The sequence below is a fragment of the Kribbella sp. NPDC059898 genome (assembly GCF_042730855.1).
GTDB lineage: Bacteria > Actinomycetota > Actinomycetes > Propionibacteriales > Kribbellaceae > Kribbella.
In genome coordinates this window covers 1-57,671 of sequence record NZ_JBHWKR010000023.1, presented here as the reverse complement: position 1 = coordinate 57,671, position 57,671 = coordinate 1, and the positions used below count along the sequence as shown (strand labels likewise).

The 57,671-nt window shown below is 69.2% G+C and carries 45 protein-coding genes (1 of these 45 running past the window's edge); 18 read left to right on the top strand and 27 right to left on the bottom strand.

The window, feature by feature from the left end; translation table 11 throughout:
* Together ACFV9C_RS41180 and ACFV9C_RS41175 are read left to right on the top strand one after the other, a co-directional pair.
* Positions 1 to 230 carry the end of a helix-turn-helix domain-containing protein gene (locus ACFV9C_RS41180; RefSeq protein WP_380202836.1) on the top strand. It extends 1,051 nt beyond the left edge of the window, so the window shows 230 of its 1,281 coding nt (coding positions 1,052–1,281); its start codon lies off the left edge, out of view; it ends in the stop codon at positions 228 to 230.
* A gap of 32 nt (positions 231 to 262) precedes the next feature.
* Positions 263 to 622: a hypothetical protein gene (locus ACFV9C_RS41175; protein WP_380202834.1), complete on the top strand. Its 360-nt coding sequence runs from the start codon at positions 263 to 265 to the stop codon at positions 620 to 622.
* A 117-nt stretch (positions 623 to 739) separates the two neighbouring features.
* Here ACFV9C_RS41175 and ACFV9C_RS41170 read toward each other — a convergent pair whose 3' ends face one another.
* From ACFV9C_RS41170 to ACFV9C_RS41160, 3 genes are read right to left on the bottom strand one after another with little or no spacing between them, the layout of a single operon-like run.
* Complete coding sequence (locus ACFV9C_RS41170) at positions 740 to 1,507, bottom strand: GntR family transcriptional regulator (RefSeq protein ID WP_380202832.1); 768 nt, start codon at positions 1,505 to 1,507, stop codon at positions 740 to 742.
* A gap of 50 nt (positions 1,508 to 1,557) precedes the next feature.
* Positions 1,558 to 1,749: a hypothetical protein gene (locus ACFV9C_RS41165; RefSeq protein ID WP_380202830.1), complete on the bottom strand. Its 192-nt coding sequence runs from the start codon at positions 1,747 to 1,749 to the stop codon at positions 1,558 to 1,560.
* A 2-nt stretch (positions 1,750 to 1,751) separates the two neighbouring features.
* A complete protein-coding gene (locus tag ACFV9C_RS41160) occupies positions 1,752 to 2,594 on the bottom strand; it encodes a phosphoribosylaminoimidazolesuccinocarboxamide synthase (protein WP_380202828.1) in 843 nt (280 codons plus the stop codon).
* Between the two features lie 1,186 nt (positions 2,595 to 3,780).
* On the opposite strand from ACFV9C_RS41160, the gene ACFV9C_RS41155 reads away from it, so the two are divergent.
* On the top strand, positions 3,781 to 4,185 hold the full coding sequence (locus ACFV9C_RS41155) for a hypothetical protein (protein WP_380202826.1): 405 nt from the start codon (positions 3,781 to 3,783) through the stop codon (positions 4,183 to 4,185).
* Positions 4,186 to 4,791: 606 nt separating this feature from the next.
* Here ACFV9C_RS41155 and ACFV9C_RS41150 read toward each other — a convergent pair.
* Positions 4,792 to 5,406 carry a flavin reductase family protein gene (locus ACFV9C_RS41150; protein ID WP_380202824.1) on the bottom strand — a complete coding sequence of 205 codons (615 nt, stop codon included), beginning with the start codon at positions 5,404 to 5,406 and terminating at the stop codon, positions 4,792 to 4,794.
* A gap of 67 nt (positions 5,407 to 5,473) precedes the next feature.
* Here ACFV9C_RS41150 and ACFV9C_RS41145 point away from each other — a divergent pair, with 67 nt between their 5' ends.
* Together ACFV9C_RS41145 and ACFV9C_RS41140 are read left to right on the top strand one after the other, a co-directional pair.
* Positions 5,474 to 6,151, top strand: a complete 678-nt coding sequence (locus tag ACFV9C_RS41145) for an ArsR/SmtB family transcription factor (protein ID WP_380202822.1) — start codon at positions 5,474 to 5,476, stop codon at positions 6,149 to 6,151.
* 63 nt (positions 6,152 to 6,214) lie between these two features.
* Entirely contained in the window at positions 6,215 to 6,454 is a 240-nt protein-coding gene (locus tag ACFV9C_RS41140) for a hypothetical protein (protein ID WP_380202820.1), read from the top strand.
* A gap of 323 nt (positions 6,455 to 6,777) precedes the next feature.
* Here the strand turns inward: ACFV9C_RS41140 and ACFV9C_RS41135 are convergent, their stop codons facing one another.
* The 5 genes from ACFV9C_RS41135 to ACFV9C_RS41115 all read right to left on the bottom strand — a co-directional run bounded on the left by ACFV9C_RS41135 (position 6,778) and on the right by ACFV9C_RS41115 (position 9,723).
* Entirely contained in the window at positions 6,778 to 7,440 is a 663-nt protein-coding gene (locus ACFV9C_RS41135; protein ID WP_380202818.1) for an anti-sigma factor family protein, read from the bottom strand.
* Entirely contained in the window at positions 7,437 to 7,946 is a 510-nt protein-coding gene (locus tag ACFV9C_RS41130; RefSeq protein WP_363751063.1) for a sigma-70 family RNA polymerase sigma factor, read from the bottom strand. Before ACFV9C_RS41130 ends, ACFV9C_RS41135 begins: the two co-directional genes overlap by 4 nt.
* A gap of 26 nt (positions 7,947 to 7,972) precedes the next feature.
* On the bottom strand, positions 7,973 to 8,380 hold the full coding sequence (locus ACFV9C_RS41125; RefSeq protein ID WP_380202816.1) for a DoxX family protein: 408 nt from the start codon (positions 8,378 to 8,380) through the stop codon (positions 7,973 to 7,975).
* A gap of 71 nt (positions 8,381 to 8,451) precedes the next feature.
* A complete protein-coding gene (locus ACFV9C_RS41120; protein WP_380202814.1) occupies positions 8,452 to 9,240 on the bottom strand; it encodes a hypothetical protein in 789 nt (262 codons plus the stop codon).
* 63 nt (positions 9,241 to 9,303) lie between these two features.
* Complete coding sequence (locus tag ACFV9C_RS41115) at positions 9,304 to 9,723, bottom strand: MarR family winged helix-turn-helix transcriptional regulator (protein WP_380202812.1); 420 nt, start codon at positions 9,721 to 9,723, stop codon at positions 9,304 to 9,306.
* Positions 9,724 to 9,775: 52 nt separating this feature from the next.
* Here ACFV9C_RS41115 and ACFV9C_RS41110 point away from each other — a divergent pair, with 52 nt between their 5' ends.
* Positions 9,776 to 10,363: a TIGR03086 family metal-binding protein gene (locus ACFV9C_RS41110; RefSeq protein WP_380202810.1), complete on the top strand. Its 588-nt coding sequence runs from the start codon at positions 9,776 to 9,778 to the stop codon at positions 10,361 to 10,363.
* Here ACFV9C_RS41110 and ACFV9C_RS41105 read toward each other — a convergent pair.
* The 3 genes from ACFV9C_RS41105 to ACFV9C_RS41095 are packed head-to-tail and all read right to left on the bottom strand — an operon-like array spanning position 10,330 to position 26,944.
* The gene (locus ACFV9C_RS41105) at positions 10,330 to 26,238 is read right to left on the bottom strand and encodes a hypothetical protein (RefSeq protein WP_380202808.1); all 15,909 of its coding nucleotides are present in this window, start codon (positions 26,236 to 26,238) and stop codon (positions 10,330 to 10,332) included. The two genes, ACFV9C_RS41110 and ACFV9C_RS41105, sit on opposite strands and share 34 nt — an antisense overlap.
* A gap of 5 nt (positions 26,239 to 26,243) precedes the next feature.
* A complete protein-coding gene (locus ACFV9C_RS41100; RefSeq protein ID WP_380202806.1) occupies positions 26,244 to 26,621 on the bottom strand; it encodes a hypothetical protein in 378 nt (125 codons plus the stop codon).
* On the bottom strand, positions 26,618 to 26,944 hold the full coding sequence (locus ACFV9C_RS41095) for a YbaB/EbfC family nucleoid-associated protein (protein ID WP_380202804.1): 327 nt from the start codon (positions 26,942 to 26,944) through the stop codon (positions 26,618 to 26,620). The genes ACFV9C_RS41100 and ACFV9C_RS41095 overlap by 4 nt, the downstream gene beginning before the upstream one ends.
* A 102-nt stretch (positions 26,945 to 27,046) precedes the next feature.
* Between ACFV9C_RS41095 and mycP the strand changes: the two genes are divergently transcribed.
* Positions 27,047 to 28,237 (top strand): type VII secretion-associated serine protease mycosin, encoded by a 1,191-nt coding sequence (gene mycP / locus ACFV9C_RS41090; RefSeq protein ID WP_380202802.1) that lies wholly within the window; start codon positions 27,047 to 27,049, stop codon positions 28,235 to 28,237.
* A 42-nt stretch (positions 28,238 to 28,279) separates the two neighbouring features.
* On the opposite strand, the gene ACFV9C_RS41085 is transcribed toward mycP, so the two are convergent.
* The 5 genes from ACFV9C_RS41085 to eccCa all read right to left on the bottom strand — a co-directional run bounded on the left by ACFV9C_RS41085 (position 28,280) and on the right by eccCa (position 34,642).
* The gene (locus ACFV9C_RS41085) at positions 28,280 to 28,570 is read right to left on the bottom strand and encodes a hypothetical protein (RefSeq protein WP_380202800.1); all 291 of its coding nucleotides are present in this window, start codon (positions 28,568 to 28,570) and stop codon (positions 28,280 to 28,282) included.
* A 14-nt stretch (positions 28,571 to 28,584) separates the two neighbouring features.
* The gene (locus tag ACFV9C_RS41080) at positions 28,585 to 28,902 is read right to left on the bottom strand and encodes a hypothetical protein (protein WP_380202798.1); all 318 of its coding nucleotides are present in this window, start codon (positions 28,900 to 28,902) and stop codon (positions 28,585 to 28,587) included.
* 72 nt (positions 28,903 to 28,974) lie between these two features.
* Positions 28,975 to 30,390 (bottom strand): hypothetical protein, encoded by a 1,416-nt coding sequence (locus tag ACFV9C_RS41075; RefSeq protein WP_380202796.1) that lies wholly within the window; start codon positions 30,388 to 30,390, stop codon positions 28,975 to 28,977.
* Between the two features lie 20 nt (positions 30,391 to 30,410).
* A complete protein-coding gene (locus tag ACFV9C_RS41070) occupies positions 30,411 to 30,779 on the bottom strand; it encodes a hypothetical protein (RefSeq protein ID WP_380202794.1) in 369 nt (122 codons plus the stop codon).
* Positions 30,779 to 34,642: a type VII secretion protein EccCa gene (gene eccCa / locus ACFV9C_RS41065; protein WP_380202792.1), complete on the bottom strand. Its 3,864-nt coding sequence runs from the start codon at positions 34,640 to 34,642 to the stop codon at positions 30,779 to 30,781. The genes ACFV9C_RS41070 and eccCa overlap by 1 nt, the downstream gene beginning before the upstream one ends.
* A gap of 114 nt (positions 34,643 to 34,756) precedes the next feature.
* Between eccCa and eccD the strand changes: the two genes are divergently transcribed.
* From eccD to ACFV9C_RS41030, 7 genes are all read left to right on the top strand, one after another.
* A complete protein-coding gene (gene eccD / locus ACFV9C_RS41060) occupies positions 34,757 to 36,049 on the top strand; it encodes a type VII secretion integral membrane protein EccD (protein WP_380202790.1) in 1,293 nt (430 codons plus the stop codon).
* Between the two features lie 3 nt (positions 36,050 to 36,052).
* The gene (gene eccB / locus ACFV9C_RS41055; protein ID WP_380202788.1) at positions 36,053 to 37,468 is read left to right on the top strand and encodes a type VII secretion protein EccB; all 1,416 of its coding nucleotides are present in this window, start codon (positions 36,053 to 36,055) and stop codon (positions 37,466 to 37,468) included.
* A gap of 17 nt (positions 37,469 to 37,485) precedes the next feature.
* Positions 37,486 to 37,800: a hypothetical protein gene (locus ACFV9C_RS41050; RefSeq protein ID WP_344200594.1), complete on the top strand. Its 315-nt coding sequence runs from the start codon at positions 37,486 to 37,488 to the stop codon at positions 37,798 to 37,800.
* Positions 37,801 to 37,812: 12 nt separating this feature from the next.
* Positions 37,813 to 39,003: a hypothetical protein gene (locus tag ACFV9C_RS41045; protein WP_380202785.1), complete on the top strand. Its 1,191-nt coding sequence runs from the start codon at positions 37,813 to 37,815 to the stop codon at positions 39,001 to 39,003.
* A 239-nt stretch (positions 39,004 to 39,242) separates the two neighbouring features.
* Positions 39,243 to 39,998: a type VII secretion protein EccE gene (locus tag ACFV9C_RS41040; protein ID WP_380202783.1), complete on the top strand. Its 756-nt coding sequence runs from the start codon at positions 39,243 to 39,245 to the stop codon at positions 39,996 to 39,998.
* Between the two features lie 194 nt (positions 39,999 to 40,192).
* Positions 40,193 to 41,239, top strand: coding sequence for a LuxR C-terminal-related transcriptional regulator (locus ACFV9C_RS41035; protein WP_380202781.1), 1,047 nt, complete (start codon positions 40,193 to 40,195; stop codon positions 41,237 to 41,239).
* Positions 41,236 to 42,876 carry a right-handed parallel beta-helix repeat-containing protein gene (locus tag ACFV9C_RS41030; protein ID WP_380202779.1) on the top strand — a complete coding sequence of 547 codons (1,641 nt, stop codon included), beginning with the start codon at positions 41,236 to 41,238 and terminating at the stop codon, positions 42,874 to 42,876. Before ACFV9C_RS41035 ends, ACFV9C_RS41030 begins: the two co-directional genes overlap by 4 nt.
* On the opposite strand, the gene ACFV9C_RS41025 is transcribed toward ACFV9C_RS41030, so the two are convergent.
* Positions 42,871 to 43,338 (bottom strand): hypothetical protein, encoded by a 468-nt coding sequence (locus tag ACFV9C_RS41025; protein ID WP_380202777.1) that lies wholly within the window; start codon positions 43,336 to 43,338, stop codon positions 42,871 to 42,873. The genes ACFV9C_RS41030 and ACFV9C_RS41025 overlap by 6 nt on opposite strands.
* On the bottom strand, positions 43,335 to 43,889 hold the full coding sequence (locus ACFV9C_RS41020) for a hypothetical protein (protein ID WP_380202775.1): 555 nt from the start codon (positions 43,887 to 43,889) through the stop codon (positions 43,335 to 43,337). Before ACFV9C_RS41020 ends, ACFV9C_RS41025 begins: the two co-directional genes overlap by 4 nt.
* Positions 43,890 to 44,008: 119 nt before the next feature.
* Between ACFV9C_RS41020 and ACFV9C_RS41015 the strand changes: the two genes are divergently transcribed.
* Positions 44,009 to 45,460, top strand: coding sequence for a serine/threonine-protein kinase (locus ACFV9C_RS41015; protein WP_380202773.1), 1,452 nt, complete (start codon positions 44,009 to 44,011; stop codon positions 45,458 to 45,460).
* Here the strand turns inward: ACFV9C_RS41015 and ACFV9C_RS41010 are convergent, their stop codons facing one another.
* The 5 genes from ACFV9C_RS41010 to ACFV9C_RS40990 all read right to left on the bottom strand — a co-directional run bounded on the left by ACFV9C_RS41010 (position 45,461) and on the right by ACFV9C_RS40990 (position 53,289).
* Positions 45,461 to 47,500 carry a transglutaminaseTgpA domain-containing protein gene (locus tag ACFV9C_RS41010; RefSeq protein WP_380202771.1) on the bottom strand — a complete coding sequence of 680 codons (2,040 nt, stop codon included), beginning with the start codon at positions 47,498 to 47,500 and terminating at the stop codon, positions 45,461 to 45,463. It abuts the gene before it with no gap.
* Entirely contained in the window at positions 47,497 to 48,609 is a 1,113-nt protein-coding gene (locus tag ACFV9C_RS41005; RefSeq protein WP_380202769.1) for a DUF58 domain-containing protein, read from the bottom strand. The genes ACFV9C_RS41010 and ACFV9C_RS41005 overlap by 4 nt, the downstream gene beginning before the upstream one ends.
* On the bottom strand, positions 48,606 to 49,583 hold the full coding sequence (locus ACFV9C_RS41000; protein WP_380202767.1) for an AAA family ATPase: 978 nt from the start codon (positions 49,581 to 49,583) through the stop codon (positions 48,606 to 48,608). Before ACFV9C_RS41000 ends, ACFV9C_RS41005 begins: the two co-directional genes overlap by 4 nt.
* Positions 49,584 to 49,603: 20 nt before the next feature.
* The gene (locus tag ACFV9C_RS40995; RefSeq protein WP_380202765.1) at positions 49,604 to 51,904 is read right to left on the bottom strand and encodes a fibronectin type III domain-containing protein; all 2,301 of its coding nucleotides are present in this window, start codon (positions 51,902 to 51,904) and stop codon (positions 49,604 to 49,606) included.
* 68 nt (positions 51,905 to 51,972) lie between these two features.
* Positions 51,973 to 53,289 (bottom strand): BTAD domain-containing putative transcriptional regulator, encoded by a 1,317-nt coding sequence (locus tag ACFV9C_RS40990; RefSeq protein WP_380202762.1) that lies wholly within the window; start codon positions 53,287 to 53,289, stop codon positions 51,973 to 51,975.
* A gap of 174 nt (positions 53,290 to 53,463) precedes the next feature.
* Here ACFV9C_RS40990 and ACFV9C_RS40985 point away from each other — a divergent pair, with 174 nt between their 5' ends.
* Positions 53,464 to 53,742 (top strand): YciI family protein, encoded by a 279-nt coding sequence (locus tag ACFV9C_RS40985; protein ID WP_380202760.1) that lies wholly within the window; start codon positions 53,464 to 53,466, stop codon positions 53,740 to 53,742.
* Here the strand turns inward: ACFV9C_RS40985 and ACFV9C_RS40980 are convergent, their stop codons facing one another.
* Positions 53,743 to 54,558 (bottom strand): alpha/beta fold hydrolase, encoded by an 816-nt coding sequence (locus ACFV9C_RS40980; protein WP_380202758.1) that lies wholly within the window; start codon positions 54,556 to 54,558, stop codon positions 53,743 to 53,745.
* 79 nt (positions 54,559 to 54,637) lie between these two features.
* Here ACFV9C_RS40980 and ACFV9C_RS40975 point away from each other — a divergent pair, with 79 nt between their 5' ends.
* Positions 54,638 to 55,063 carry a MarR family transcriptional regulator gene (locus tag ACFV9C_RS40975; RefSeq protein WP_380202756.1) on the top strand — a complete coding sequence of 142 codons (426 nt, stop codon included), beginning with the start codon at positions 54,638 to 54,640 and terminating at the stop codon, positions 55,061 to 55,063.
* A 49-nt stretch (positions 55,064 to 55,112) separates the two neighbouring features.
* On the opposite strand, the gene ACFV9C_RS40970 is transcribed toward ACFV9C_RS40975, so the two are convergent.
* Positions 55,113 to 55,370, bottom strand: a complete 258-nt coding sequence (locus tag ACFV9C_RS40970; protein WP_380202754.1) for a hypothetical protein — start codon at positions 55,368 to 55,370, stop codon at positions 55,113 to 55,115.
* Positions 55,371 to 55,551: 181 nt separating this feature from the next.
* Here ACFV9C_RS40970 and ACFV9C_RS40965 point away from each other — a divergent pair, with 181 nt between their 5' ends.
* Complete coding sequence (locus ACFV9C_RS40965; protein ID WP_380202752.1) at positions 55,552 to 56,124, top strand: hypothetical protein; 573 nt, start codon at positions 55,552 to 55,554, stop codon at positions 56,122 to 56,124.
* 361 nt (positions 56,125 to 56,485) lie between these two features.
* On the opposite strand, the gene ACFV9C_RS40960 is transcribed toward ACFV9C_RS40965, so the two are convergent.
* On the bottom strand, positions 56,486 to 57,469 hold the full coding sequence (locus tag ACFV9C_RS40960; protein ID WP_380202750.1) for a DUF6308 family protein: 984 nt from the start codon (positions 57,467 to 57,469) through the stop codon (positions 56,486 to 56,488).
* Between the last annotated feature and the right edge of the window lie 202 nt (positions 57,470 to 57,671).

The following is a 57,671-nucleotide window of genomic DNA, read 5'->3' as shown; positions in this document are numbered from 1 at the left end:
GCGTACTGGTGGATCTGGCAAACGTAGGGGTGATGCGCCGAGATGTTGAGCAGACGGTGAATTATGCAACCGCAGCTATGGATCTGTCGGAACAATCTGGTTCGGGCGTCATTGCTCGCAAACTCGCCGGCCTGAACCACCAGCTGACAAACCACCGCCACGATGCCCGGCTGTTGCGCTTGAGCGAACAGATCTCGGCACGCCTGGCCGGCGAGCGCTCGCCGCTCTGACCCGTCCCGTCCCGTCCAAAGGAGCAACGCTGTTGTCGAACGAACAAGGTCGCATCTTCCGCGAGGCATGGATCGCAGGCGTGACGAAGCACTACCCGGGTGAGCCAAAGCCTGGGTATATCACGCCGTGGGAAGACACGCCCGATTGGGAACGGCAGAGCGCCGCAGCCGTCTACGACCAGGTCCGGGCGTTCGTCAAGGTGTCCGAAGGAAACACCAGCAAGCTCACCCGCGAGCAGAAGGGCCGCTTCGTGGCTCTGTGCTGGATCGCCCAGATCCACCGCCACATCCCAGACCCCAAGCCCAGCTACGTCGCCGACTGGGAACACCTGCCAGCCTGGCAGCAGGAAACAGACGCAGATATCTTCGAGCGAATCGAGAGTGCGAGCTGACATCGGGCATCTGCGCCGCGCGCGGATGTACTCCCACGCGGCGTGGACAGGCGACGCCAAACGGCCGGACCTCGGCAGGCGGCGGCCACGTGTTTGCTGCTGTAGATCGCTCGACCGTCAGGTCTGCTCAGCACGACTCGGGGAGCCACCCAGCCGACCCTGGTAGGTCACTCGCCCATAGGTGATGCTCTCCCCGTACTCCAGGACCTCGCCGGCGTCGTCGTAGATCCAATTCCGCCCAACCATGATGAGGTCGCCCTCATCCAGGCCGAGTCGTCCCGCCTGCTCGGCAGTAGCAGCAGCCGGTTCGAGCTGGTCCTGCCACGCTTCGACCTCACGCTTCAGGATGTTAGCGATGTAGGCGAACGTACCTTCTTGGATGCGCTCGCAGCTGAGCAGCAGCGGCGCCTCCTCCGCCAGGTGCCCGCGGTAGTACGAGGTCGATGCCGAGGCCGGCTGTCCATCTGACCGATAGGTCGTCCGGACCCGACGAACCACCGGAGCCCCAGGCTTCAAACCTAAGGCGTCAGCAACCTGCTCTGACGCCTCGGTGACTCCAGCCTCGGTGATCTTCGCATGGCTCCCAGTGGGATAAATCTTGCCGGTACGCCGAGAACTATCAATGCGATCGTTGGCTGCCCGACCGCACTCCTCCTCGGTCGTCACGATGCTCCCCACGCCACGCACAGGCTTGATGTACCCCTGGGCGCGCAGACTCGAGAGAGCACGCTGCGCCGTGGCGATCGCGACTCCGTAGTCACGCATGAGCGACCGCACAGACGGCACCAGATCACCAGCCCGCAACTCACCAGTCGAGATTCGAGTACGAATCTCACCAGCGATCTGCTGATACGGCGGAGCGGGGCGCTCCTGCTTCGGGGGCATCGTCAGACCTCAGGTTCGTCTATTAGAACGCAGAAGCGTGAGCGCACTGTCTAGTAGTCGTCCGGCGCGTTGACCCGGTCGACCCCGCCATAGCCGGTCGCTGCCACCGAACGAGCGACCTCGACATCATGAGGATCTGGCTCAGCACCTTGCTCTCTCGCGGCGAGCAGGCGCTTGTGTACCTTCTGCAGGTCCAGCACATCAGTCAGCCGCGCCTGCTGGATCTCATCCCAGGTCGCCATCGTCAGTCCCACTTCAGGCCGGTGATGCGCTCGTACATCGCAACGTAACGAGCGCGGGTCTCCTCAACGACCTCCGGCGGAATCTCCGGGCCGGGAGGGGTCTTGTCCCACGTCCCCAGATCCCGAGCCCAGTCGCGCACGAATTGCTTGTCGTACGAGATCTGCCGCTGTCCGGGCTTCCAGTCCTCGTCACGCCAGTACCGCGAGGAGTCCGAAGTCAGAACCTCGTCCGCCAGAACCAGCGTTCCGTCCTTGGCAAGCCCGAACTCAAACTTCGTGTCCGCTAGGTGCACGCCGCGACCATCAGTGATCGCGGTAGCGCGCTTGAAGAGCTCGAGCGTCTTCTCCTTAAGAGTCTCCGCGAGCTCCGCCCCAACGGCATCCGACACCTCATCAAAGGTCATCGGCTCGTCGTGCCCATCCTCAGGCGCCGTCTTCGTCGTCGGCGTGAACACCGGCTCAGGCAGCTTGTCCCCTTCGAGCAGCCCAGGCTTGATCTCGACGCCCGAGATCTTCCCAGTCTCCCGATAGGCATCCCACCCAAGCCCGGCCAAGTAGCCGCGGGCAATGCACTCGACCTGCACGATGTCGACCTGCCGACAGCGCACAGCACGCCCCTCGAACTCCGCCGGCACATCAGTAGCCGAGATGACATGGTTCGGCATCACATCCGCCAACTGCTCGAACCACCACAGCGACAGACTCGTCAGCAACTTCCCCTTGTCAGGAATCGCCGTCGGCAACACCACGTCGTAGACCGACACCCGATCAGTCGCAACCAGGATCACCTCCCCCGGCCGATCGCTGTAAACATCCCGAACCTTGCCCCGATGCAGCAGTTCCACACCCACTGTTCTAGCACACCCGAACGAAGGACTACTCTCCGACGCCCGAGCCTACTGTGCGAACCGTCAACGATCCCCTAGTTGCGTTACCTTCTGAATACATCTTTCGGTGCGGCGGTCAAGGCGAGCACCGCAGCGATCACCATAATCGCTCGAAAGTGCAGAAAGGCTTCCTCGAACTGGGCTCCTACAGCCCAATTCCCAAGAACGCCCGCGGCCGCCAACAGAGCCGCTACGAAGACCCTACTGCCGTAGCGGCGCGCGATTCGGGTGGCAGCGGCAGGTTGTTGCCCGATTCCAATCTTTCGCCCCACTCGCCGCGCACCGCAACGTCGCTGCTACGCGTGCGCCGCCAATCTCCCGAGCCGCGACCCTCGCTTCGCCTTGATAGCGCGGAGCGACGGTGTGGAAAGAATCGTCGACAGTGCCGCGTGATTGTCCGGCCACGTAACAGCCTGGCGATCTGTCGTGATCTCCCAACGAATCTCACCCGGACGCCTTCCACAAATGCTAATAGACCCACTAGCGCGCCAAGTAATCTTCCGGGCAAGCTATCGAAGGATTCCAATAAGGGAAGAACGTCCGTGAACGCCACTGAGTGCCAACTGAAGCTCCTGCTCGAACGCGGCTTTGCCCAGCGTGTGTCCGCGCGACGTGCCTAACTGGCTCCTCGCTCGCTGTCTCACCGCCCACGGACGCAGTCCGGTTGCAGGCGCCTGCTAGCGCAACAAGCGAGGTCCACCATGCGAAGTTCGCCATCTGATCCGCCAACAACTGCTGAACACGGGTCGGGAAGCCACCCAGCCGCCCCTATCGGTCGCTCGCCCGTTGGCGATGCCTCGCCATACTCAAGGACCTCGCCAGTAGCCGGTTCGAACGGTCTTGCCATGCTTCGATGCCCGCAGTAGTAGCAGGTCGAAGCGGAGGCCGGACTGTCCTTGGATCGGTAGGTCGTCCGGACGCGGCGGATCGCTGGCGCGTCAGGCTTCAGGCCTGATGTGTTGGCAGCCTGCTCCGATGCCTCGGTGGCTCCGGGCTCGGTGATCTTGGTGTGGCTGTGGCTCGGGTGGATCTTGCCGGTAGGTCGAGAGTTGTCGGCTCGGGCGTTGGCGGCACGGCCGCGATTCCCGATGCGGCGGGCGAGAGGCCTGGCGGCTTCCGGTGTTTGCGCAGATAATCTGGGCTCGTGGGAGAGATGAACATCGTCTTCGCGGCGCCGGACGACGAGACCGCGATCGCGGAGCTGGGGGACTGGCTGGGGAGGCCTCCTGTCCACAATGACGATGGACTCCGGCCCGAGGCACTGGCAGAGCTGGAAACGCTCCTCACTGGACGGGACAGTCGGGAGATTGCGGCGGATCCCAGGCATTGCGTCCAGATCACTGAAATCCTCGACGAGGACGCCGGCGTCCTGGAGGCCGGCCTGGTGACGGTCACCGATACGCTCACCCATGCGTTGGCGGTCGCGGATTCTGAGGCGCTGTCTGCGGCAGCGGCGTCGCACGGCGAGTACGTCGTCCAAGGACTAGCGACCGTCGCGCGCCACGCGGCAGTCCACGGCCACCACATGTACAACTTCTGGTACTTCTGACCCCATACCGTCGGTCAGCTACTTGCGGCTGCGGCATTGGCGTTGAGGTCGACGGCCGTTTCGGAGTTTCGCCGGGCGACTCGGCCGGTCGGGACGATGACCGGTAGGTGGCGAGCGGGTGAGCCATGAGTCGGGTGGTCCGCGGCCGGCTCGCGAGCTCTCGGGTCGCGCGGTGTTCTCTCTCGCCGCGCCCACTTCGATCGGAACACCCTTCGCATGCTCGCGCCAGTCACCAGGTCCTGCTTCGCTGACCACGTCGGCTAAGCAGGCACCCGCGAGCGGCAGCTCGCAAACCGCCCGCGGCAGCGGGCAACAAAGCCGGCGCTAAGCCGGTGGGCGGGCGGGAGCGCGCGTAGCAGGGGCGGGAGGGAGCGGCAGCGACCGGAGCACCTGCGCAGCACGCGGGGGCGAACCACATCCACCACCCGCCATATCCGCTCCACGGACCACGTCCGCTTAGTAGTCACTCGCGAGCGGCAGCTCGCAGGTCGCCCGCGATAGCGGGCTGCATGCCGACGGTGAGCCCGGGGGGTGGGTGGGAGCGCACGTAGCAGGGGTGGGAGGGAGCGGAGCGACCGGAGCGGCTGCGGAGCACGCGGGGGCTACCTACGTTCCTTGTTTTCTTGGGGTTTTGGTGCGGAAGGATTCGCCTAGTTCGGGGCCTAGGGGGTGGTAGTGGCGGAAGTTGTAGATGAGGGGGGACCATTTCGCGGGGTTTATGTGGGAGGTGCCGGGGAGGACGAGGTGGGGGGCGGCGTGGACTCGGAGGACTCGGGCTTGGGCTATGAGGAAGTTGCCTTTGGCATCTAGGTTGGTGTGTACGACGGTGGCTTCGAATTGGAGGGGGCATTCGGCGACCAAGGGTGGGGCTACCAGGTCGGCGGGGGCTGGGGTCAGGCCGGCGGCGGTGAACTTGGTGCGGTTGTGGTGGAAGCGGGCTTGTTTGTGGGGTGGGATCGGGTGGGCGGCGGTCAAGGGGGCGAGGCGTTCGACGGCGGTCCATTGGTCGGGGGACGGGTAGTTGATGACTACCTCGGGGTGGGTGCGGAGGTTGGTGGCGGTTTGGCCGCCGAGGCCGACGCCTAGGACGACGACGTCGCCGAGGGCCCAGGCGGAGGACATGGGGGCGAGGTTTGCGGTGCCGTCCTCGTTGAGGGTGGTGAGCAGGGCGACCGGGGTGCCGACGTACAGGATGGACGGTTCGATCGTCAGGTGGGTCACGACAGTCGACGGTAGGCACGCGACCGTTCGGCCGGCGCCTAACCAACCAAGCGGCATGATGGGCGCTATGACTGCCGAGGGTGAGGAGTTGGCCGGCTGGGCGCGGATGCTGGCGGATGGGACCCGGGCGACGGTGTGTATGGCGCTGCTCGACGGGCGGGCGTGGACCGCTAGCGAACTGGCGCGGTTGGCGAAGGTGTCGCGGCCGACGATCAGTGAGCATCTCAATCTGCTGGTGAACGGCGGGCTGCTGACCGAGGTACGGCAAGGCCGGCACCGGTACGTGAAGCTGGCCGGTCCGGATACCGCGGAGTTGATCGAAGGGCTCGCGGCGTTGGCACCGCGGCGTACCGAAGCGGTCAGCAGTCTCAAGGCGGTGAGCAAGCGGGACGCGTTCGCGCGGGCGCGGACGTGTTACGACCACCTGGCAGGGAAACTCGGGGTCGCGCTGGCCGATGCGATGACCGAGCGTGGGCTGATCGACTGGTCGGAGGGGATCGCGCTGACGCCGGAAGGCCAAGCCTGGTTGAGGAATCTCGGCATCGAGCTCGTCGTACGGCGGGATCGGCCGCCGCTGCGGTCCTGCCTGGACGTGACCGAGCGGCGGCCGCATCTGGCCGGTGCGGTCGGGGCCGCGCTGTGTGCGCACGCGCTCGAGAACGGCTGGGTCACACGGATTCCGGGTGGCCGCGCGCTGAAGGTGCACGGCGCCGTACAAGCGTTTGGACTGGAGTCCGGAGTCTGAGAATCGGATGACGGAACACGCTTTCAAGAGGCGCCGCGACCGGATTGCACTTAGCCTTCGGCCATGACTGAGTTCGAGCCCGGCACCGAGTTGGTGTCCCGACTCCCTCTGCCCAGCCATGTCGTCGTCCGCTCGGACGGCAAGTGGCGTCGCGGCTGGCTGATCGGCCGCGAGCATGAGGAATCGGGATGGACCGCTCTGGTGCAATACGAGGGCGACGACGGGCACGAGCGGACGGAGCGCCTGCCGGCGGACCGGATCGCGCTGCCGCCGTCGGAAGGCCCGACTGAGCAAGCGTCCTAGGGAGGGAACGCGCGCGAAGGCCCCCGGTGATGATCACCGGGGGCCTTCGTAGGTAACGCTGCGGGCGCCTCATACGCATCGAGAATCCCGGCCCAGGCCCTTCGGGCGGACGACCTGGGACGGGATGCTCAGTGGCGTTACACACGGTGTATCGCCGGTGACGTCGCGAGTGTTACAGCACCAAAGGAACTTTCTTTCGGAAAGATCACGAGCGGCGACCCCGGTGCACGTCCCTGAACACCGGGGTCTGGATCGACGGCCTCTCGAGCGATCGTCGTTCGTTCCCCCTAGGTTCCCCACTGCGCGGTTGTCATGCGCGCCGATCAGAACCGGACGGCCAGCAACACCCGTCCGGTCTCGGAGCTGCGGATGTCGAGCGCCTGGATCTCGTCCCGTTTCAGCTTGGTGGTGGCGGCCGGTTTGACCGTGGTGCCGGGCGCGGAGGTCCAGCTCGCGATCAGCTGGACCTTCCCGGAGGTGTCGGTGACGAACAGCTCGTACCCGCGAGAGCGTTCGCTCGGCGTCGCGAGCTCGTCGTACCTGCAGCTGATCTCGATCGTCGTACCCCACGGCTCCGGCACCAGGCGGGCGTCGGCGGACAGCTTGCTGGACACCGTCTGGGACAGTACGACGTAGTCGCCCTTGGGGTCGTCCTTCGTCAACGGGATCGCGACCACCGCGCCGACGACCGCCGCAGCGACCGCGATCGCGGACGCGAGTGCGCCGTACCGGATCCGCTGCCGCCGCCGGGCGCGCTGCACGCTCCGGGTCAACCCGGGCAGCAGGTTCGGAGGTTCGGTGGTGACGGTGGCCAGCGCCCGGTCGGCCGGCAGCGCGGCCAGCATTCCGGGTACGCCGGCCAGGGACGCGACGGCGGCCGAGCAGTCCGCACAGTCGTGCAGATGCTCCTCGTACACGTGCCGGTCCTTCGCCGACAGCGCGCCGAGCAGGTACGCCGCGTCCCATTCGCGGTACGGGTCGCTCATTGACTCGTGACCCCCTTCTCCTGCAGTGCGAGCTTGAGGGCCCGCAGCCCGTAGTGCAGCCGTGACTTCACGGTGCCCGACGGGATGTCCAGCTCCTCGGCGATGTCGGTGACCGTCCGGCGGCCGTAGTACGCGCGGACGATCACCTGCCGATGTTCCTCCGACAACTGTGCCAGCGACTCGGCCACCAGCCAGGCGTCCAGTACGGCGTTGGCGTGGTCGGCGCTCGGGTTCTCCGGGAGGTCGTCGCTGGCGACCTCCCGGCTGACCCGGGCGCTGCGCCGGTCGTCGATGACCAGGTTGCGGGCGACCGTGAACAGCCAGGCGCGGGCGCCCGGCTCGTCCTCGGTGAGGATGTTCGGCCGCCGCCACGCCCGCAGCAGGGTCTCCTGGACGACGTCCTCGGCCAGCCGGTCGTCGCCGGTCAGCCGGACGACGAACCGCCAGAGCGCGGGCGCGTGCACGTCGTGCAGCTCGCGCAGCAGCGTCGCCCGGTCGTCGGCCATCGGCGCTCCTGCCCTGTCGATCATCCCTAGTTGGCCGCGGTTGTCCGCGCGGTCACCTTGGCCGGCCGCTCGACGGCCCAGGCGCCGTTGCCCAGGAAAGCGATCAGCAGGAAGGCGAAGCAGAAGAGCGCCGCCTTCTCGCCACCATTCTGCACAGGCAGCAAAGCGCTGGCCTGGTGGACGGTGAAGTACGCGTACGCCATCGACCCGGAGCACAGCAACGCGGCGTACCTGGTGCCGAGCCCGATCATCACCAGCGCGCCGGCCACCGTCTGGATCAGCGAGGCCCACCAGGACGGCCAGACCAGTAGCCCGGCCTTCTCGACGCCGAGCACGCCGAACAGCGCCGCGGCGCCGTGGGTCGCGAACAGGAATCCGACGACGATCCGGAAAACACCGATCACTTCCTTCTGAAAACGCTCCAGTACCTGCACAGGGCCTCACTCCTCGGGGCGGTGGGGTTGGTGTCTGTGTCTGGTTCGAACGATTGAACGCTCCACTTGGTTCACCGCTGCGTCGCGAATTGATAGCCACGGGTCGCCACCACCAGTCCGGCGCCCCAGACCAGGTACGCCGGGACCGCGACCCAGAAGAAGCTGTCCGGCAGCCCGACATCGCCGTACGCCGGCCTCCCCTGGACCACGTTCGCGATCATCTGGACCAGCCCGACCCCGAAGTACGCCGACATGCCGCAGCCGATGACGTACCCCGGAAGCAGCAGGAGCCAGCGCGGGAACCACCGTCCAAGCCGATGCACGAGCAGGAACGGCAGCAACGTCCCCGCGAGCAGGAACCCTCCCTCGAAGAGCACCAGTGACAGACCCCCGCCGAACGGCGTCTTCCCGAAGCCGACGACCACCTGCGCGCCAAGCCGGGTGAGGCAGCCCACAACCGCGACGCACGCGCCCGCGACCGGGACCCACGACGGCCACGGCCGCGCAACAGGCTGATGCGCGCGGGCCAGCAGGCCGAGCAGTACGGCGCCCGCGACCGCACCGAGCCGGCTGAGCATCCCGAGCACGTCGAACGGGATGCCGAGGCCGGGAAGAACAAGAGCAACCGCGTCGAGCAGGATGAACGCGGCCGCCGCGAGCCAGCCCGCCGCCAGCGCCCACAGCAGCCGCGGACGGACCCGGATCACGGCGAGCGCGGTCACCGCACAGCCGGCCAGCGCGACCCACCCTGGCACCAGCAGGTCGTCGCCGGGCAGCTTCCACGCCGGCGCATGGCCGGTCAGGTACCAGATCCGCAGGGCGCCGTACGCCGCCGCCCACACCACCACCGCTCGTCGCATACCGCCAGTCTTCCGACGGCACGCAGGCGCCGGATCACCCGCGCGGGTGAACGCCCTCCACCGTCAGCGGGAGGCGTGCAACTGCTGCAGCAACTGGAGGAACGTCGTACGGTCGGCCGCCGGCAGGCCGTCGAGCACCCGCAGTTCGGCGGCCTGGATGTCCTTGCGGACGGCCCGCCGGATCGTCCGCCCCGACGGGGTGATCGACAGCAGCCGGACGCGCCGGTCGTCGGGGTCCGGGGTGCGCTCGATCAGCCCGGACCGCTGCAGTTCGTCGAGGGTGCCGATGATCCGGGACTTGTCCGCGCCGATCGCCTCCGCGAGCGCGGCCTGGGTCCGGACCGGGGTGTCGTCCAGCGCGTTCAGGACGACGTACCCCCACATCGAGACGTCGTGCGCGGCCAGGATCGGCAGCTCGATCGCGATCAGCTCCCGAACGATCGGCGCCAGCATCGCTGCCAGGTCGGAGCGTTCGGTGGCCATGCCCGAAAAGGTAGCACTGGCGCAATCATATGCTGGAGCATATGATCAGCGCATGCCTACTATTGACTACGTGGCGCTCGACGCCGAAGCCGTCCGGACCAGCATCGACCTGGTCGGCACGGCGACCCCTGACGATCTCTCCCGCCCGACGCCCTGCCGGGCCTGGACGCTCTACGGCCTGCTCGCCCACATGGCCACCCAGCACTACGGGTTCGCCGCCGCGTCCCGCGGCGAGGACGACCCGGCGATCTGGAAGCTCCGCGACCTCGGCGACGATCCGGTGAAGGCGTACGTCGAGTCCGCAGAGCATGTGCTGGACGCGTTCGCGCAGCCCGGCGTCGCCGAGCGGACCTTCCCGCTGGCGGAGTTCGGCGCCGCCTTCCCGGGCGCGCAGGCGATCAGCTTCCACTTCATCGACTACGTCGTCCACAGCTGGGACGTCGCGAAGTCCCTCGGTACGACGGTGTCGTTCGGCCCGGACGTTCTCGCCGCCGCGCACAGCGTGGCGCACGTCGTGCCCGCCGGCGACGTCCGGCTGGTGCCCGGCGCGGCGTTCGCGCCGGACATGGCCTGGGACGACCAGGAGAGCCTCGACGGCATCGTCGCCTACCTCGGCCGCAACCCCGCCTGGCCCAGCTGAAGCATCGCCTCGTACTCGTGGCGGTACATCGTGAGGTTCGCCGTACCGGGCACGACCGCGGTGTCCGGGCGGCCGGTCCGGTTGGGGTGCACGCGGGTGTACGTGAGGTGGTACTTGACGTCGACCTGCACCGTCACGACCGGGCCGCGCTCGTACATCGATGTCTCGTTCCGTCCGCCGGTGAAGTCGGAGACCTTCTCGGTGGCCTGCTCGCCGCCTGTCAGGCCGACGCCGAAGACGCCGCCCGGGTTCGAGGTTCCGTACGAGCCGGCGGCGGGCAGCAGGTGCGTGCTGCTCGTCGTCGTCTGAGTGCCGTGCTGTTCACGGTCGATCTGGCCGAGCTGGGTCTCGTCCTCGACGATCAACCGCATCCCGGACAGTTCGGCCCGGACGTGGACGGCGACCGTGCGGGACCGGTGGCCCGGTACCGGCAGCCGCACCGCCACGTAGCCGTCAGGTGAGGCGATCCGTTCGAACGCGGCCATCCGGGTCGCGGCGGACAGGACGTTCTCCAACGTGGTCCGATGCAGTTGCACGCCTGCCTGGGTGAGCATGTCCGGCCTGCCCAGCCGGTCGTGCACGGTCTCGAACAGCCCGTTCGCCGTCGTGCCGCCGAGGACCGCGCCGCGGGGCAGCGCGACCGTACGGGGGTCAGCCTCCGTCGGCTCGGCGTTGATGACCGACGGCGGCACCAGCAACGTCAGCTCACCGGTCAGCGTGCGCACCGTGGAGTCGTTGACCTCCACGGTCAGCTCGAAGCCGCGGGTGACCCGCATCGTCCGGTCCCACAGCGCCCGGGTGATCCGGGTGTTCTGGTCGGTGCTCGACGCGGTGCTCGACGTACTCAGCTCGGTCCCGGCGCCGACCTTGTGCGGTGACAGTGCGCCGTCGAGCTCACCGCCGTACGACGTGGTGCGGGCGACGCTGCGGCTCAGCTCGCGGTAGTTGTAGACCTGCAGGATCGTTGTCGCGTTCGCGTCGGGCTCCTCGGCCGGCGGCCGGTCCATGGTGAACCCGCCCTTGTACCGCAGCCTGATCCGCACCTTCACCGGCCGCCCGAGCGCGGTCGGGTACTCGGTGACGAACCCGCTCGGGCTGAGCAGGTTGTCGATGTGCCCGTGCCAGCGCAGCCCGGCCAGATCACCGCGCAGGCCCGCGGAGAGTACCGGGTCCTCGAGTGCGTCCTCGTCGAGTACGGCGAGCACCTCGCGGTACAGGTCGGACTCGGCGCCGTCCGGGTCGCGCACCGACGAGCTGTCGATCATCGCCGCGCCCATCGTGTTCTCGTAGTACGCCGGCACCGTGATCTGCTCGCGCTGCTCCGCCAGCTCCTTGGCTCTGCGGAACACCTCGGCCAGTCGGGCGGGCTCCCCGCCGGTGAGCAGGTGGATCAGCGGCTTCACGTCCGCGGGCCGGGCCTCGCGGACGTACCGGTGGATCACCGACACCGCCGTCCGCTGGTCGAGCTTCAGCTTGCCGTCGCGCAGCCGATCGATGACCTCGGCAACCATCTGCTCCGGCAGGTCGAGCTTGCGGCGGCCGTACAGCCGCAGGACGTCGGGCTCCGGCATCGTCAGCATCAGCCCGCCGGCGCCGACGCCGACCTGCTGAGGCTTTGCCCCGGCCTCCTCCAGGTCGGCGATGACCGCGAGATCGGCCCAGAACTGGTACTGCCGGCCGTTCCGGATGATCAGCCGCTCGATGCCGCCGATCTGCGTCTCGGTCCGGCTCGCCGATCGACTGGCCGAACGCTTCCCGCTGAACGTTCCGCCGTACGACGATCCGTCCGCCTCGGCCATGCCGTCGGTGAAGTCGCCCGACACGGAGCCCCCGTTCGACGTACCGGTGGTGAGGGCGGTGCTGCCGAGGGTCAGGTTGATCTCGCCGTTCACCGGGCTGCCGTAGCCGACGTACCGGAGATTCCACAGTGTCGTGCTGACCGTGAGCTTCGCACGGCCGGCCGTGATGCGGTTCTGCGCGACCACCTGGCCGGGCGTCGACGGCACCGGCGTGACCAGCAGGCCGGTCCGGTACGGCGCCAGCAGCAGCTCGGGGCGCGCCGCCAGGTTGCGCGGGTTCAGGAACGCGCTGAGGTGGTGCAACGCCGAGCTGTCCGCGCGGGCGAGCTGCGGCAGGCGTTGCAGCAGCCGGCCGACCGGGTCGCCGATGTCGACCGCCTGGAAAGTTGCCGAGCGCAACAGCAGCGGGTCGACCTCGCCCGGGATCGCCGTCGCCGGGGGGAGGTCGCCGGCGCAGAACTCGCTGTCGACCGCGATCCGCGCCGCGCCGCTGTCGGCCGCGATCGGCGTGGACTCGTCGGTCACCTCGGTGACGACGATCCGGTGCGGTACGTCGAACACGGCGACCTTCGCGGTGCTCTCGGTCAGCGACACCCGGTTCACGGTGCTCCCGGTCGCCCAGCCGACGGACCGGCCGAGCACCGTGAACCCGGGGGTCACGCCGCCGTCGGGTGTCGTTCCCACCGTCGCCTTGTTGCTGAGGCCGCCCCGGAACTGCCAAGGCAGGCTGTGCGACCAGCTGCCGGACTTGCCGGTGCTGTTCGAGCCGATGTCCAGGTTGACCACAGTCTGACCGTCGGTCAGCCCGAGGAACTCGGCCTTGGCCGCGTCCGGGTAGATCTTGATCCGGTACGTGTGCTGCTCCGGCAGCAGCCCTGGCCGGTGCAGGTCGAGCTGGAACAGGATGCCTTCCTGGGCCGCGATGTCGTACCCGGTCTCCAGGCGATGCCGCGCGAGCTGCTCGCAGACCCGTTCGAGGTTCGCCAGCTGGCTCGCGACAAGCTCCCGGTTCCTCCGGCCGTCCGGGATCAGGCCCTTCCCGGCCAGGTGGTCGAGGAAGTCCTTCAGCACCTTGTCGGCACCGGTGAGCTCCTGCACGAGCGCAGGTCCCGCGCCCCGGATCGCCTGCATCCAGACCGGGAGCTTGTACTCCGTCTCCTGCGGCACGGGATCGCCGCGCAGCAGCAGCCGCTTGTCCTTGCCGTACCGCGGCCGGCCGTCCTTCCCGCGGACGATCGCCGCGGCCGGGACCGGCAGCCCGTAGCGGAACGCGTCGTTCTCGGGCATCCGCAGCACGGCGTCGCCCTCGGCCGTCAGCGTGAAGCTGTCGCGCTTGCGGACGACGTGGATCGTCAAGGTGTGGACCAGCCGGAGCTTCACGCCGACGGTCGGCTGGACCCGTTGCACGCTGGGATGGATCGCCATGTCGCCGGTACTCACGGTGACGTCGGACCCGGTGCTGACTCCCACCTTGGCGCTCAGCCCGAAGTCCCAGGCGGCCACCGTCCCGCCGACGGAGATCGTGTACGAGTCGCCGGCCGACCTGGTCTGGCTGCCCGACGTGCCCGAGAAACCGACCCGGAGCCGCTCGATCTTGTGGTCCTTCGAGCTGGCGCCGAGCATCGTCGTCTGCTCCCGCACCACCTTGGTCTCGAGTTGCGCGTACGCGACCACGCGTCCGCCGGTGGTGATCGGCCGGGTCAGGCCGCCCGGGCGGGTGGTCTGCGCAAGCCGGCCCGGTACGTCCTCCAGCAGCATGCCGCGGAGCTGGTCGTGACCGATCCGGTCGAGCTTCTTCAGTCGTTGCCGCAGGCCCGCAATCGCCCCCTCCGCCAGGTCGCTCAGCCCGTCGACCCGGGACGCGGCGTGCTCCGGCAACGCCGTACCGCGGGTGTCGCTCTCGATCGTCACGGTGTCCTTCGGCGTACCGACCGTGTACGCGTGGCTGATCCCGAGATCCAGGGTCTCCTGCCCCGCAACCACATGCTGCTCCGACCAGGCGCCGATCGCGGAGGTCCGGATCCGCCAGCTCCAGCGCGGCCGGGTCGCGCGGAACCTGAGGATCTCGCCCTGGATCACGTCGACCGCCCCGGGCAGTCCGTACTCCGTCGCGCCGCCGGTCACGCTCAGCCCGGTGTGCTTCCCGTACTCGACGCTCGGCGCGGCGGCCGTCGCGATCGCCTTCACCGGGTTGTGGTCCGGCAGCCCGGACAGCGCGGCGTCGAACTTCAGCGCGCCGTTCCCGCCGTACGTCGTGGTGGTCGTCGTACCGATGTTGCTGCCGCCCTGCACGATCTGGCCGAGCTGGCCCTCCTCGAACGTGACCGGGTGGTTCAGGACCTCCTGTAGCTGATTCGGGTCGAGGAACAGCTCGAACTGGACGAGTTCGCTGACATCCGCCTGCGGGTCGTTGCCGACCGTCAGGATCAGGCCGTCGGGCGACAGCAGGCGGCGCGTCTCCGCGCGCAACGTACGGCGCAGCAGTTCGGGCGTGAACCGGAACTCCTTACCTGCTTGGAAAAGCGCGTCGTTCAGCTCCTTGGTGAGTGCTGTCAGGTGTGGGAGATCGCCGGAGACGATCGCGGTCGGCAGCACGTCCTTCGACGGCAGACTTTCCGCGACGCGCTGCTCGTACAGCAGCTCGGCCTGCTGGGCTCTCGCCAGCGCCGCGGGCGTCTGGTGGTCGCGGAACGCCTGCCACGCCTGACGCGCTTGCTCGCCCTGGACCGCCGCCTTCGTGCAAGCTTCGGCGATGGCGGTGTGCCTTGCCGTCTTGTCCTTGTCCTTTGACTCAGCCGCGCTCTTGGTGCGGGCGTCGGCGCGGTCCATCAGGTCGGTGCGCTGCTGCCGGATCGCGCCGATCCGCATCCGCGCGTACGTCGGCCAGTCGATCGGGATCTGTTGCTGCTGGACGAGGCGGGCCGGGACCGCCCGCGCCCGGTCCGCGGTCAGGCTGCGCAGGAAGTCCACCCGCGCCTTCAACGCCCGCAGATCCGCGGATCGAGCCGGTCCACGGCGGCGTTCCGCGTCGAAGATCACGTCCGCCGCGATGTCGAGCAGGGACTTGCCGGTCGTCGCGTGCACCTGGATCTGCGCGAGCGAGAACGGCCCGTACCGGTCGTCGGTGGCGAGGTGGATCTTGGCCGCGATCAGCGCCGCGTCCGTGGCCTTCCCGGACCAGGTGCGGTCGGAGAGGATCCGTGGGTGCACCGGGTCGTGGTGCAGCACCGAGTCGCTCACCGGACGGTCCTGCGGACCCGCGAGCCTCACGTGCGGGTCGACGCCGAGCTTGTGGAGCACGTCGGCGTACTGCGCGAGCGTGGTGGAGATCGCCACCAGTACGTCGCTGAGCTCGTGCAACTCGTCGTACCGCTGGAGGAGCCGGTGCCGGTCGGCGTCCAGCTTCTCGAGCTTGATCAGCAAGCGACTGAGTTCGGCGGAACCGCGGTCCTCGCGGCGCTCGAGCGCGATGAACGTGGTCAGCTCGCTGGTCGGCGCGGGCCGGGTCCGCGGGGTCCGGCCGGCGACCGCGTCCTCGATCCGGTCGACCTCGTGCGCGGTGTCGGCGACGGTGGCCCGTTCGCGGTCGAGTTCGTCGGCGGCCCGCTTCTCGGCGCCGCGGTCCCGCTCGGCCATGTCCGCCTTGACCCGCATCCGGCGACGCAGGTACTTCGCATAGAAGCTGACCGGCAGCACACAGCCGGCCGCCAGGGCCTGCCAGAAGTACAGCGGGTTCAGGTCGAAGCTGGCCACCATCCAGCTCGCCACGCCGACGCCCGAGGCCCCGATCGCGAACGCGCCGACGGCGTACCAGCGGCGCGCGGTCGTCGCCTCGCGGTCAGGATGCAGGACGGGCGACCAGGGCGGCAGGACCGGGACGGGCACCATGTCCTCGGGCGCCTCGGCCAGGAGTGCGTCCAACCGCGTGAGCAGCGGGTCGCCGATCTCGTCCGTACACGCCTGGACCGAGAGCCGGAGGAGGTCGAGCCAGTTGTGCATGCGGCGGTCGAACGCGTTCCGGTTCGCCTCGGCGTGGAAGGCCTCGACGAGCCCGGACACGGCGCCGATCGTGCCGAGCCGGGAGAGTGCCTCGAGTACGGCGGTGGGCGCGGTGTCGAGCTGCTGCTGCAGGTATACGCTGGTGACGCGGTGCGCCATCGGTACGGCGCCGAGCGGCAGCTCGCGCCCGGCGAAGTACCACTTGGCCGGGACCACGCCGCGGCCGGTGTGATCCGTCGGCGCCTCGAAGTCGAAGGCCGGGAGCGTCACGCCCGGCTCCCCCAGTTGGTTGCCGAGGGCCCGCAATCGCATCAGGTGGTCGGCGGTACCACGGATCTCGTCGACCAGCTGCCGCCAGCTCCGCCACTCGTAGTCGCGGGTACGGCGCTCGTCGTCGAGGGCCGCCTGATGCCGCGCGAACAGGTACTGCGTGGAGCCGACGACCGCGACCGCCAGCCCGACCGTGGCGCCGACGACGACCGGCGGTACGACGAACGCCATCGGGATCGCCGCGGCCGCGATCGGGATCGAGCTGCGCAGCGGGAACGACCACCACGGCGTGGTCAACGCAGGCGCCTTCTTCTCCGGAACAGTCAGGTCCGCGCGCGGCACCGGGCGTTGAGCGCTCGGTACGCCGGCCGCCGCCAGAACCTTGTGGTAGGCGGTACGGACCGCGTTCCCGAGTACGGCGCGTTGCGGTTCGCGGGCCTGCTCGTCGAGGGCGCGGCGGTAGGTGCGGCGGTCTGCCTTCACCTGCTCCTCGCGCGATTCGACGTACCGGTTGGCGAGGGTGCGCACCGGGGACAGGACGACGGCGCCGGTCAGGACCGCGGCGGCGAGGCCGACGCGGCCGTAGCCCGCGAGCACCGCTGCGGACGCCGTCCCGGCCGGGACGGTCTCCAGGAATCCGAGGATCAGGTCGGCGCGCAGCCCGGGCATGGACTTGGCGCCGCCGTCGATGGACCGATTGACCCGCTGGAGCAGGCTGGGCTTCAGGTCGGCGACCGCGGCCGCGAGATCGTGCGGCAACGCGGACCGGAGGTCGTCGTGCGTTGCCACGCCGAGCGCGTGGGCGAGTTCGGAGAACTGGCGGGCCGCGGTACGACGACGTACGACGGTCGTCGCAGTCTCCCGCTGCTGAAGCAGGCCGCGGAGACGGGCGAACGCGGCGGCGACGGACTGCCGGTCGGAGGCGTTGATCTGCGCCACGAACCGGCTCGGGTCCAGCCTGCCGAGTTCGGCGGCCTTCGCCGGGCCGTGCCAGTTGACGAACTGCCGCAGCATCGGCTGCTCGCGGAGAACCGTCAGGCGGCTGACCGACTGGCCGGGCTCGGGCGACACCTCGGGCTGTTTCGCGAAATGCCGGAAAAGCCCATGCACAAAGCGATCCACAGCCGGGTCCGGCGCGAACGGCTGGCTGGTGTCGAGCGGCGGCAGGAGCACCGGACTGAACGCGGCCGGGTCGGTCCAGCCGTCTTCCAGTTTGTCCAGCTTGAACTGGGCCTTCTGGCGAAGCACGGCTGCGACGCGCTGCTGGAGCGCAAGTGGGAGATTGCCGCCGGTCTTGCCCAGGTGGTGCAGGAGGATCCGGAGTTCCTTGCGGAAGTGGTACCGCGACTCGCCGCGTTCCACCCGGCCGACCAGGTAGCCCACCTCGGCCTGCCGGGCGACCTCGGCGTGCGCGTCCGGTTGTGCCCCGCCGTGTGCCGCGATGATGCCGGCGATCGCGTTGGTGAGCGCGCGGCCGACGACGTCGCGGCCGGTCTGCGGGGACAGCGTGATCCGGGCCCAGTGCATGGACTGCGCGGTCCGTTCCCAGCGCACCGGTCCGGCGTTGGTGAAGTCGCCGGAAACGCTCAGTTCGAGCGTGAGGTCCGGTGCTTTCCAGCAGGAGATCGTGATCCGGTTCGCGTCGAGCGCGATCGCCCGTACGTCGGAGTGCACCGAGCCGACCGCGTTGGCGATCTCCGGCAGCGCGGCCTCGGCGGCCGCCCAGACCGCGGCCGGGTTCGGCTTGCGGCGGCCGTCGCCGCGGAAGTCGCTGCGGTGGATGCTGCCCGCACCGCCGCGCGGCTGGTCCCGGTGCACCCGGCGGTCCCGTCCGGTTTGGTTGCCGAAGGCCCGCTTTACGTTGTCGAACGCTGCCTGCAGCAACTGATCGGCGAACGGGGCGAGCTCGGCCTCGCCTGGTAGCGGCTGGATCTCGGTGGAGTCGATCGCATGGAAGGTGCCGTTCGCGTCGACCGCACCGTGCAGCTCGCCGGCCGGGTAGTAGCCGAGGGCATGCAAACGGCGTACGTACTCGTGCAGCTGGTAGACCGTGTCGAGCGTGACCGCCTCGATGTGTACGGCGGGATCCACCGGCTCCACGGCGAATCCGACGTACGGCGTGCCGTCGAGCTCGGTCGTGACGAGCCCGATCGGGACCGGGCCGTAGCCGGTGCGCGCGGCGACGTACGCGCGCTCGAGCTCCGCGACGACGCGATCGCGGGTCTCGGGTGTGTCCGGGTAGAGCTGCGCGGCCGGGTGATCGCCCGCGGTGTTCCAGTCGTACGACGGGGGCTGGAGGTCTGCATGCGGTTCCGGGGAGCGGCGGGGCCGGCCGTTCGGGGTGAACGGATGCTTCGCGGCCGCCCAGGCGATCCAGGCGTCGACGACCTCGAGTGGGTTCCGCTTCACGAAGATGTCCAGGTCGGTGCCGAGCGGCAGGTCGTACCCGAGCGGGCGGACGCGGCCGACGTCGTACACCCAGAACCGGCCGTCGCCGGCGATGCCGAACTGCAGGTCGCCGATGGTCAGGTTGTTCGCGACGAAGAACTCGCGGATCGCGAGCAGGCTGTCGAGCGAGGCCCGCGTCGGACGGAGCGCGTCCGGCGCCGCGAAGTCCGGGACGCTGACCCAGACGTCGCGGCTGATCCGCGGGAACCGGTCGGCCACGAACGCGTCCCGCCCGAACACGGTCGTCGGGTGCAGCGCGGCGATCACGTCCGTCGCGCCCGGCTTCTCCAACAGCCCTTCGAGCCGGCTGAGCTGGGTGTGGAACGACACCTCGACCGTGGGCAGCGCGATCAGCACCACCTTGTCGTAGAACGCGAACGCCGCCTTCGACCCGCCGATCCCGAGCAGCCTGCCGAGGTGTGGTTCGACGTCTTCGATCTGTACGCCCTCGGGATGCGCGGGCGTTCGTACCAGGTAGGAGCCGTCGCGCAGCTCGACGGTGCCTTCGCGCGGCGGTTCGGCCTTCGGGTGCAGGACCTGCCAGCCGTCCGTCGTACGGATCGTGAGGTCGACGCCCATGATGCTCGCGACCTTTTGCGCGAAGTCGCGCGGGGCGCCGTCGAGGACGACCGCGACGTTGCGGTACAGGTCGATCATCACCGCGAGGTGGTGCGGTGTCAGGCGGGCGCCTTCGATCTCGACATGGTTCTCGTCGGCCGCGGTGACGAGGAACCGCTTGACGGTGCCGGGTTGCAGGACCGCCGCGAGCGCCGGGTCGTCGAGGTCGTCGAGGTCGTCGTACGACGACTCCACCAGCCCGGTGGTGAACGCGGGCAGGCCGCCGCCGTCGTACTTGTTCATCCGCGCCGGGCGGATCCGCGCGATGCTCGGCCCGGGGTGACCGGAGCGGGTGCGGGCGACGGCTGCTGCGGCGTCGTACACCGGCCGGTTCCGGCGTACGGCGCGGTTGAGGAGGCGGGCGATCCGGTACAGCGGTTCGAGCTCATGGTGCCGGCGCGCGCGGTCGAGCGTCTCGTCGCTGATCCAGCCCCGTTGGTGCAGGAACCGGCCGAACGGCCCGACGAGTACCGCGTTGACGAACCGCCGCGGCAGCCCACCCTCGATCAGCCGCGCCAGGAACTCCTCGGCATGATGATCGTCGTACAACGCCTTGATCTCGCCATACCCCTCCGGAGCGAGGATGCGGGCGAGCACATCCACCTCACGCAGCAGCGCGGCACGGTCCGCGGGGCTGAACAACCGCCACCCGTAGTGCCCGATCACCTCATGCGCGATCGTCGCCCGAACGTCCTCCGCCGACAGATGATCGGCCGCCGACACATAAACGACCCCGACACCGTCTTCCATCCGGAAGTACCCGGGCCGCGCCCCGTCCGCCGGCTCGATCCCGTGCTTCGCCACCAACTCCTGGTTGTCCGCGCCGACCACGAACCGCACACCGATCTTCCCCGGCAACCGCAACCACTTCCGGGCGTCCTCCACCGCCCGCTCGGCTCCCTCGACCGTCATCCCCGCACGAACACCCTCGACCAACCGAGCCCGCTCGGACTCACGGCGAGCGTTCTCGATTGCCACAGTCAGCAGGTTGTTCCGAGTGCTGCGGGCAATGAACGGCCCGATCTCACCGGGCGCGACGACGTTCGTGGACAGCCGTCGTACGGCCTCGAAGTCGATTGGATGCACGTTGCCCGCGTCGTCGACGAGGAACTGCAGTTCGTCCTGAACGTCGTACCCGTTGTCCACCAAGCGCTGCAGATACTGGTCGAGTTGGCGAACGGTGGTGAAGTCGACGGCGGCGCGCCACCGATCAGCCTCCGCGACCACCGCCGGGTCGAGACTGCTGGTGCTGATGAACCCGCCCGGCACCGGCTCCATCGCGACACCCGCGTACTCCTGGCCGTCGATCGTCGCCTTGACCAGCCCGTACAACTCAGGCGCGTACCCGGTCAGCTCGGCAGCGCGCTGACCGGCGAACTCGCGCATGATCTGCCGGTCGAAGCCCTGGGCAGGCCACAACTTCACGGCCCACTTCCGGCCGTCAGGCCTGTCGATCTGGAAGACGCCGGTGTACTCGCCGAGCGACGCGACCGAACCGGTCATGCCGACACTGCTCAAGCGCTTCAGCGCCGCCGGCTCCAGCTCGAGACGAGTCGCCTCGTCCCAGCGCACCGGGTACGTCGAACGCCCGGCCGGCAGCCGCGGCGCCCGGGCGACCTCGACGCCCAGCGCCGACCCCCGACCGAACACCTCGTGGTACTCGCGGCCCTCCCAGCTCTCGATCTCCGCGAGCAACTCCTCCGGGCCGAGCTGACTCTCGAGCAGCGGCCGGATCCCGTCCAGCAGCACTGCGTCGTTCGCGGTGACGCGTCCGACGATCGCGACGATCCGGTCCTGCTGCTCGGCGGTCAGGCCCTTGTACGACAGGAGCTCGCGAACCGCCGGGTCGGGTGCCGCTTCCCGCACCGGAGCCGGTGTCTCCTCCGGGACAGGACCGTTCGCTACGGCCGCCTCCACCAGCAGCCGACGGTGCTCGGCGACGATCGCGAAGTGGTCGGCGATCCGGGACTCCCGGACGGACGGATCCGCGGGCAGTTCCTCGACGCCGGTCAGGTCGACCGGCCGGAAGTTCCCGGCCTCGTCGACGAAGTACTTCAGGTCGCGGCGCAGCGAGTACCCGGAGACGATCAGCGAGCGGCCGAAGACGTCGAGCTGCTGGGCGGTCCGGAACGTCACCCGCGACCGGCGGCGCGCGGCCTCCGCGATCGCCTCCGCCGGGGCGTCCGCCGCCGCCACGATCGGCCCGCCCAGCACCGGCGCCATGCCGACGCCGACGTACTGCCGGTCGCCGACGGTGGCACGCACCAGCCCGTACGGCGGCGGGCCGAAGCCGGTCAGGTAGGCGCCGTACAGGCCGTCGAGTTCGGCCAGCGCGCTCTCGCTGTCCGGGGAGAACTTCACCGCCCAGTCGGCGCCGTCCGGGCCGGTCAGCTGCTCGGGCAAACTCTCGTGTACGCCGAGATCGACCGCGTCGGCGAGGTCCCGCGACGGGCGGGCGAGCGGTACGGGCGTGGGCGCGTCGGCCATCCCGATGCCGAACAGGACGCCCTTGCCGAACACATCCGGATAGCTTTGCCCCTCCCAGCCTCGGATTTCCTCCATCAGCCGTTCCGGGCCGAGCGACCGCAGCCACGGACTTTCGAGGAGCGGCCGGAGTCCTTCAAGTCGTACCGGGTCCTGGGCGGTCAGGCTGTGGACGATCCCGCGGACCTCGGTCTGCTCGGCCTGCGACAGCCGCTGGTACGCCACGCCGTCGAGCGGATGGGGCTGCGGCTGGTCAGACAGCCGGCGGCTGCGGGCGGTGTCGTCCTCGTGGATCTCTTGGCGTTCGATGTCTCGGATCTTGTCGACTTGGGCGCGTTGGCCGGCGTGTTGAGCGGTTTCGACGGCGTGGTTGTAGGCGGTTGGGTCGAGCTTGGTTTCCGCGATCTTCAGGGCGCCGGCAGCGGCTTGGACGGTGGGGGCTGTGTGGGCGCCTTGGCCGAGGGCGGTTGCCTTGGCGTGGGCGATGGTGGCGGTGACGTAGTCGTCGAACGCCTGCTTGCGAGCGGCTGAGGAGGGGGCGTCGTGGTACGCGACCGAGGCCTCCAGCGCGCTGCTGTTCTGGCGGAACAGCGTGTCCTCGTGGGAGGTGATCAGGCCGGCTCTACCCAGCGCGCCCTGGCGGCCGGAGCGGCTCATGGCCTGTTCCGTGGTGCGTGGCGACTGGGCATCGAAGTACGTGACGGTCGTCTGCAGGCCGCCCTCGGTGCGCGGTTTGATGTCGATGCCGCGGCTCATGACCTTGTTGCCGATCGTGATCGTGCCCGACTCGCCGGCTTGCCGCAGGACGCGGTTCAGGCCGGCGTTGTCCTGCTGGTCCTTGGGGAGGTTCTGCACCTCCTGGCCGAGCTTGAACAGCTCCCGGGCATCCACGATCTGGATCTCGACCGTGCCCGGGAGATCCTCGAGTGCCTTGGCGAGCAGCTTCTGGAGCGCCACGACCTCGTCGTTGTGCTCGACGAGGATCAGCTGCGGGTCGCCCTTCGACAGGTCGCCGTCCTTGGCCAGGTCGGAGATCACCCGGTCGACGACCGCCTGGTACTTCTCCTGCAGGGTCTCGACGGTCAGCGGTTCGTACTTCTCCAGCCGGGACGGCCTGGCCCGGTCGATCCCGGCGACCTCGCCGACCTTGCGTTCGCCGTACAGGTCGTGCATCGCCTGCGCAGCCAGCCTCGCCGTACCCGACATTCCCCGCACGCTCTTGTACTTGCCGAGCAGCTCCTGGGTCGTGACCCAGTTGGTGTGCTTCGGGTCCGCGCGTACCTCGAGCCCGTGGAGTTGTTCGAGCGCCTGGCCGACGTCGGTCCAGCGCTGCTCGAGCAGGGTCTCGCGGTCGATCAGCGGCTCACCGGTGTGCTCGCTGATGATGACGATGGTCTCCCGGCCGCCGATCTCCTGCCGGAAGTAGTGGCGCTCCTCGGTCAGGAAGTACTTCGCCTGCGCGGCCGCCTCCAGCCGGCGGACCTGGCGTTTGAGGCTTCGGGTGGACGACTCGGTGTCCGCCAGCCGCTGCCGGGCCTCGTCCGTGAGCCTGGCGCCCGCGGACGTCTGCTCGAAGTCGGACTCCTTGAAGGTGCCGTCCTCGATCGCCTCCTTCGCACGCCGTACTTCGGCCAGCGTCCGGGCCGAGGCGTTCCGGCCGCTGCCGGCGCTGTGGGTGTAGCGCTGCGCGGCGAGGTCGACCGCGACCGCGTCGATCTCGTCGACCAGGACGTGGTCGCCGTACACCCGGTGGCCGCGGATCGTGCTCCAGCCGAACGCCGCGACGTCACCGACGTACACGGTCCGGCCGTGCGGCTTCGGATACCGTACGCCGGGGTCGACGTGGATGACGTCGTACCCGAGTGGTTCGAGGACCTTGCGGAACGACGCGTGCGCCTGTTCGGCGAGGCTCTTGCTCGACGTCATGAAGTGGACCGGTTCGCCGGCCGCGATCATGCCGAGCGTGACGACGGCCACCGCCGTCTTGCCCTCGCCGGTCTTCATCTCTACCAGGAGGCCGTCGCGGAGGGCGGCGTCGGCGTGCAGCTGGGTCCAGTTCAGGCCGAAGCCCCAGCCCTCGGCGCGATCGGTGCGGTGGATCAGTTCATGGATCGCCAGCAGGCGCGCGTCGGCTTCGGTGAGGTCTTTGAGTGCATCGAGCTTGCCTTCGGAGAGCTGGCGGAGCTCGGCGGGGGTCAGGCGCGAGAGGACGTAGTCGAGTTTGGCGGCCAGGTGGGAGAGTCGCTTCGCGCTGGCGGCCAACTCCGCGACCTGGACGGCTGTGTCCGCGTCCTTGGCGGTCTTCAGGGCGTCACTTGCGTTGTGGTACTTCTGGTTCGCAGCCTCTAGGTGATCCTTCAGTTCTTGTGCTCGCGGGCCCTTGCTGCCGCGTTGGTAGGCCGTTTCTGCTCGGTCGCGTTCCTTCTCTGCGTCCTTGTACGCACGCCGGGCGTCGTCGGTCGACTGGTTGTTCGCGCGGTCTTCGCGGGCTTGGTCGCGCGTCTGCACCGCAGCCGCTTCCGCCTCCGCCCGCTCCTTCACCGCCGCCTGATGCGCCTCCGTATGAGTCCAGTCCTCGGGCTTCTTGCCGCTCGAGGTTTCGGTGTGCGGGGTGGGATGGCTGGTGTCCGAGTGGTTGGGCTGGTTGTCGTGCCCACCCGTACCTGCACCAGCTGGCTTGCCGGCGGCCACGGGCTGCTCTGCGCCAGGGGGTCGGTGCGTGGCGGGCGGTCCGTCTGCGGTGGCCGGCTTGGTCACGGGCGCAGGCTTGTCTGCGGCTGCCGGTTTGGGGGTCGGGTTTTCTGTGGCGGGGGTTTGGGCCTTCTCAGGGCCGGACGGGGGGTTTTCGTGGCCGGTTGCCTTGGCTGGTGTGGTGGTCTTTTCGGCGACGGGGGTCGCTGTTCGGTGTTCCGTGGGGCTGGTCTTCGGGTTGAGGGCAGTTCCGTCGACGGTGCCGGTGCGGGCGTCTGCGCGGGCCGACACCTCCGGGCGGACGGCTCCGGCGGCGGGCTGTGCCGGGCCTACGCCCATCACGCCGCCCGTCTCGGACCGCGCCTCGGCGCTGTTCACATGCGCCGTACCATTCCCGGTCTGCTCCACCAACCCGTTGGCCTGGCCAACCTCAACCCCGGGATGCGCCACCGACCCGTCGCCTGTACGAGGCGTCGGCGACACAGGCACTGCCGGAGGTGTGTCGTCCGGCGGATTGTTCGCCAGGTGATCGGTGAGCGGCTGGTTCCGCACCTCCGGCACGTGCACCGGCTCACCCGCCGGTGCCACCGGCGCATGCGACCTGGGCACAGGTACCGCCGTACCCATCACCCCGGCCCGCCACGCCTCCGTCCACGCCTCCCGGGCGGTAGGCACATGGCCCGTCCCGATCATGGTTGCCGTCGGCATCGTCACGGCCATCGTCGCGCCACCGGCCAACTGCCGAGCCACGACGGCCGGCACCTTCTGGGCCAGCGCCGGCATCCGGGCCGCAGCCGCCTTCCCCACCCCGGCCAGCCCCAACCCCGCCAGCGCCGCGATCGGTACGGCGGCCGCGGTGATCGCGGCGTTCGTCCCGGTCTCGCTCCAGTTCCACCCGGTCTCGTGCTCGTAGTTGCCCTGGGCATCTTGCCCACCGTGCCGCGACTGGTCGGTCACGATCCCGGCCACCTGCGCAACCGTGTTCGGTCCGAGACCGTTCGCCGCGACCAGCGCGGTCGCCTGGAAAACCTTGACCGGCGTCAGCGCCAGCGCCTTCCCGGCACGCGCTCGGAGCGCCGCAACGCTCAGCCCGATGATCTGCTCGAACTTGCGCTTCAGGAAGTTCTTCAGCCCGTTCGCCAGCACCGACCGCATCCCGAGACTGATCAGCTTGCCGGCCGGTACGGCGTACATCGCGAGGCCGATCGCGACCTGTGCCCAGAACATCACCTTGGCCCGGAACACGGTGTCCGCCTGGTCGCGCAGGTAGTTCGCGACCTCCTCGGCGGCCTGCGCGATCGACTCGACGCCGCCGGACTGCGCGTCCGACCCGTACTTGCCGATCTGCGCGCCCAGCGCCGTACCGGGCTCGCCCGACCAGATCTGCGGCAGCTTCTCCGCCGCGGTCCGGCACGGGGTGCCGACGCTCGTCCGCAGGTCCGCCGCGATCGCGTCGTACTGCCGGGCGTACTCGCGGAGCGCGTCCTCGTCGGCCGACGGGTAGTCGTCGGGGTCGACGCCGACGAACAGGCCGAGGAACTCGACGATCGGATGCGGCAGGCCCATGCCGGCTACCTGGACTCGGGTGCCGGTACGTCGGCGGTCTCGGGCAGCGCCGTGCCGTCGAGCTGCAGACCGAGGTCGGCGGCCTTGATCCGCTCCGCGTTCTCCCCGTCGGTCTGCTCGAGCAGGCCCGCGGCGCCGGAGAGGCCGACGGCGATGTTCGTCATGCTCTCCTGGAGCGCGGCGCCGGCCCCCGCCAGGCTCGCGATCCGGGTGCTGTACCCGTCGAAGGTGTCCTTGCCGAGCGGGCCGTGCCCGCAGGCCGCCTGGACCGCCTCGACGCTGATCGCCTCCAGCGCCCGGGTAAGCGCCGGCCCGCACTGGAGCCCGGTCCCGTACAGCCCTTCACCCACCTCGTACACGACGCTCGGGTCGACGCGGGTCATGACAGCCGCTCCGCGAGTTCGGCGTACTTGTCGGCGAGTTTGGTGGCGATCATGGTGCTCGCCTCGGAGAGCGTGGCGAGTACGGCGGCCGCGAGGCCCGCCGGGTCCTGGGTGCGGAAGATGTCCGGGTCGAACTCGAGCGCCCGGACGTCGCCGTGGGCGCCGATGGTGACCTTGATCAGCCGGTCGGGCGAGACCGCGGTCGCGGTCACGGACTCCAGTTCGGCGTGTACGGCGTTCATCGCGGTCAGCGAACGTTCGAGCTCGTTCTGCAGACCGACCGCCCGCAGTTCCCGGCCGAGGCCCATCTCCGACAGTTCCATGGACACCAGGGTCCGGTCCGGAAGGCGGTCGTGGTCAGCCCTTGGCCACAAGGGGTCAGAACCCGTGGCCCGATCGGGCCGGGGCCTACCGTCGCGATCGTGATGACTGTCAGAACGGGCCGCTGGACCGCGGCCGCCGCCGTGGTCCTGTCGGCCGGCCTGCCAACGACCGCTGCGGCCGCGCCCCCGGCAGGCCTGTGCCAGAACGCCGAAGCCGGCGGCACACCGGTGAACAAGTTGCCGTGGGCACAGACCTGGCTGGCACCGGACCAGGTGCCGCCGCAGGTCACCGGCCGCGGCGTCACCGTCGCGGTGATCGACTCCGGCGTCGACGCCGACCACCCGCAGCTGAGCGGCGCCGTACTGCCCGGCCGCGACCTGCTGACGCCGGGAGACCTGCGCGCGAACTTCGACTGCGTGTCGCACGGTACGGCGGTGGCGAGCATCATCGCCGCGCGGCCGGTGCCCGGGATCGGCTTCCGCGGCGTCGCCCCGGGCGCGCGGATCCTGCCGATCCGGGTCAGCGAACGGGACGCGAGCGAGCAGACCGGCGAGTCGGTCGACGCCACGGTGTTCGCCGGCGCGATCCGGTACGCCGCGGACGCCGGCGCCTCGGTGATCAACATCTCGCTGTCGATGTACTCCGACCTGAAACCGGTCCGGGACGCCGTCCGGTACGCCCAGCAGCACAACGCGCTGATCGTCGCGGCGGCCGGCAACGCGCACGCCCAGCAAGGACCGGACCCGGTCACGTACCCGGCGGCGTACCCCGGTGTCGTCGGCGTCGGCGCGATCACCATCGACGGCACCCGGCTGCCGAACTCGCAGGTCGGCTCGTACGTCGACATCTCCGCGCCCGGCGGCGGCGTACTGGCGGCGACCCGGGTCCGCGGCCACCGGTACTACGACGGCACCAGCTTCGCGACGGCCTTCGTCAGCGGTACGGCGGCCCTCGTCCGCTCGGCCGATCCGCAGCTGTCGGCGAGCGAGGTCGCGAACCGGCTGATCGCGACCGCCACGCCCGCGCCCGGTCCGGCGGACCAGTACGGCGCCGGCGTGGTGAACCCGTCCCGCGCCGTACAGGACGTCCTCGCGTCCGCGAAACCCGCCGTGCTGCCGCGGGTCCGTCCGGTCAAGGTCGACGCGGCGGCGGAACGACGTACCGCCCTCTGGGACTCCGCGGGGCTTGAAGGTCGACGTATCGCCTTGTTTTCGGGTGTTTTCGCGGCGCTGGTGCTGATCGGCGCGGTCGTCGTACCGCTCGGCCGACGGCGGGGCTGGCGGGCAAACTGAAGGCCCGGCCTCCCGCGTGGGAGGCCGGGCCTTGCAGCGTGATCAGACTTGGTCGAGAGCGGTCGCGGCGACGTTGTCGGCGCGCTTCATCCCGATCCACGAGTCGTCGAGCGCGGTGCTGCGACGACCGAGCACCAGGTTGATCTCCTCGTTGGCCTGGGTCCAGAGCTGCTGCACCTGCTGCAGCTGCGGCGAGCCCTCCTGACTCTTCCAGGCGGCGAGCAGGTTGCGCATCGCCAACTGGAACTGCTCCTGCAGGTCGGTCACCTGCTTGTTCGCGGAGGCCATGTCGATGGCACCCTGCGCCATCTGGTCGAACGGGTAGTTGATCATCCTGCGTCCCTTCGCTAGAGCACCGTGGTGTCGATGGACGCGCCGAGTCGGCCGAACGCCGTCTGGCTGATCGCGTCCTCGGACTCGTACGCGGTCTTCGAGGTGGTGATGCCGTCGGCCATCCGGTGCAGCTTCGCGCACAGCTGGTCGACCGCTTCGAGGTGGTTGTGGTGGCCCCGCCAGAAGACGTTCTTGATCTCGCCGTCCATCGGGGTCAGGCTGGTCATCGAGCTGTCGAGCATCGTCATCACGGACTTCAGCGCGTCGCCGATCCGGGCCGCCTCGGCGGCCGTCTGCACCATCCTGGTGGCTTCGGTCTCCACACCGGCCATGGTGGTTCCTCCTCTGTTGGGATTGCCGGTACGTGATCACCGGTCGGTGTCACGCTCGGTGCGGCGGTCTGGCTAGATCCGCCACAGGTCTTCGTCGAGTACGTCGCGCTCGACCGCGCGGGCGGCTGTCCGCCGGCGTTTCCGCTGCGGTACGCCGGCCGCACGCGGCTCGCCGTTCCGTCCCTGGAGGTCGGACTGGACACCGTTCCGGCGCATCCGCTCGGTCTCGCTCTGCTCGGCCGGGACGTTGAAGCCGGGCTTGCGGTTCGGCCCGGCGCCGGGCTTGATGTCGCGCGCACCGTTGCCTCCGGCCCCCATTCCGCCGTTCTGTGGCGGGTACATCGGCGGCGTACTCTGCTGGGTCCCCGTCGCGGCGGTCGTCGACGTCTTGCCGGCCAGCGTGGGCTCGGAGCCCGCCGTACCGGCGACGGTCGTGGACTTCTGTACGGGCGTGCTTTCCTTCGTGCCGGACTGGTGCCCGAACGAACCGGTGCCGAGCGAACCCGTCGGCAGCGCGCCGACTCCGCCGCTGGTGACCGGTGGAAGGACTGTGTCCGGATGGAAGACGGGCGCGGTGGTGGTTCCCGGACCGCCCGCGAGCGACGGATGATCGCCCACCAGCCCGTCCATCGACGAGCCCGGGGCGGTAGTGGTTCCGGTGGTCCCGGTCGTGGTTGTCGTCGCCGGCGTACTCGGCGTGAGCAGGTCCTTGAGGTGCTGCAGCGCGGTGATCCCCTTGTCCGCGATCTCCGGCACCTTCGCGACCACGTCGAGGAACTTCCCGGCCTCCTCGATCGGGTCCTTCGCCGCGGGTGTGTCGTCCGGCTTCTTCTCGTCCGGCTTCTTGCCGTCGTCCGACACCTTGGTCGGCCCGGCAGCGTCGGTCCCGGTGCCGCCACCGGCCTTGGCGGTCTCGGTCCCGTCGCCCTTCGGCTGTGTCTGCGGATCCCCGGGCAGGCCGATCTCCGGGCCGACCCACTTGGCGAAGTCGGCGCCCACCTTGTCGAGTACCTGGATCAGGGCCTGGGAGACCGTGTTCAGCTCACCCTGTGCGGCGGCCACGGCGTTGTCCGAGGCCTGCTTGGCCCGGCTGCTGACGCCGGCGTTGCTCGAGGTCAGGTCCGGCTGCGCCATGGTCCACGCCGTCAGCACCTGCTCCATCCGGCCACGCGCGTCGGTCAGCGTGTTGCCCATGGTGTTCATCCGAGTCGCGATGTCGGCCGCCTTCGCGCTCCAGTTGTGCAGGAAGTCCGCGCCCTTGAGCGCTTCGTTCCGGAACGTCACCCAGGCCTCCGAGCCGGTGCTCTGCTGCCAGACGCGGACGTCGTTCAGCGCCGTCGTGAGGTTGCCGGAGGCGGTCTGCAGATCGTTCGACGCGTTGGTCCATCGCTGGGCGTGGGTGTGCCAGGGTTCGGGATTCTGGGTCTGCAGCTCGGCGTGCATCCGGGGGACGTCCCGCTCGGACGTATACGGCCCTTGGTCGGTCATCGTTGGTACTCCTGGTCGGCTCAGACGCGGTCTTCGGGGTACTCCGGCAGCTGCGGCGGCTTGTCCTGCTTGCTGTTGGCAATCATCGGCAGGTGCTCCGCGCTCCAGACCTTCTTGAGCTCGTCGGCGTTGACCTGGTCCACCTGCCCGAAGTGTTCGGCGATGTCGCGGGAGAGCTTGGCGAGGGCCTGCAGTCCACGGCGTCCGCGACCGAGTTCGTACTCGGCCTGGATCGCGATCTTGGTGTACTCGTGGGCGGCCTGCGGGCCGCCGATCACCTCGCCCTGCAGGTCGTCGCCGGTGTCGTCCGCGAAGCCCGGGACCTTCAGGCCGTCGGTGGCGTTCGCGAACCCGGAGAGTTCGGGGTAGGAGAATTCGAGGTTGCTCATCAGGCTCCGTTCGGGTCGTCGGCGGGTTCGGCGAGCTGGATCAGCTGGGCGTCGCCGCGGCGGCCGACCAGGCGGCCGCGGCCGGGTGGGAGGGTTTCGGGCCGGGCGGTGCCGAGCAGCGGGCCTTCGGAGCGGTCGCCGCTGAGCAGCAGGCCGGGGGTGCCGAGGTCGCGGAGGCGGGCGATCAGCGGTTCGAAGATCGCCCGGCCGGCGCCGCCGCTGCGGCGGGTGATGATCAGGTGCAGGCCGATGTCGCGGCCGTGCGCCAGGTAGTCGGTGAGGCCTGCGAGCGGGTTGCCGGTCTGGCCGACGACCAGGTCGTAGTCATCCACCAGCACGTGGATCTGCGGGCCGGTCCACTCCCCGGACTGCCGGCGTTCGAGGACCGGGATCAGGTCGGCGACCATGGCCTCGACGCCGCGCGGCTCCGAGAACGACCCCATCACGTGCTCGCCGGTGATGCCGAGCGAGCGGCGGTAGTCGACCAGGATGATCCGCGCCTCGTCCGGGCGGTACCGCTCGATCAGCGTCCGCCCGATCCGGCGCAGGAACCCGGTCTTCCCGGACTCGGTGTCGCCGAAGAGCAGGAAGTGCGGGTCGGCCTCGAGGTCGATGGACACCGGCCCGAGATCGCTTTCCGCCAGCCCGATCGGCAGCCCCTGCACGGGCTTCCTCCGCAGTACGGCGGTCAGCTCCTCGTCCTTCAGGTGCAGCGGCAGCAGCCGTACGCGCGGTGCGCCCGACACCGGCCAGGCGGCCGCGAGCTGCGGGCCGAGGCCGGCGTCCGGCGTGGCGATCACGAAGTGCTGTGCCTTGTCGGCGAGACCGCGGCCGGGCTTGTCCGCCGGTACGCTCATCGCCGCGCGCCGGTCGATCACCGAGTCGGACGGGTCGCCCAGCCGCAGCTCGATCCGGGTCCCGAACAGGTCGCGGATCGTGCCGCGCAGGTCGAACCAGCGCGAACAGGTCGCGACCACGTGAACGCCGTACGCGAGACCGCGGCCGGCGATCTCGCCGAGTGTCGCCTCGAGGTCCTCGAAGTCGGACCGCAGCACCGACCACCCGTCGATCACCAGGAAGACGTCGCCCCACGGGTCGTCGAGGAACTCCCCCGCCGCCCGCCGTTGCCGGTACGACGTCATGCCCTCGATGCCGTGCTCCGCGAAGTACCGCTCCCGCTGGACGAGGAGCTGCTGTACTTCGGCGACCGTCCGGCGTACGGCGCCGACGTCCAGGCGGGACGCGACACCGCCGACGTGCGGCAACGCTCGGAGCCCCGCGAGCGAGCCGCCGCCGAAGTCCAGGCAGTAGAACTGCACCTCGCGCGGCGTGTGCGTGAGCGCGAGCGCCGACACGAGCGTGCGGATCGCCGTACTCTTGCCGCTGCGCGGACCGCCGACCACGACCGCGTGGCCGGCGCCGGCCGCGAGGTCCACTGTTAGTGGATCTCGCCGCTGCTCGAGCGGCTTGTCGACCAGGCCGATCGGCACCCGTAGCGTCCCTTGCGCAGCGGCTACCGCAACTGTGAGCCCGCGGTCCGGGTCGACAGTCAACGCCGGCAGTAGCGCGGTGAGCGGCGGCGGATCGTCCAATGGCGGCAGCCAGATCTGATGGGCGGGCTTTCCCTTGTTTTCCAGGCGATCCACCAGGATGTCGAGCAGCTTCTCGCCCACGCCGTCCTCTTCCGGCTGCTCCCGTACGACGGCAGCCGGCATCGACACGTACGCACTGGTGTACTCCGCCACGTCGTCCGCGACCTCATTGGACACCGCGTGCGCCGCCGCCCGATGCACACCGGACACGTACGCCGACCGGAAGCGCACCAGCGTCTCCGTACCGATCTGCAGGAACCCATGCCCCGGCGCACGGGGCAGCTCGTACGCGTCCGGCATGCCGAGCACCACCCGGCTGTCCATGGCGGAGAACGTCCGCAGACCGATCCGGTACGACAGGTGCGCGTCCAGCCCACGCAGCCGGCCCTCTTCCAGCTTCTGGCTGGCCAGCAGCAGGTGTACGCCGAGGGCGCGGCCCAGGCGGCCGATCTGGTTGAACATGTCGATGAAGTCGGGCTTCGCCGACAGGAGCTCGGAGAACTCGTCGCAGATCACCAGCAGCGTCGGGACCTCCGGCAGGTCGGCTCCTGCCGCTCTGGCGAGCTCGTACTCGCGGACCGACTCGTAGTTGCCGGCCCGCCGCAGCAGCTCCTGCCGGCGGATCAGCTCACCACCGATCGCGTCGGACATCCGGTCGACGAGCGCCAGTTCCTCGCTGAGGTTGGTGATCACCGCGCTGGTGTGCGGAAGCCGGTCCAGCTTGGTGAACGTGGCGCCGCCCTTGAAGTCCACCAGCGCGAAGTTGAGGCTGTCGGACGAGTGGGTCGCTGCTAGCGCGAGTACGAGCGTCCGGAGCAGCTCGCTCTTTCCGGACCCGGTCGCACCGATCAGGAGACCGTGCGGGCCCATTCCGTCCTGTGCAGACTCCTTCAGGTCGAGTTCTACCGGCGTACCGTCCGCCGTGACACCAAAGCGGACGCGTAGCCGGTCCCTGTTCGGCCTAGGACCCCAGTGGCGTGCAGGGTCGAAGTTGTACGGGTCCCCGAGACCTAGGAGGTCCGTGAGACCGAAGACCGAGGCAAAGCTCTCCTCACCGTCTCCACCCGCCGACAGCCTTAGCGGCGCCAGCAGGCGCGCCAGAGCCTCCGCGTTCTCGACGGTGAAGCTGTCCGCCATGCCGACCTCAGACTCGCCGTCCGTCGTCACACTGGTCAGGGCACCGTCGTCCGCGACATCCAGCAACACACTGGATCTGTCGAGCAGCCTGGGCGGCTGCGTGGTCAGGTCGATGACGCTGACACCCTCCACGCCGTTGCCGGTCATCAGGTGGTCAGAACCGAGCACGTCCCCGCCGTCGATCAGTACGACGATGTGCGGCCCGTCCACGCGGCTCGTAGCGGCCGGGTCGAACCGGGGCCGCTGTGCGAGTAGGTCGCCCAGCACGGACTCCAGGTCCGGAACGCTCTTGCTGATCAGGCGAATGGGGCCCAGGGCATCGGACTTGTCGGGGTGGTGTGCATGCGGCAGCCACTTCAGCCACTCCCAGTCCGCCCTGGTCTCCGGCCCGACGACAGCCGTGATCAGCAGGTCGTCCGGCGAGTGGAACGTCGCGAGCTGCGCCACGAGGGCACGGGCCAAGCTCTGCGCACGGGCACCGTCTACGTACACGCGGGCAAATCCGCGCAGCGCCATCGCCACCGGCAACCCCGGCACGGACGAGTACGTCGTGATGAAACGGCGCAGTGCACCGGCTGACAGCGGCTCCAGCTCCTCCAGCGGGACCGTGTCGGGCGGAGCGACCGGTGTGGCGAGTGGTTGCGCTCCGGTGCCGACACGCACGATGGCGAAGTCCTGATCGTTCCGACGACGCTCCCAGAGCCGGTAGCTCTCCACCAACGTCCACAGCTGCGTCGGATCCGGGTGCAGATAGGACAGCGCAGTACGTTGCTGTACGACGGCCCGCCGGGCCCGGATGCGCTGCTGGGACAGGTGCCTGAGGTACCCGCGCCGTGCTCGCGCCATCTCCCGCCGCGGGGCGCCCTGGCCGGCAAACGCGACCGCGGCCATCCCCAACGCCGACAGGCCGAACAGCCCGCCGACGATGTAGCTCATCTTGCCGCCACCGCCGAGCGTCGAGTACATCAACGCCATCGCGCCGCCGCCGGCGAGCATCGGCACCATCATCACGTACTGCGAGAGCTGCTTGCCCGCCGGACGCGGCAGTGCCGGCGGCGGGTCGAGGGTGACGTCGCCACTCGGCAACGCGGGACCCTCGCGCCGCGGCGGTCTGCTGACGATGACAGTGGACATGTTCCAGGACGCTAGGCGCCGCGACAGCGGTACAGGGGACCGCGGCCACTAGCGGACTGTCCACAAGCTGCAAGCACCGGAAAGGGCGGTGGTGTGCGTGTCACGGTGACGGACGTGAGCATTCGCGGACTGGTCAAGGTCACCATCGACGCACCCGAACGCCGCATCGACCTGGCACTGCCGGAGCGGTCGACGGTGGCCGAGGTGCTGCCCGGGCTCCTCCGGCACGCCGGCGACGACCTCGCCGATTTCGGCGCACTGCAAGGCGGTTGGGTACTGCGCCGTCCCGACGGCGAGGCCCTGGAAACGCACCTGGACCTGTCCGCCCAGGGCGTCCGGGACGGGGAGATCCTGCACCTCGCCCCGGCCCACCAGCACTGGCCGGAGCTGGAGTACGACGACCTCGTGGACGCGATCGCCACCGACGCCCGGTCCGGCGGACGCGCGTGGACACCAGGGGCGAGCCGTTGGTGCGGGTTGCTCGCTTCTGCTGCCGCATTGCTGACGTGTCTGGTCCTCATGCACAGCGCGTACTTCGCTCTTGCGTCCGCGGCTGTGCTGATGGCGATCGCGGTCCTGCTCTCACGCGCTGTCGGCGACGGTGCCGCCGCTGCCACGACAGGTGCGGTCTCGTTGGTGTTCGCGGTGACCGGTGCTGCGCTGTTCATCCAGGTGCCTATGGGCGCACCACAGCTGACCGCGGGTGGAGCCGCACTAGTACTGTTCGGGCTGCTCGGCTATGTCGGGATCGCTCGCCATACCGCGGTCTTCGTAGCTGCTGTGAGTGCAGGTGTGCTCGCGCTCGTTGCCGGCTGGCTAGGTGACGCTACGCGGTCAGCAGCGGTAGTGGCAGCAGTGGCGGTCGCGCTGATTCCGGTAGCCGCTCCGCTGGCCATGCGGATCGGCCGGCTGCCCAAGCCCGTTCTTCCTACCAGTACTGCGGACCTGCTGGCGGACGCGCCGCAACCACCTCGCCGTTTGGTGCACGCCGCCGTACTGCGGTCTGCTGCGCTCTACACGGGCATCCTGGCCGGGCTGGCCGTTGGACTCGCGTGCTGCCTGTATGTGCTCGCACGGTCCACGTCCACACCCGGCCGGGTGCTGGTGGTGCTGGTTGTCGGCATCTGTCTCTTGCGGTCGCGGCTGCTGCCTGTGGTGGCGCATCGCTTGAGTTTGGTTCTCGCTGGACTGGTAGGGCTCGGCTGCTTGCTGGTGCAGTCGCCGTACCTGCTGCTGGTGTTCGCTGGCGTGGCTGCGTTCCTCGGGCTCTGGTACGCGCGGCACCGGCCAGGGGCGTACCTGGCGCGGTACGCCGAGCTGGCCGAGGTCGTACTGGTGCTGCTGGTGGTTCCGGTCGTGCTGTGGGTGCTCGGGCTGTACGCGTACGTCCGTGGGCTGGGTGGGTGACCGATGGCGTCCAAGCGGGATCAGCTGCAGTCACACCAGTTCGTCAAGCAGCGGATGACCCATGCGTTGCTGCTGCGCGAGACGGACCCGGAGTACCCGCCGTTCCGCCGCGGCATCGTGGCCATGCTCGTCGGGATCGGGCTCGCCGTACTGGTGCTGGTCGGCACCGGCGTCTACGGGCAGCTCTCGCCCGGTGGGAAGACGTCGTGGAAGTCCGGCGACCACGTGATCGTGGAGAAGGAGACCGGCACTCGGTACGTGTACCGCGACGGGGTCCTGTACCCGGCCGCGAACTACGTGTCCGCCTTGCTGCTGGCCAACAAGTACAGCACTCCCTTGATGGTGTCGGCGAAGTCCTTGCTCGGCGTACCGCGCGGCCAGCGGGTAGGGATCGCCGATGCGCCGGACTCGCTGCCTGACAAGGGACGGCTGCTCGGCAGCGGCTGGTCGATGTGCGCCAAGCCTGGAACCGATTCCTCCGGCAGCCCGATCGTTCAGTCCGTTCTTCTCGTCGGAACCGAGCAGGGCGGTACAACAGCGGACTCCCTGCTCGTAGTCGGTCCGGGTGGCCGTCGGTACCTGATCTGGCACGGCTACCGGCACCTGGTCCAGCAGCAGGCGACCGTCGCGGCGGCCCTCGCCCTGAACGACGAGGTGTGGATGCAGGTCCCGTCCGTCTGGCTGGACCTCATCCCGTCCGGTCCACCGCTCGGCCCCATCTCCGTACCCGGCGCGGGCACACCGTCCGCTCTTCTACGACCAGGACGCGTGGGGACGCTGTATGTCGTACAGACGTCGACCGGGCAGGGACAGTATTACCTGCTGCAGCGGGACCGGCTGATGGCGATCACCTCGCTGCAGTACGACGTACAGCGCACTGCTCCGGCAACGCGTGCGGCGTACCCAGGTGCTGTGCCGGAGGCCGTGCCGCTGGACCCGGCTGTCGTGGCGCAGGTGTCCGGCGGTGTGGGTACTACGACGTCCGACTCGGCGCTGCCGGCGACCAGGCCGACGTTCGCGCGGCCAGACTCGTCCGGGGTGTCGGTGTGCGCGGTCTTCTCCGACGGGCAGTTCCGGCCGCGGTTCACGCTGGCCGGGTCACTGCCGTCAGCAGGTGACGCCGGCGCGACAGCAGGACGTGACCCTAACGGGCTACCGCTGGCCGACGTGGTCGTCGTACCGCCCGGCCACGGCGCCGTTGTCGAGTCGATGGCTTCACCTGCACAACCGGCCGGATCAGGGGCGCTGTCGTTCGTGAGCGATCTCGGACGGCGGTACCAGCTGGCCAGCCGCGACGTACTCGGCGTCCTCGGCTACACGCAACCACCGGTGGTACGGCTGCCCGCCGAACTGATCAGCCGGATGCCCGCGGGCCATGCGCTCGACCCGTCCGCTGCGACGTACCCGATCGGTCCCTGATGAATCTAGGAGGAAGTATGGACATCGGCACACTGACCGTCGTGCCTGACGAGCTGCGCCAGTTCGCGGCGCTGGCACCGCTGGCCACGGTCACTCCGGTCTCCGGCACGGTCCAGGCCACGCCGCCGCTGGCCGGTCCGATGCCGGAGAGCGCGACCGTTGAGGCCCACGTCCGGTTCTGCGTCGAACACACCGGCACCGTCACGCTGCAGGCGACCAACGGCATCGCGTCACTGATCGACTCGGCGCTGTCGATCGCCAGTCGCTTCGAGACCGCCGACCAGGCCAACGCGACCGTGCACCGGGCGCTGGCCGACGAGCTTCCGGACTGATTGGGGACCGCGATGGGTGCGTACTTCGGGATGGAACTCAACGCGATGGCGGCGATGCTCTACGGGCAGCGCGCCGAGCCCTGGCACGCGGGTGCCGACATGTGGGGCTCGGCCTGTCAGCAACTGCTCGCCACCCACGGCGACCTCGGCGCCGCGAACGCGGCCATCACCACCTGGCCGCTCAGCATCGGGTCGGTGTCGCAGGTCGCGTTCAACGGGCAGGTGATCGGCAGCCTCGCCTCGCTCGGGGAGTGGGCGGCCTACACCGGCGCGATGTCCGCGGCGCTCCGGCTCGGCGGGACCGCGCTGAACGCCGCGCAGGCGGTGATGCCGGCGCTGCAGAGCGGGTACGACACCGCAGTCTCGCTGAGCGCCGTACCGATCATCGGGCCGTTCGCCGCGCAGGTCGCGGTCGGGCTGCAGCAGGTCGGCGCCGGGATGATGGAGGCGGTCGGCATGGTCATGCAGGCCCCGACCGCGGTACCGCCGCCGGCTCAGGGCTGGCAGGGACCGGGGGCCGATGCGGCGCCGTCGCCCGCGTCGCCGGTTCCCGCCGTACCGATGTCCGAGGTGCTGGACGCGACGGAGAAGCTGTTCAACACGATGGACAAGGGCGTCGGTCTGCTGACCACGGTCACCGGGCTGATGCAGTCGAGCGGTCTCGGGAGTACGCCGGGGTCTACGACGAAGCTGCCTGACTTCAAGAAGCTGCCCGGGACGCTCATTCACTCCGACCTGCCAACGCTGGCGGGTGGGGCGACGACACCGCCGCCGATCACGCTGCCGGAACCGGTGTCCGCGATCACGTCGGCCGGGAGCGGCCTGCCCGGCGGGATGCCTGCGGCGGCATTGGCTGGGTCGCTCGGGGCGCTGACCAGCTCGGCGGCCAGCGTTAAGCCGGGCGCCCTGGGCTCGGCTGGTGCGCGGATCGCGGCCGGGACGGAGCCGGGACTGGCCGGCGGTACGGCGCGTGCTGCGGCAGCAGCTGCTGCCAAGGCGATGCCTACGATCGCCCCGCCGATGTCAGGCGGTGGCGGTGGCAGCGGGTCGAACGAGAGCCGCCCGCGCAACCGCAAGGAGACACTGCGCCGTACGGGAGTCCAGTCCGAACTCCAGGGTCGTACGGCGCAGGAACAATTCACCCTGCCGCCGGTACGCCGCCGTACTGCCGGCCCGGTTCTCGATGACGAGTTGTTCACGTGACGACCACTCCGACCTCAGTCCCGCAGGTGGCGGCCGCCTCTGTGCCCGCGGTCGCTGCCGCGGTCACGAGTACGGTCGCGCCGCCGCGGGCTGTACCGGCGCGGGTGGTGCCGCGGCCCGCCGTGCGGCCGGCTCCTCCAGCACCGGTAGCGCCTGTGGTTGCTGCGCCGGCACCTGCCCCTGTCGCTGCGCCTCCGGCCGAGGTACGGCGGACACCGCGCGTGCGGGTGGGTCAGGTGGTGAGCTGGCAGCTGGCGGTCGCTGTGGTCGCTGCTGCGATCGGCCGGGGCTGGGTGGCTGCGGTTGTCGCCGCACTGGTCGGGCTGGTCGTCGTTGGACTCACGGCGAGCTGGCGGCGCGGGCTGTGGTCCTACCAGTGGCTGTACCTCGCCGTTGCGTATCTGGTGCGTGGTACTCGGTTCCACGGGCTGGACGGAGCACGGGGCGAGCTCGAGGACGGAGCAGGCACCATCGTCCGGTCGGACGGGCTCACGGTGCTGCTGGAGACCGACGTACCCCCGGAACTGACCCCGGCGGAGCTGCTGGACGAGACCACCGGCGTACGGCTGAAGCTCCTGCGGCGGCCCGGGCGGGCCTGGATCGCTCTGACCGCGCTGCGGTCCGCTGACCGTCCACAGAACTCCGAGCTGGAGCTCCTGCTGACCAACACGGTTCGCCGGCTGACCCGACGGTTGCGCCGCCGCAACTTCCGGGCTGTACCACTCTCCCCTGACGAGCTGAGCGAGATCCTGGCCGCGCTGACGCCAGAACAGCTCACCGAGGAGTGGGACGCGCTGGCCGTCGGCCCGGCCCGTTTCCGGATGTACGCCGTACCCGCTGGGCTCGCCCTGCAGCAGCCGGGTGCGGTCGCTGTCAGCACGTCCAGCGACCTCGACCACGCGCTGGTACTGGCTCCGGCCGAGGCCCTGATGGCGCCGGATGCAATAGCTCAGACCGGTCGGCACAAGGCTGCTTTTCTGGCTGCTCTGCCCTGATACAGCGGCCGCTGGACAGCCGCTGTATCAGGCGTGGACTGCCGCAAGATTCCCGCTGGACGACGCCCCGGGACAGTTCTGGTGTTCGCCATCGAGTCCGTCCGACTCACCGAATCCCAGCGAGGTGTCCCGTGTCCCAGTCAGAGCCCGTCGAAGGCGCTTCGTACCCCCGTGCGGTCCGCTACCCGCGAGCCGTGCCCAACACACCGCAGGTCCGCGCCGGCGGACTGCGGCTCGCCCATCTGGGCGTCGACGCGACCGCCGAGCGCACCTACCTGACGGTGCTCGAGCGGCCGTCCTGGACCGCCGCCGAACTCGGCGAGCGGCTCGGCCTCGACGAGGAATCCACCCACGAGGTCATCCGGCACCTGACCGCTCTCGGCCTGCTGGCCCGGGACAGCTCGGGTGACGGCTCCAGCCGCACGGTCCGGCCGCTCAACCCGCGGCTCAGCCTGACCGCCCTGCTGGCCGAACGCGAGGCCGACCTCGCCCGGGTCAGCCGGGACCTGGAACGCAGCCGGGTGGCCGCCGCCGAGATCGCCGGCGAGTTCGCCCGCCGGCACCCGGCGCCGCTCGGCGACAGCAACGGCGCCCTGGACTGGGCAGGCAGCCCGGCCGCCGCCCAACGCACCATCGAAGGCCTGCTCAAGGCGGCCGCCGGTGAGGTGCTGGTGAGTACGCCGGCCACGGCCGCGCTCGCCGACCCGATCGCAGGCCTCCGTGAGCTTGGTACGGGCGTACTGGCGCCACCGGTGCGCTACCGCATCCTCGTACCGGACGCCGCCCGCACAGACCCCATGCTGGCGCGCCGGCTGCAGCAACTGACCAGGAACGGCGCCCAGGTCCGTACAGCGCCCACGGTCCCGCTTTGCGCGATGATCGTCGACACAGCGACCGTAGCGCTCCCGGCCGACCGCACTGGTCGTGGCGCGGTCAGTATCCTCCGGCTGGCGGCTGCTGTCGGCGCGGTGACCGAGCTGTTCGAACGGGTCTGGCACGCGGCCACCCCGCTCCGCCAGCCGACCGGCCTGGGCGACACGTCTGGGCTCACCGTCCGCGAGCGTGAGGTGCTGTCGCTGCTCAGCGACGGCGGGACCGATGCCTCGGCCGCCGCACAGCTCGGTGTCTCCGTCCGGACCGTACGCCGGATGGTGTCCGAGATGATGGCCCGCCTCGGAGCGCAAAGCAGGTTCCAGGCCGGGCTGAAGGCGTCCGAGCGCGGCTGGTTGGGGACGCGATGAGCCGCACCCTGCTGGTGTCGCCGGACCGTCCCGGGGCGTACCCGAGCATCGGGGCCGCCGTACTGGACGCACCCGACGACGCGGTCGTCTCGATCGCGCCCGGCGTCTACCGGGAGACCATCGACCTGGCCGACCGTTCCGTGACCCTGACTGGGGACGACGACGTGGTCATTGACGCCACGACCGCGCACGCGCCCGTACTGCGAACGTCCGGCGGCCGGCTGACGCTCCGGAACGTGACGATCCGCGCGGGCGACGCACCGGCGATCCAGCTGGACGGCGGGACCCTACGCGCCGAACGGTGCGTCCTGTCCGCCGGCTTCGGGCCGGTCGTCCAGGTCACCGGCCCGGCCGAGGTGGCGGTCTCGCACTGCCAGGTGAGCGGCGGCGAGCACGGGCTCGTGCTTGAGGACTGTACGGCGAGGGTCGAGCACACCACGGTGACCGGGGTGTCCGCCGACGGCGTCATCGTCCGGCTCGGCGCAACCGTCGTACTGCACGACTGCCAGCTCACCGACTGCGGCCGCCGCGGCGTCTACGCGTACCAGTACGGCCGCCCGACCATCGACACGTGCGAGGTCTCCGGTACGTCGGAAGCGGGCATCCTGATCGCCTACGACTCCACAGCGGTACTGCGGCACACGGTGGTCCGTGACGTAGCCGGGCCGGCTGTCGCGTACGGGAGGCGGTGCCGCGGTGAGGTGGTGTCCTGCCGCTGGGAGAACACGGCAGAGCCCGCATTGGAGCTGGCCGAGCCCGAACTGGTCGCAGTAACAGGTGCTGAGCAGTCAAGGGTGACCACGGACGAGCCTGCTGGTGCAGACGTCGAGTCCTTGCTCGCGGAACTGGACGCAATGGTCGGCCTGGCGAGTGTCAAGGACGAAGTACGGAGCCTGATCGACGAGATCCAGGTCAACGAGTGGCGACGGCGGGCAGGGCTGCCGACAGGCAGTCTGAGCCACCACCTGGTGTTCGCGGGCGCTCCTGGGACCGGCAAGACCACCGTGGCCCGGATCTACGGCAAGCTGCTCGCCGCACTCGGCGTACTGCCGAAGGGCCAGTTCAACGAGGTGGCACGGCGGGATCTGGTGGGCCAGTACCTCGGTCACACTGCCGAGAAGACCACCATGGTGTTCGAGGGCGCGACCGGGGGCGTGCTGTTCGTCGACGAGGCGTACACGCTGTCCAGGGCGGGCGCCGAGAACGACAGCTTCGGCCAGGAGGCGATCGACACCCTGGTGAAGCTGATGGAGGACCACCGCGACGAGGCGGCGGTGATCGTGGCCGGGTACAGCGACGAGATGCTGCGGTTCATGGACGCCAACCCGGGCCTCGCGTCCCGGTTCTCGAAGACCGTCGACTTCGAGAACTACTCCCCCGACGAGCTCACGCTGATCGTGCAGCGGATGGTCGCGGCGCAGGAGTACGACCTGGACGACGGCGCCGAGCCGCTGCTGCACCGGCACTTCGCCGTCGCTTCGCAGGCCGCCAACTTCGGCAACGCCCGCGACGCCCGGCGGCTGTTCGACCGGGTCCGCAAGGCGCAGTCGCAGCGGCTGCGACGCCTGGGCGGCATGCCGGCCGTCAGCGAACTGCGTACGCTCCGCCTGGACGACGTGACCGCGGCCGTCTCATGACACCGGGTCGAGAACCGCGACGAAGTCCGCCAGCAACTCGGCGACCCCGTCGAGCACCGCTTCGAGCTGTGTGGTGCCCAGCACCTCACAGTGCGCCCACAGCGACGGCGCTACCCAGCCCCACTGCCACAGCTCGTACGTCGTCGCCGGAACGACGGCCAGCGGCTCCAAGCCGGGTAGGCCGATCGCGAACTGCTGCGGGTCGTCCGGACGGTTGCCAAGCCCGATGTACAACGGCAACAACCTGTACTGCTGTGCGAAGACGTTGACGTCGTCAACCTGGACCAGGAGCCCCCGCCGCAGCAGCTCGTCCACGTGCTGCTGGTCGGTGTAGTCCGACTGATGCGCGCGTACCCAAACGGCGAACTCAGGCTCGCTCAGGACCTCCGCCGTGCCACCAACGCGGACGACGTACTCGCCAACGGACCGCGGCCCGGCGCCATGGCCGACAGGGAAGATCACGGCTGCTCCTCTGTCGCCAGGTCGAGACACGCGGCGCTGGGTGCGAGCAGCGCGTGTAGTGAGGTCAGTACGGCGGTCAGCTCCGCGTCGTGGGCCTTGCACGCCACCAAGAGATTGGGAGACAGGTGACCCGACAGCCACAGGTCGTAGAGCGTGCGGGTCATGCCGGTGAGCGGGACCTCCGTCGTACCCGATCTGAACACCGCCGTGACCTCTGGAGCGTTCCCGAGGCCCAGGTGCAGCGGGAGCAGCCGGTGGCGTGCCGCGAAGTCCGCCGGGCTGTCCAGGTCGACCTCGGCCAGCAGGTTCTTGGCCAGCAATTGGTCGACGTTGTCCGGGATCCCGCTGCCGGCCAGCAGCTCGAGGATCCGCCCGCGGTCCCAGCGGCTGCGGTCGTCGGCCATACCGTGGGCCAGCGACCAGACCGCGAACTCCTCGTCGGTCAGCCCCACGATCTCACCACCGAGCCGCACCTGCTGGACATGACTGTCCGTGGTGCTGGCGTAGTACGTCCCGAGGCAGTGGCCGATCGGGAACATCAACGTGGTCATGGGACTCACGGTGACAGCCAAGGCGGACGGGCGCGGACGGCTTGCAGCATGTGGCCAGAGTGTGGCCGCAGCCGCCGGTGTCGCGGCGAACGACCTGTTCACAAGAGAAGATGGACAGCGTGACAGACACAGGACCGGCCGTTCCAGGCTGCACGGACGTGGTGCTGGTCCGGTCCGGTATCCCGCAGGTGTACCGATGCCTACGGCAAGGGACCACGGTCAGCGCCCTGGTGTACCCGGTGCGCGTCGACGCGAGTACTGCAGCCACCTTTGCCAAGCAGGCGAAGGCCCTGCAGGGCGTTGAGCACCCGCACGTGGCACGGGTGCTGGAGCCGGGCATGACCGACGGCTACCCGTACCTGATCACCACTGCCGACACAGGCACGCTGGCTGACCAACTGCGCGATCAGCTTCGCTCTCCGGCAGACCTCGCCGTACTGGGCCAGCAGCTCGCCGAAGGACTGGCCGCGATCCACGCCGCCGGGCTGGTTCACGGTGGCCTCGCACCGGGCGCCGTGGTGCTGCAGCAGGACGGGCGGCCTCAGCTGTCCGCGCTGACACTAGGGCTCGGCCAGCACACCGGCCACGCCGCCCTGAACTCACCGAGCCAGCTGTACATCGCACCGGAGACCCTGCGCGACGGCACCCTGACGGCCTCGTCCGACCTGTACGCGCTCGGTGCTGTGCTGTACGCCGCATGCAGCGGCAAGCCACCGCTCGCAGCCCGGATGGGCGAGACAGCCGGCGAACACATCCTGCGGGTGCTGAACGACCCGCCCGCGCGCCTCGACGTACTGCCGGACTCGTTCGCCGGGCTGATCGCGCGGCTGCTGGAGAAGGAGCCGGCCAAGCGTCCTGGGTCCGCGGCTGAGGTCGCGGCCGCACTGGGTGTGCTCGCGGCGTCCGCAACGCCGATGCCTGCCGCGCGGTCGGTCGCTCCGACGACTGCTCCAGCGCAAAAGCCTGTGGCTGCGGCCATCCTCCCGCGTCCAACGGTCCTGAAGCGCAAGGACCTTCCGTCGTGGCCTCCGGCAACCAACCCGACACCTCCCCGGACGCCGCAGCCCCAACCCCAACCGCCGCGACAACCGTTAGCTACTCCAGCGCCTGCTCCGGTTCAGCCAGAGCCCACAGCACCACCGGATCCGCCTGCACCCGTAAAGCCGCGACGCAACCGCCTACTGATAGCCGGGGGCGTAGTGCTCGCCGCAGCGCTCATCACGGGCTTCGCCCTGGCCAACCGCAAGGACCAGACCGACCAGCCACCGATCAGCGCACCCACACCGACGCAATCGTCCACACGGGCATTCGTCATCACGCTGAACCCGCCCGCGGACCACAGCACGTACGTCGACCTCAGCTGGAGCGGACCGTCGGACGTCAACTACGCGGTCGTCGTCGCCGAGGCCGGCCAGAAGGCCAAAACGACGCTCGTCTACAAGGCGACGAGGTACCGCGTCAACGTGGTGCCGGGTGTGCAGTACTGCTTCGCGATCCAGGCCACGGACGGCCTCAACCCGGGGCAGTCCCAGTCCCGGCCGATCCGCGACGCCCAGTGCGAAGGACACTGATCAGCCGATCAGGCTGCGCGCACTGAGTGTCGTCCGGATCCGCTGCGACAACCGTCCCTCGGCCAGCCCGCGACGGGCCTTCCGTACGGCGGACCACGCGAACTCCCGGTCCGGGTCGGAATCCTGCCCGGACCACAGCGCCCGGTCCAGACACCCGGCCAGCAAGGTCATCGCCTGCGACACGGCCCCGTCCGAATCACGCGCCAGGTCCCGTGCGGTCGCGGCCGGCGTCACCCGTAGGCCGTGGTCCCGCAACAGGTCACGGGCCTCGGCCCACGCCCCGAGCGTCCCGTGCCGCCGGCGGCGTTGACGACGTACGGCCTTCGCCAGCGGGACTCCGACGAGCCAGAGCAGCAGTACGACGAGCAGGACGCCTCCTGCGATCAGCAACCCGGCCCAGCCCGGGAAGTGGTGCGTGGACGGCGTCTTCGGGGCAGGCAGGTTCGGCTCGGACTGGTGCTCGCGCTCGATCTCCTTGGTGGACGGCAGGTTCTTGCGTACGGTCTCCGCCGCACCGGCCAGGCCGCCCTTGCCCGTCGTGGACGTCGCCGTACCCGTCGGGTCGAGCGGCACCCAGCCGACACCGGTGACCGCAACCTCCGGCCAGGCGAGTACGTCGCGGTTGTGGATGACGTACGTACCGTCGGGGCTCGGCGTGTCCGGCTGCTTGAACCCGACCACCAGGCGCGCGGGTAACCCGAGCAGGCGGGCCATGACGACGTACGCGGCCGCGAACTGCTCCGACGTTCCGCGCTTGCTGTGCAGGAGGAAGTAGTTGAGCTGGGCGTACCCGTGGCCGGTCGGGAGGTTCTCGCCGGTCGCGAGCTTGTAGTTGGTCCGCAGGTACTTCTCCAGGACCAGTGCGAGCTCGAACGACGGTCGGACGTCTCCGGCAATGGTGCGGGCCAGTTCGTCGATACCCGTTGGCACCTCGCCCAGGTCGTCACCGCTGCGCAGGTCCGAGTCGACACCGGCCGACGCCAGTTGGTCGACGTCCACCGTCGGCTCGGCCCAGTTGACGCGGTACTGCGACGGCCGTGACTGATCGGCCAGCAACGCACCCGACGCTGGGTCTACCAGCAGCGGCTTGTCGTCCACCACGGACAGCGTGCGGCTCTGACTCGGCAGCCACGGCAGGGACCAGTCGGCCAGCGCTATGTCCGCGGACTGCCGCCGTACCGGGACCGTCACGTGAGAGTCGAGCGGGAGCTCGCGGCCGAGGCGCTGGAACTTCGGAGCGGCCGTCCAGGTCACTCCGTCGAACGAGTCGAGCGCAATGACCGGCCAGCGGTCCACGGGTCCGTTGGCTCGTGCTGTGAACACCACGGTGTCCGGTGAGTGCAGCCGTTCGGCAATCTCGGTCAGAGGGTTGCTCAACACCGTTGGAGAGTCAGGAGGGCTCGGCTTCGGCAGATGCACCGCGCTAGAGGTCGGCAAAGCTACACCAAGCGTGCTGGCGGCTACGGCCATAGCCGCGAGTGCTGCGACCAGCCGGGCCCAGGACCCGCGATCACCCGGCCACTGCAACAGGACGAGCACACAGCAGGCTATTAGCGCCAGCCCGGCAACCACTGCGTCGAAACCGGTCACGGTGACGTAGGCCTGCGACAGCCCAGCCACCACGACCGCGGGCAGCAAAGCCAACAACCGCGAGCGTTGCAGCACGCGTGCACCGATTAGACAGGCAAGAAGCACCAGTGCTGGCACGAACGCGACGAGATCAGGCACAGGACTGGCTGGCCACGTCGACTCGAGCGTACGGCGCCAGCCGGACGTCACGGCCTCCCACAACGACACCGGGCGAAGAGCGGCGCCAGGAATGACCGCGAGCAACGCGACAACGCCACCGACCAGCGTCAACGGCACGCGCCACCGGGCGAGCGCCGGCCGGTGCAGGATCGATTCTTCAACCAGGTAAGCGACAACCGCGACCGCCAGCATCGGCCAGAGCACAGCCGACGTACCGAAGAGCGGTGCGAACAACAGGCCCGCTACAACAGCAGCGGCGAGTACTCCGAGGATCGGCAGCCGTCGGCTCATGTCGGTACGACGTTCCAGGCGTCGACGGCGTTCTGCGCATTGTCCGCATGGATGACGTGTACGCCGGCGGCCGTGTGCAACGCGGACTCCGCGTGCGTCACGTCGACGTACACGACAGGCCTGTAGCTCGTCCGTACGGTCGACAGGTCGGCTGCGTTGCCTGTCAGCACCATCAGCGCGCCCCCGTCACGCGTGACGGGCAATGACTCCAGCAGGTTCGCCGTGGCCGTCGACTGCTCGATCCTCGCCAGCTCGTCGAGCAGATCGCTGACGGACTGGACGTCGTGGTCGGTACCGCACGGAGTAGTGAGGCGTAGACGCTGGCCGGACTGTGCAGCAACCACCAGGATCGAGGCCGCGACGGAAACAGCGGTGTCGAACTGGTCAGCGGTCAACACCGACGTACGCGTGTCCAGCAGCACCTGGAGTCGCGGCTGGTCCGGGTCGACGTACTCACGCACCATCAGCCGCCCCGCACGCGCGGACGCCTTCCAGTGCACGTGTCTGACCTCATCACCCGGCACGTACTCACGCAGCCGGCGCAGGTCGATCGAGCCGCGCAACTGGGACACCGGGCCCTCGAAGTGATGCCGCTGCCGGATGCCGGATGCCGTACGGGCGGCGTACCGCTTCGGATGGACCAGAAGCGTTGCCGCGCTACCGATCGACACCCGGCAAGCCACCAGGCCGAAAGGGTCCGAACGGCGCAACACCAACGGCCCTACCGCCACAGGGCCTCTACGGGAGGTCGGCAGCTCGTAGTGGTACGTGGCAGCGCCGTTAGGTGCCAAAGACGCGACTGCTACCTCGGACTGGTGCTGGCCGGCCGTATCAGCCGCTACGAACGCCGGCTGCCGCCGGGTGGCCTCGTTACGCACCACGAGCCGTGCCAGCGCGGGCTGACCACACTCGACCCGGTCCGGGTACAGCACACGCTCCACGGTGACCTTCGGGCGCCGTACGACCGTCAACACGCTCACCAGCACCGCAGCCAGCCCTGCTCCGGCCAGCACCTGCAGCATTGGGTACCCGAGCAGCTGCCCCGCTACCAGCAAGGCGACAGCGCCGCCCAGTACTCCCCAGGCTCGCAGCGTGAGCCGGGTTGTCATGACACGACGCCAAGAGCCCGCTTGAGATCACGTCGTACGGGGTTACCGGGTGCAGGGGTGTCTTCGAGTACGTCGTCCACCACGCTCTCCGCAGTACGCCGAGCCAGCGTGGCGTCCGCGGTCAGCACCAAACGGTGCGCAAGAACCGGGTGGGCGATGTTCTTGACGTCGTCCGGCGTCACGAACGACCGGCCGTCCGTGGCAGCGATGGCACGGGCAGCCCGCACCAGTGCGATGCTGCCGCGCGGGCTGGCGCCGTACCGGACCGCGCTGTGCAGACGGGTGGCCGCAGCAAGCCGGACGGCGTACGCCATCACCGCCTCGTCGACGTACACCGACTTCACCGCGGCCACGACACCGCGCAGCGTTTCGGGGTCGATCACCGGCTCGAGGTCGTCAGGCGTCGGCCCGGCACCGTCCAGCGCGACCACCTCGACCTCGGCGTCGTGGTCCGGGTAGCCGATCTCGATCCGCAGCAGGAAGCGGTCCAGCTGCGCCTCGGGCAGCCGGTACGTGCCCTCCATCTCGATCGGGTTCTGCGTGGCCAGGACCATGAACGGGTCCGGCACGCGGTGCGTCTCCGCGTCCACGGTGACCTGCCGCTCGGCCATCACCTCGAGCAGCGCGGACTGGGTCTTCGGCGTACCACGGTTCACCTCGTCGGCGAGTACGACGTTCGCGAAAACGCCGCCCGGGTGGAAGACGAACCGGCCCTGGCCCTGGTCGTACACGACCACGCCGGTGATGTCACCGGGCAGCAGGTCGGGCGTGAACTGGATCCGGCTCCAGCGGCCGCCGATGCTGCGCGCGAGGCTCCTGGCCAGGCTGGTCTTGCCCAGGCCGGGCAGGTCCTCGATCAGCAGGTGGCCGCCCGCGAACAGCGTCGCGACCGCCAGCCGCACGACCTGCGGCTTGCCGCGGATCACCCGCTGCACGTTGGCCGCGATCAGCTCGTACGCTTGCTGGGGTTCCATGCTGCCGTCCCGCATCCCCACTACCTGTCCTTCCGTCGGCGCGCGGTACGTCGTACGGCACCAGCCGGCGCACTGGCCGGAGGCAGTGCGGGAGCACCGGCCGTCGGCGTCGCCATGGTGGAGCCCGCAGTACCTGTTGCGGTTGGGCTGCTGCTGTTGTTGCGCTCACGGGTGATCGCCTCGACTGTGATCGTCACTCCGACCGCAGCCAGACCGGTGTAGCGCGTGCTCGTCGTCGTAACCGTCCTGTCCGCCTGGCCGGTCACTGAGACCACGTAGTGCACCAGCTGACCGCCGTTGAGGTTAGGCACGGTCCAGTTGACTGTGAGGGATCCCTTGCCGGGTTTAGCAGTCACCCTTGGCGCAACGGCTGGCCCGTACGGGTAGACGGTGCGGCTGGCGGCGGAGCGCACCGACGTACCAGCACTGTTCGTGGCTGTCACCTGGTAGCTCACCCCCTTGCCCTTGGGCGGGTTGAACGTCGCTGTGGTCTGGTACGTCGGCACCTGGAGCTTCGTGCCATCCGAGCCGAGCACGGTGTAGCCGCTCAGTGTGTAGTCCGCAGCGTTGGGTGTGCTCCAGGAGACAGCCACCGAGCCATCCGGCTTCGCGGCTGCGGCGACCTTCGTCGGCGGGCCTGGCGGATCTGCCGCGCCGTTGATCGAGATCACCTTGGAGTCCACCGCGGGCCCGGACCCAACGCTGTTGATCGCCTGCACAGTGAAGATGTAGCCACCGCCGTTGAGCAGTTGGCTGAAGCTATGGCTCCGGGAGCTGCCTGAAACGGTGGCTGTGCCCGATGCCGGCAGGCCGACGACGTACGTGCCTGGTGCGACCCGGAAGCTCACCTTGTAGGCGGAGATCGCGGCACCGTTGGCCCGTGCGGCCGTCCACGTCACCGTCGCCTTGCCGCTGCCAGGCTTGGCGGTCACCGCGCCAGGCGCACCAGGCGCGGCCGGCGGCGGTACGGGCTTCCTGGTCGGCTTGGGGGTCGGCTTCGTCGGCTTGGTGGGCGGCGGAGGCGTCGGCCGGGTGGGTTCGGTCCGCTTCGGCCTGTGCTCGGTCGGGTGCGGCGGCAGCACGGTCTCGGTCGTGCGCGGCTTGCCGATCGTCACCTGGACCCGCGGCAGGATCGGCCGGTGCGTCGGGGTCGACGGGGTCGACGTCGGCGTGCTGCTCGGGGTCGGCGTGGTCGGGTTCGGCGTCGGCGTCGGCTTGGTGGCGGACGGCGACACCGGCTTGTCGTCGCCGTTCACGTCCACCTCGCTGACCGAGCCGTCACCGTCGACCACGGTCACCACCTGGCCGGTCTCGTCGTCGATGTACAGCCGGCCGTCCTGCCCGGCAGTGAGGCGCGGCCCGCCCTTACGGTCGCCCTTCTTCTTGCCCAGGTCGTGCGTGTGCAGAGCCTTGCCGTCCGCCGCGAACGTCCGTACGACGCGCTTGTCGGTATCCACTACCGCGACGGAGGCGCCGGCCGCGGCGACAGCGTCGTACCGTCCCGGCGGCAGGTTGATGCTCTCGGCCGGCTTGGCGCCGGCCGCGTCGACCAGCAGTAGCCGCTGACCGGCCAGGATCGGGATGCGCCCGTTGACGTCCGACTGCGCCACGACAGAGGTGGTCGGTAGCGCACCAGAAACGTCCAAGGGCACCGCATGGCCGGCTTCTTCACCGCTCAGCGGAGTCAGGGTGCGCTTACTCAGGTTGGCGAACGCAGGCTTGCCGGACACACTCAGCAGCGCACCAGCGTCTTTGCCTTGTGCAGGCAGCTCACAGGCCAACGTTGTCGATGCAGGCGCCAGCTTGCAGAAGTGGTCCGAGTCGCGCAGCCACAGCGCACCGTCGGCCGTAGCGACCGCACTGGACACCACACTGCCCACGGTGATCGTCTGCAACTGGTCACCGAGCCGAACGACCTGGCCGTGCTGCCGGTAGACCAGGTACGGACCGCTCTGGGCCTCGATACCGATCGGTTCCTCCGGGATGCCGATCCGGACCGAGTTCTTGACGGTCAGGTTCGACTTGCCGAACACGATCACGCCGTCGGAGCGGACGACGTACCCGTTGGTGGCGCCCTGGACGACCTGGCTGCCGGCCTCGGCCTGTACGCCGCGGACCTCGGCGTCGACGTTCTTGCCGCCGCCGTCGACCCGGAAGACCGCGCCGAGGGTGGCGTTGTAGACCCAGTGCCCGGCCTGCTGGAACGCAACGGCCGGGGCTCCGCGGCCAAGCGCCGAGTACCCGATGAACGTCCCGAGGACCAGGGCCGCGATCGTCCACCACGCCACGGGGCGGCGGATCGCACTGGCGAGGCGGGTCATGAGGCCTAACGTGCCTTTCTTCTGTCCAGCTGCGGTACAGCGGCGATACATCAGGTCTGAATCTGACCTCAAGAGGCCACGGTGGAGCGGGCCGGGTCCTCGGGCTCGCCCAAGTCGGCCAATGCCTGGCGGGCGTCCGCGGCGGTCGGGCCTTCCGGCAGCAGACGCAGCGCGCGACGGAAGTACTCAGCAGCCTGCTGGCGGGCGCCACCGCTCGCCTCGGCCATCGCCAGGTTCACCAGCACGGTCCCCTCGGCGTCCCGGTCGTCGTGCACCGAGGCGATCCCCAGTGCGGCCGTGAACTCGGCCCGCGCGGCCGTGATCCGTCCGGCATGGGTCAGGGCGCTTCCGAGAATGTTGCGGCAGATGAGCTCGCCGTACCAGTCCTTGCTGTAACTGGCCGCACCAGCGACAACAGCGACCAGCGGGGTCCAGTTAGGGACCTCACCACCGTTCTCGACGTACTGGTGCAGCGCGCTGATCAGCAGCCACGCGTTGGCGACGTCCTTGTCCGCCAGCAACTGGCGGATGGCTCCGGTGACCTCCCCGTGCCGTGTGCTGAACCAGTGGCGAGCAGCCACCGCGTGTTCCCCGTCCAGGGCACCAGCAGCTTCCAGCACGCTCCGCACGTACGCGGCTGGCCCGGCGGGCTCTCTAGGCTGGTCCGGTACGTCGTTGAGCAGTTGCTGCTGCAGTCTCCGGAGCTCCTGGCCCGGCTCAGTCCCCAACTCGTCCACCAACGCGGCCCGGGCCTTCTGGTACGTCGCCAGCGCATCAGCCCGGCGTCCCGCGTCCCGATACGCGACCAGTAGCCGCGCCCAGTTCGTCTCCCTGAGCGGGTCCTCGGTCGTGAGGCTCTTACACAACGCCACGGCGTCCGCGAACCGCGTCGTACCGATCAAGGCATCCGCCAGCCGCTCCCGCACAGACCAGTGCAGCTCAGCCAGCCGCGTCACCTCCGGCTGGTGCTGGTCGGTGACAAGCCCCTCGTACGGCGTACCCCGCCAGAGCGACCGCGCCGCCTCCAGGTGCTTCAACGCCGTTGGGGCATCCCCTGCCGTCAAGGCGTCCCCACCTGCGACCAGCAGCGTCTGCATGCGATCGGAGTCGAGCTCACCGGCCTCCACCCGGATCCGGTACGCCTTGGAGCGACTCTCGATCCGCTGCCCGTCAACACCGAGCGGCGGGAGCGTCCTGCGCAGCTGCCAGATGTACGTACCGATGTTGCGCTCAGCCGAGACAGGCGGCGTCCTACCGGACCAGACCGTATCGACGATCTCCCCGACGCCCACCCAGCTGTTCGCCTTCACCAACAGCAGGGCAAGCAGCGCCCGGGGCTTGTCGGCCCGGATATAGCTGACCGCATCGGTGCCATCGATTTCCACAGGCCCCAGCACCCGGAACAACACCGCCGCACACCTCCACTGCGCTGGACTCAACGAACCACTCCGACGCAGTGATCCACACGCCGGTTCCACACCCACAGACCGCAATCAGCTACAGAAGGTAATTACCCGCACGGCTCCCATCAAACCGAACGGGTGGGTCACACTGACCCCATGGAGTATGTCGTCCTGTACAGCCTCCGCGAAGGGGTCGACCGCGCACGCCTCCTCGAGGTGTACCCCCGACACAAGGCGTACTACGAGAAGTTCCACGCCGACGGCGGCGGACTGATCGCACTGGGCCCGTTCCAGCCCCCCGAGCCGACGGCCGGCTCGATGGGCATCTTCAGCACCCGCGAGGACGCCGAGCGCTTCGTCACCGACGACCCGTTCGTCCTCGAAGGCCTGGCCACCCCCCGGATCCTGGAGTGGAATTCCGTACACCTCGGCTGACTACGCACCCACGAAGCCGAGCATGGCCGTGGCGAGTTGCTCGGGCGCTTCCATCGCGACGTAGTGCCCGATGCCGTCGATCGTCACCGCCGTCACGTCGGTCGCGACCTGCCGCATCGTGTCCGCCGTGAACTCCCCCGAGCCGCCGCCGACAGCCAGCACCGGTACTGCCGTCTTCCCCAGCGCGCGGAACTCGTCGGCCTCGGCCAGCGCCGACCGGTACAACCCCGCCGCGCCGGCGAACCCACCGGCCCGCGCGAACCCGCGGGCGAACTCGTCGAGGTCGGCGTCCGTGAACAGCTCTGGCCTCGGCGTCAGCGACGGTACGGCGTACTCCGCGACGAACCGCCGCTCCCGCCCGGCGAGCAGCAGCTCCGGGATGCCCGGCGCCGCGAGGACGCCGATATGCCAGATGCCCGCCAGCAACTCGAACCCGAACCCGGGCAACGTCGTCTCGATCGCGGTGTAGCTCGCGACGAGCTCGGGCCGGGTCGCGACCACCCGGTACGTCGCCGTACCGCCGATGTCCTGCCCGACGAGATGCACCGGCCCGACCCCGAGGTACTCGATCAACGCCGCCAGATCCGCGGCCGCCGTCGTACTGTCGTGCTCCGGTCCCGCGACCGCGGAATCACCGAAGCCGCGCAGATCCACCGCGAACACGCGATGCCGCCGCGCCAGCAACGGGATGACCTTGTGGAACGTCCACCAGCTCTCGGGAAACCCGTGCACCAGCAGAACCGGCGTACCTTCCGCCCCCTCCGAAACGTAGTGCAGCTCGGTCCCGTTGACAGCCGCGTGGTGATGCTCGGCCATAGCAACCTCCAATAGACAACCTAGTTGTCCACTATCTTGCAAACTGGACAACCTGGTTGTCAATACCTAGGCTCCGGTCATGGCGCGATCCCGAGGAACCGAACTCGCCCAACTGCTATTGGGCACCTTCGACGCGATGGTCGACGAGGTCGTCGCCGGACTGGCCGAACAAGGCCACCCCGGCGTCCGCCCCGGCCACGAGTTCGCGCTCACCGCCATCGACGCCGGCGCCACCACCGCGTCCGCCCTCGGCCGCCACCTCGGCGTCTCCAAACAGGCCGCCGCCAAAACCGTCGCGGCCCTCACCCAACTGGGCTACACCACCACAACCCCCGACCCCACCGACGGCCGCCGGCAACTCCTCCAGGTAACCCCCCGCGGCCACGAGATGATGACCCTCGGCGCCGCCCTCTTCGACCGGATCCATGCTCGTTGGTCCCACCAACTAGGCACCCGAGCCGTGGCCGGCCTGGAGTCGACCTTGAAACAACTCACCTCCGACTGAACCGGGCGGCATCCCACCTCCGAGCCGGGATGCCACCCGCCACCTCAACTCAGTCCCACCACTGGAACTGCCACCCGTACGCACAGTTCCACTCCGGCGCACAGGTCGTATCCGGGTCCCGGTACCAGACATCGGACACCTGATACCCGTTGTGCCGCGTGATGTTCATCAGCTTGATGCACGCATCCTCGGTCGCACAGGTAGTGGTGTGCTCAGCCTCCACCTGCGCATGAGCCGCCGTCGCCCCACCCAACACCAGAGCCGCCGCAGCCGCCCCCATCACCATCACTCGCCCGATCGCCCTCATCCACACGCTCCTCACGTCACTTTTCGTTGCCCTACGCAACACCAACCGACGCTAACCCCACCCCACCCACCCCACAAACCATTCGACCCACCCCAAACCCACCACCACACCGCCCCCAAACCGCAACAAAACCGCCACCCACCAACCCAGAAAACCTGCTAACTGCCTTAGAGTCTGAGACATGACCCCGCTCGGCTCCCTGACCCGCGAGCCAATCACCATTGAAGGGGTCGAGTGGACATCCAAGGTCGTTCGCACCGGAGGGCCGTCCGGCCTGCTCCACGACGAGTGGTCGCTCTCGATCCGGTTCGCCTGCGACCTACCCTTCCGCGCGGCCGCATTCCTCGATTCGGACGGCGTCCGCCAGTACGCACGCGATTGGGCCCGTCATGCCGAGCAAATCGCGACGCTGAACGTCACCTTCAACCCCTACGACTGGCTCCGGTCAGACGAAGTACAGCTCACGGCGGGCGGAATCAGGGCGACTTTCGAGTCCGCGGCACTGAAGACGAACCCCATATCCGCGACAACCGTCCACATCGCAACCGGCGCTTCGAGCCACACCGGCGTCCCCCTCACCGTCCTCACAATCCCTGAGGCCGGCGCCTCCTTAGCCGTCCTACCAGTCCGCAGCACCGACACCAAGGGCAACCGAACCCGCTGGCGCCTACGCGACAAGCACACCCAAGCCCTCGGCAACTTCGCCTTCCTCACCACCGGCCACCGCTCAGGCCAACTCCACCTCTCCGGCTGACAGAACATCGCCTTTGGTAGGCCCCGTGGGACTCGAACCCACAACCCGCGGAGTCCGACAAAAATGCACCCACCGTTTGCCATCAATTGCCAAATCCACCCATGACCTACGGATTCGCACCATCGAATTTGGCATCCGTGACTGAGCTTAGTCGTTACTTTCTGTTGATCGTGCTGACTAAGGGCTGACAGTCGGGTCTGCTACATGAGCAGCGACAGCTCGGTCACGCGGCCTGGCTGGCGTCTCACGTGCCTCCGACGCATTCTTCACCTCACTGCTGACGGCTGCAAACCCGTGCTATCGACCGCATCAGTGCCGGCCAGCCGTGCCGGATCTGACACCGCGGCGCCAAGCCGACAAGTCAGCGACGCAGAGAGGGATCGATGCCGCCGGCGCGCCAGGCGACGATGTCGAGTGCGCGTAACAAGCTGATCCTCGGGCCGGTGGCGAGATTCGCGATCTCGGTCCACACGGCGAGCTGATCGACTAGATCCTTACGCATGGCCATTGCGAGGACGACGAAGAACTCTCCCCACGGCCGACCTCGTCTGACGGGAAGCGGTGCTCCCTGACCTACTTGGTAACAGCGGCGGACACGTTCATCGTAGAGCGGGATCAAACCGGGCCGTTTGCGGTGCAGGATCTTGGCCAGGATCGTTCCCTGCACACCTGGAATTCCGGGGTCATCAAGCACACCGAACAGGAGCCGGATCGGCTCCAGATCGTCGTCTCCGGCTGATGTCAGCTCGGCGTCCTCGGGGATTGCAGCAAGGCACTCCTGCAGTCGGGCCCTCCGTTCCTGCAAGCCGTAGTAGGCCTCCAGAGTCAGACGGCCGACGTTCAGAAGCACGGGTGCCAGGAGATCAGCATCATCAATTCTCTTCGGGTCGGACCGAGCGTCGTACGCGTCGTACGCGGGATATGCCCAGGCCGACGCTCCGGTCAGGTACTCGCGAGCCCATTCGATCGCCTGCTCCCGCTCAACAACCACACCACCCACCCGTAGGCAGTTCGGATCGATGGCGGGAACGTTCATGGTTGCGGTCTTTCCGCGGGGCTCAGGGTGCGCTCGTTCGAGCGCGCTGACCAGTAGTGTCGCCACCTGCTGCACGGTGACATCGAGCGGAACGGCGACCTCGTACTGCATCGCCGAGCGCCCCCCGACGTGGGTCAGCATCATGCTGAGCCGACCGAGACCGTCCGGCACCACCGTGGCCTCGATGTCTTCGACTCGAGCCCGCATCGCTCCGAACTGGCCGCTCGGTCTGAACCCGACTGCCTCGAAAGTACTCTGCCAGCTCGGCCCCGAGTCGGCATGGGTCATCAGGTCGTCCTTCCAGATCACGTTGCATTCCAATCCTCCGGAGCGTCACCGAAGACTTTGCGCGCAGAGGCAATGACACCCCCGACCGATGGCATGGTTGCCGGCACACCCTAGTACTGCACCAACTCCTAGTGTCCCCCGCCAGGAATCCTTTGAATATATGCGTTGAGTCGTTCGAAGATCTGGTCGGCGGTCTTGGTCCAGGTGAACGGTCGCGGGTTGT

Bases quoted from the DNA above. Each gene is read 5' to 3' on its own strand.
- ACFV9C_RS41170 (WP_380202832.1), bottom strand. From the start codon at position 1,507: ATGCCCCCGAAGCAGGAGCGCCCCGCTCCGCCGTATCAGCAGATCGCT.
- ACFV9C_RS41165 (WP_380202830.1), bottom strand. From the start codon at position 1,749: ATGGCGACCTGGGATGAGATCCAGCAGGCGCGGCTGACTGATGTGCTG.
- ACFV9C_RS41145 (WP_380202822.1), top strand. From the start codon at position 5,474: ATGACTGCCGAGGGTGAGGAGTTGGCCGGCTGGGCGCGGATGCTGGCG.
- ACFV9C_RS41140 (WP_380202820.1), top strand. From the start codon at position 6,215: ATGACTGAGTTCGAGCCCGGCACCGAGTTGGTGTCCCGACTCCCTCTG.
- ACFV9C_RS41135 (WP_380202818.1), bottom strand. From the start codon at position 7,440: ATGAGCGACCCGTACCGCGAATGGGACGCGGCGTACCTGCTCGGCGCG.
- ACFV9C_RS41130 (WP_363751063.1), bottom strand. From the start codon at position 7,946: ATGGCCGACGACCGGGCGACGCTGCTGCGCGAGCTGCACGACGTGCAC.
- ACFV9C_RS41120 (WP_380202814.1), bottom strand. From the start codon at position 9,240: ATGCGACGAGCGGTGGTGGTGTGGGCGGCGGCGTACGGCGCCCTGCGG.
- ACFV9C_RS41115 (WP_380202812.1), bottom strand. From the start codon at position 9,723: ATGGCCACCGAACGCTCCGACCTGGCAGCGATGCTGGCGCCGATCGTT.
- ACFV9C_RS41110 (WP_380202810.1), top strand. From the start codon at position 9,776: ATGCCTACTATTGACTACGTGGCGCTCGACGCCGAAGCCGTCCGGACC.
- ACFV9C_RS41105 (WP_380202808.1), bottom strand. From the start codon at position 26,238: ATGGGCCTGCCGCATCCGATCGTCGAGTTCCTCGGCCTGTTCGTCGGC.
- ACFV9C_RS41100 (WP_380202806.1), bottom strand. From the start codon at position 26,621: ATGACCCGCGTCGACCCGAGCGTCGTGTACGAGGTGGGTGAAGGGCTG.
- ACFV9C_RS41095 (WP_380202804.1), bottom strand. From the start codon at position 26,944: ATGGAACTGTCGGAGATGGGCCTCGGCCGGGAACTGCGGGCGGTCGGT.
- mycP (WP_380202802.1), top strand. From the start codon at position 27,047: ATGACTGTCAGAACGGGCCGCTGGACCGCGGCCGCCGCCGTGGTCCTG.
- ACFV9C_RS41085 (WP_380202800.1), bottom strand. From the start codon at position 28,570: ATGATCAACTACCCGTTCGACCAGATGGCGCAGGGTGCCATCGACATG.
- ACFV9C_RS41080 (WP_380202798.1), bottom strand. From the start codon at position 28,902: ATGGCCGGTGTGGAGACCGAAGCCACCAGGATGGTGCAGACGGCCGCC.
- ACFV9C_RS41075 (WP_380202796.1), bottom strand. From the start codon at position 30,390: ATGACCGACCAAGGGCCGTATACGTCCGAGCGGGACGTCCCCCGGATG.
- ACFV9C_RS41070 (WP_380202794.1), bottom strand. From the start codon at position 30,779: ATGAGCAACCTCGAATTCTCCTACCCCGAACTCTCCGGGTTCGCGAAC.
- eccCa (WP_380202792.1), bottom strand. From the start codon at position 34,642: ATGTCCACTGTCATCGTCAGCAGACCGCCGCGGCGCGAGGGTCCCGCG.
- eccB (WP_380202788.1), top strand. From the start codon at position 36,053: ATGGCGTCCAAGCGGGATCAGCTGCAGTCACACCAGTTCGTCAAGCAG.
- ACFV9C_RS41050 (WP_344200594.1), top strand. From the start codon at position 37,486: ATGGACATCGGCACACTGACCGTCGTGCCTGACGAGCTGCGCCAGTTC.
- ACFV9C_RS41045 (WP_380202785.1), top strand. From the start codon at position 37,813: ATGGGTGCGTACTTCGGGATGGAACTCAACGCGATGGCGGCGATGCTC.
- ACFV9C_RS41030 (WP_380202779.1), top strand. From the start codon at position 41,236: ATGAGCCGCACCCTGCTGGTGTCGCCGGACCGTCCCGGGGCGTACCCG.
- ACFV9C_RS41020 (WP_380202775.1), bottom strand. From the start codon at position 43,889: ATGACCACGTTGATGTTCCCGATCGGCCACTGCCTCGGGACGTACTAC.
- ACFV9C_RS41010 (WP_380202771.1), bottom strand. From the start codon at position 47,500: ATGAGCCGACGGCTGCCGATCCTCGGAGTACTCGCCGCTGCTGTTGTA.
- ACFV9C_RS41005 (WP_380202769.1), bottom strand. From the start codon at position 48,609: ATGACAACCCGGCTCACGCTGCGAGCCTGGGGAGTACTGGGCGGCGCT.
- ACFV9C_RS41000 (WP_380202767.1), bottom strand. From the start codon at position 49,583: ATGGAACCCCAGCAAGCGTACGAGCTGATCGCGGCCAACGTGCAGCGG.
- ACFV9C_RS40995 (WP_380202765.1), bottom strand. From the start codon at position 51,904: ATGACCCGCCTCGCCAGTGCGATCCGCCGCCCCGTGGCGTGGTGGACG.
- ACFV9C_RS40985 (WP_380202760.1), top strand. From the start codon at position 53,464: ATGGAGTATGTCGTCCTGTACAGCCTCCGCGAAGGGGTCGACCGCGCA.
- ACFV9C_RS40980 (WP_380202758.1), bottom strand. From the start codon at position 54,558: ATGGCCGAGCATCACCACGCGGCTGTCAACGGGACCGAGCTGCACTAC.
- ACFV9C_RS40975 (WP_380202756.1), top strand. From the start codon at position 54,638: ATGGCGCGATCCCGAGGAACCGAACTCGCCCAACTGCTATTGGGCACC.
- ACFV9C_RS40970 (WP_380202754.1), bottom strand. From the start codon at position 55,370: ATGAGGGCGATCGGGCGAGTGATGGTGATGGGGGCGGCTGCGGCGGCT.
- ACFV9C_RS40965 (WP_380202752.1), top strand. From the start codon at position 55,552: ATGACCCCGCTCGGCTCCCTGACCCGCGAGCCAATCACCATTGAAGGG.